This window comes from Bacillus sp. ISL-75, from assembly GCF_018613095.1.
In genome coordinates this window covers 1-57,671 of the sequence record NZ_JAGGQX010000015.1, presented here as the reverse complement: position 1 = coordinate 57,671, position 57,671 = coordinate 1, and the positions used below count along the sequence as shown (strand labels likewise).

Genomic DNA, 57,671 nt, shown 5'->3' with positions numbered 1-57,671 from the left:
ATCATTATGCTTTGTTAACATGATTCCAAATAGCATGATGATGGTAATCGCACCTGAATAGATTAAGATTTGCACGGCTGCCACAAATTCGGCTGACAGCAGCACGTAAATTCCAGCGATTGCGACAAAGGTGAAGATCAGTGAAACGACCATATGAACTACCTTGGTAAGGTTTAAAAGAAGCACACCGCCGATAATGGCGACAAGTGCGATTCCCATAAAAGCGAGGAATTCGCCGGAAAAGGTCATGGTTTATTCACCTGCCGTATGTTTTCATCGTTTTCATCTAACCATTCTAGGTTTTTAAATAACATGTCACGGCTGTATTCAGCGAGCTCGAAGTTATTGGTCATGATAATCGCTTCGGTCGGGCATACCTCCGTACATAAGTCACAAAGGATGCAAATTTCAAAGTTAATATCATAGGTATCAATGATTTTCCCTTTTTTCGTTGGGTCCGGATGCTTTTTACCCGTTAAATTAATACAATCCGTCGGACAGATGTTCATACACTGATTACAAACAATACACTTTTCCGGATAAAACTTTTGAATACCGCGGAACCGGTCTGGCAGTGGAAGCGGCTTGTTTGGATAATCATACGTAACCTTTTCTTTGGTCAAGTTTTTTAGGGTATATTTCAAGCCTTTTGCTAATCCAAGCACGTTTTTCACCCCTTTTACATTTTAAAGATGGTTTTTGGTGTCAGGCACCATGTGAAGGCTGTAACACATCTCAGCCACACACTAGGTTCCTTTACTTAGAAAAATAACGATTTTACTAATGCTGTTAAGAATATGTTTGCTAGTGCGATTGGCAATAGTACTTTCCAGCCAAATTCCATGAGTTTGTCGGCGCGGAAACGTGGTAGTGTGGCCCGCAGCCAAATGTAGACAAAGACGACGACGCTGAATTTGAGTGCGAACCAGACGGCGCCTGGGATGAAGTCCAGGAAGCTGATTGGTGCCAGCCATCCGCCAAGGAAGACGACGGTAATGAGTGCGGACATTGCGAATAAGTACACATATTCAGCGAGCATAAAGAAGGCCCAGCGGAATCCGGAATATTCTACGTGGTATCCAGCAACTAGTTCGTTTTCCGATTCCGGCAGGTCAAATGGTGTCCGGTTTAATTCGGCGATTGATGCAATGAAAAAGACGATGAAGCCGATTGGCTGTAAGAGTACGAACCAGCCATGTTTTTGTGCTTCGACGATATCATTTAGGTTTAAACTTCCTGATAAAAGGATGACGCCTAGGACGGACATGACTAACGGGATTTCGTAGGAAATCATTTGGGCTGATGCACGCATGCCTCCTAAGAGGGCGTACTTGTTATTTGATGCCCAGCCGCCAAGGAGCATGCCAAAGGTTGTCAATCCGCTAACGGCAATATAATAGAGTAATCCAACACCAATGTCAGCAAACTGAAAGGCGTCTGTGAACGGCATCGTCGCTAAGACCATAAAGGATGGCGCGAAGGCGATGACTGGTGCAATGATAAATAATGGCTTGTCGGCTGCCTTTGGAATGATGTCCTCTTTTAGTAACAGCTTGAGGACGTCTGCGACGGTTTGTAATAGTCCCCATTTACCGCCGACCTGGTTTGGACCATGGCGCAGCTGCATGTAGCCTAAGACTTTCCGCTCTGCTAAAATTCCGTAGGTAACAAATCCTAATACGATTAAAAGCAAGACAGCGCCGAGTAAAAAGAAAATTCCAAAGTTAGCCCAACCCGGACTTGACTGGAGCAATTCTTCTATCATTAGCCGTCAACCTCCCCAAGGACAATATCAACTGCCCCTAAAATAGCAATCATGTTTGCAATGTTTTCGCCCTTTAATAGTTTCGGGAGAATTTGCAGGTTATAGAAGGATGGTCTTCTAAACTTTAAGCGGTACGGCTCTTTTTTGCCGTCGCTATAAATATAGCAGCCAATCTCTCCACGCGGTGATTCAATCCGGACGAAGGCTTCGCCTTTAGGTGCCTTAATGATTTTCGGCACTTTCGCCATAATGGGACCTTCACCAGGGAATTGTTCCACGGCTTGTTCAAGGATTTTCAAGGATTCTTCAATCTCTGCAAGACGCAAATGGTAGCGAGCTAAGCAATCGCCGTCTTCTGAGGTCGGTACATCAAAGTTAAAACGATTGTAAACGGAGTAAGGCTCATCTTTACGGAGATCCCATTTCACGCCTGTACTGCGCAGGTTTGGTCCGCTCAGTGAATATTGGAGTGCCTCTTCTTTTGTATATTTGCCGACGCCTTTGACCCGGTCGAGGAAGATTTCATTTCCGGACACAAGATCGTGATAGCCTTTTAGCTGGCCGCGCAGGTATGGTACAAAGCTGCCTACTTTTTCAATCCAGCCTTCAGGTGCATCCCACTTCACACCGCCAACGCGCATATAGTTGAAGGTCAAGCGGGCCCCCGATAATTCGTTAAGCATATTGATAATCATTTCGCGGTCACGGAAGGCATAGATGAACGGACTTGTTGCACCTAAGTCAAGGATATACGTACCCCAGGCGACAAGGTGGCTGGCAATCCGGTTCAATTCCATCGCAATGACACGTAAGAAATCAGCTCGTTCAGGAATTTCAATCCCCATCATGGTCTCGACGGCATGACAGAGGATGTAGTTATTGGTCATCGAGGACAAATAGTCCATTCGGTCGGTGTAAGGAATAATCTGCGTATATTGGAGATCTTCAGCTAACTTTTCTGTCCCGCGGTGTAAGTACCCGATGACAGGTTTCGCTTCGGTAATGATTTCCCCATCAATTTTAACAACCAGCCGGAAAACTCCGTGCGTACTTGGATGCTGAGGACCGACGTTTAATATCATTTCTTCTGTTCTGATCATTGGTTACACCTCCACGTCGTACGGCTCGTAATCTTTTCGCAGTGGATGGCCAACCCATTCTTCGCCTAGCAAGATGCGCCGTAAGTCAGGATGTCCTGGAAACTTGATTCCTAATAAATCATAGGCTTCACATTCAGGCCATTCTGCGCCTGCCCAAAGTGGCTGCAAGGACTCGATTGTTGGTTCGCTGCGGTCAATCTTCACTTTTAGGGCGACGGACTGACGGTTTTTGTATGAGTACAAGTGAACATAAACTTCCATATGTGTTTCAAAGTCTGTCCCATGAAGCTCTGATAAATAATCGAACCCTAAGAGCTCATTATATTTTAAAAATTGAGCTACTTTGTAATATGTATCACGCTTCGCCACGAGGGTTGGAACGTCCTTAGATAGTTTATTAATATAAGAATCTTCTATAACATCTGGTCCCAGATGTTCGGTAATCACCTTCACATACTTATCGAGGTATGGCTGGTTTAGTGATGGTTTCGTTTCGGCTGCTGGAGCCGCTGTAGCATCCGCTTTTCCGCCTGCTGCGGCTGCTGCATTCGCCTTGGCCGCTGCTACTGCTTTGGCCTTTGCTTTCGCCGCTGCAATCGCTTTAGCCTTTTCGTCATCCCCGCCTGCTGCTGCGTCTGTGTCGGTTCCTACTCCTGCTCCGGCCGCTTTAGCTTTTGCCGCAGCTGCTGCCTTTGCTTTTGCTGCTGCCACTGCTTTCGCCTTGGCCGCTGCTGCCGCTTTTGCCTTGGCATCGTCTCCGGCTGGGGCGTTGTCGCCTGCCTCGGATTCAGCTGCTGGGGCTGCTCCGCCAGCTAGTTCCATCGCTTTTTTCTTCGCTGCGGCCGCCGCTTTCGCTTTCGCTACCGCTGCTGCCTTTTTCTTAGCTAGATCATCGCTATCGCCTGAAGTCGAATTTTCAGCCGCTGGTGCCGGCGTTTCAGCTGGCGCAGATTCCTCGGCTGGGGCTGTACCGCCAGCAAGCTCCATCGCTTTACGTTTAGCCGCTGCTGCCGCCTTCGCTTTCGCTACCGCCGCCGCCTTTTTCTTCGCTAGATCGTCGCCGTCATTTGCCGGTGCTGGCTCTGATGCTTCGGCCTTAACTGGTTCCGCCGGTTTTTCCTCCTGCTTCGGAGTTGGTGAGGCTTCCCCTGCAGCCTTCGCCGCCCGTTTCGCCGCCGCTGCCGCTTTCGCCTTTTCAACGGCTTCCTTTTTTAACTGATCAAGATCTTTATCCCCACTCATCGGTTAGATCACCTTCTTCCCAGTCTTCGCTTCATAGCGAATCTTTTCCTTTAATTTATTGATTCCATAAATTAAAGCGGCTGGGTTTGGAGGGCATCCAGGTATGTACACATCGACAGGAACGATTTGATCGACTCCCTTAACGACGGAATAAGACTTTACATACGGCCCACCTGCTGTCGCACAAGAACCCATCGCAATGACCCATTTCGGTTCAGGCATTTGGTCATATAATCTTCGTAAAATTGGTGCCATCTTCTTCGTCACCGTGCCAGACACAATCATACAATCCGACTGGCGTGGTGACGTACGGAAAAAGGAACCCGAACGATCCAAATCATAATTCGCTCCGCCTACACCCATCATCTCAATCGCACAACAAGCCAGACCAAATGTCACCGGGTAGATCGAACTGCTTCGAGCCCAAGCTTTAATTTGCTCTAGCGTAGTCATAAATACATTTCGCTGTAACTCGGCCATTTCTTGTTGTGAAATGCCATCTAGTTTTAATTCCATCGTAGCACCTTCTTTTTCCAGGCATACACAAGGCCAATTAATAACATAATAACGAAAATCAACATCTCGATTAGTGCAAAAATCCCCAGTTTATCATAGGCCACCGCCCATGGATATAAAAACACGGTTTCTACATCAAAAATAACAAACATCAGGGCAAAAATATAATAGCGGACATTGAACTGTACACGGGAATCGTGAAAAGGCTCAATACCGCTCTCATATGTGGTATACTTCGCTTCGCTCGGTTTATGCGGACGCAGAAGCTTACCTAAATATAAAGCCACCGCAGGCAGCAGCACCCCAAGACATAGAAACGCAAAGACGATCAGATAATTATTCTGATATACATTTAGAAGTTCCATGCCTATCCCCTCCAATGTTGTAAATTTTCATACTAATGAATATTGTAACCGAATTCATTATAGCATTGTTACAAACCCATGTCGACAAACCAAATTCATAAAAATTGGAATACTATCCGCCGCGAAATTCCTGATTAAAAGGCTCTTGAGAGCTCGCTCTCAAAAGAGACTTTCAATCAGGAATTTTGCAAGCTTCAGCGATAGCTGAAGCGCAGGATGCGCTAGCATCCGGCGGATAGAATTACAATTTACACCTGAACTAAGTCGTCGACATGAAGTCCCCTCCCCTGAGCGTTTGCGTGATCTCGCAGAAACACATCCTGAATTACTTCAGAGATGACGCAAGAGCGAACCCGCCACACTAGAATAGAAGGAACATGTTTTAGTGCACGTGATCTGGAGCGTTAGCGGAAGATGACGTGCATAAAGGGTTCGCAAGAACCCAATAACCTACCTAATAATTCGACAACAACCCCTATTTAACTACAAATTGTGTACAATGTCAGTGAGTTTTGTCATTAAAAATACATCGAATATCTCTTTTTTTTAAACAAACTTATATTTTTCTAAAAAAGTAATAAACAATCCAAACAAAACTCAACCTCACATTAATGTAAACATGTCCCCTCTACAATCATATTCACACCCAAACTTTTAATGCTATTTTCCGAATCAAGTCTTAACTCCCGCTAAAAAGCCAGTCGCAAGACTGGCTCACCTAACTAATTTCCCATAATTATAGAAATAACTCTCTCTCATAACCCTTTCCAAATACCACTTTCAATAAAACCTCGTATTTACTGTCCACTTCCCCAATACACCCTCAAACCGACCAAAAAGCCAATCGCAAGATTGGCTCAACTTACTAATTTACCCCAATTATAGAAATAACCCTCCTTCAAAGGCCTTTCCAAATACCACTTTCAATAAAACCTCATATTTACTATCCACTTCTATCCATTTACTGTCCACTTCCCTAATAATACTGTCCACTCCCCAATAAACCCTCAAACCGCCCAAAAAGCCAGTCGCAAGACTGGCAGGGTAACTTTCTTCCCATCATGAATACGCTAAAATCCCCCTCCCTCCACACCACAACTATAACCACACACCCCCAAAAAACCACAAAAAACCCCTCCAGCGGCAAACTAATTGCCTCCAAAGGGGTTCGTCGATTTTTTCCAAAAACACTACATTCTTCGTTCCGATACGCCGAGGCGATTGATGGCACGCTGCAAGGCAAGCTCAGCACGTCTGAAATCGGTATGCTCGACTTGATGGTCTCTCAGACGCTGTTCTGCGCGTTCCTTCGCTTTTAGGGCACGTTCAACATCAATTTCAGACGCAGTTTCCGCTGATTGGGCTAAGATAGTCACCTGATCAGGACGGACCTCTAAAATTCCACCGCTTACCGCGACATAATCCGTTTTGCCGTCTTTTTTAAGACGTACGGAAGTAATTTCGAGCGGAGCCACCAACGGCATGTGGCCTGGGGAAATCCCCAAATCACCACTTGTTGCCTTGGTACTTACCATTTCCACATCTGAATCAAACACCGGGCCATCGGGAGTAACAATACTGACTCGAATCGTCTTCATTTTTTACCCTCCAGGCTCTGTTTAGACCTCTACACCCATGCGTTTCGCGCTCTCAATAACATCCTCAATACGGCCAACGAGACGGAAAGCATCTTCTGGAAGGTGGTCATACTTACCTTCAAGAATCTCTTTGAAACCACGAACTGTTTCCTTAACAGGTACATAAGAACCTGGCTGGCCAGTAAACTGTTCAGCAACGTGGAAGTTTTGAGATAAGAATACTTGAATACGACGCGCACGTTGTACCGTTAACTTATCATCATCACTTAGTTCATCCATACCAAGGATCGCGATAATATCTTGTAACTCTTTATAACGTTGTAAAGTTGATTGTACTTGGCGGGCTACATTATAGTGCTCTTCGCCAACAATATCAGGTGACAATGCACGAGAAGTTGAAGCCAAAGGATCCACCGCTGGGTAAATACCCATCTCAGAAAGCTTACGCTCAAGGTTTGTTGTTGCATCTAAGTGAGCGAAAGTAGTAGCCGGAGCCGGATCCGTATAGTCATCGGCTGGTACATAAATCGCTTGGATCGATGTAACTGATCCTAAGTTTGTAGAAGTAATACGCTCTTGTAATTTACCCATCTCAGTAGCAAGAGTTGGCTGGTAACCTACCGCTGATGGCATACGGCCAAGTAGCGCGGAAACCTCAGAACCTGCTTGCGTGAAACGGAAGATGTTATCCATGAAGAACAACACGTCTTGTCCTTGCTCATCACGGAAATACTCAGACATAGTCAAACCAGTTAAAGCAACACGCATACGTGCGCCAGGCGGCTCGTTCATTTGTCCAAATACCATCGCAGTTTTCTTGATAACGCCTGAATCAGTCATCTCGTGGTAAAGGTCATTACCTTCACGAGTACGCTCACCAACACCGGCGAATACCGAAATACCACCGTGCTCTTGAGCGATGTTATTGATCAATTCCTGGATTAATACGGTTTTACCTACACCCGCACCACCGAAAAGACCGATTTTTCCACCTTTAATATATGGTGCAAGAAGGTCTACTACCTTAATACCAGTTTCAAGAATTTCAACTTCAGTAGAAAGGTTTTCAAATGTTGGTGCTTCGCGGTGAATCGAATCACGGCGCTCACTTGCTGGAATCTCAGCCGCAAGGTCAATCGTTTCACCCAATACGTTAAATACACGACCAAGTGTTACATCACCAACTGGTACAGAAATCGGTTTACCAGTATCTTCAACTTCTATTCCACGAGTTAAACCATCTGTGGTAGACATCGCGATCGTACGAACTGTATCATCACCTAAATGAAGAGCTACTTCAAGGGTAATGTTGATATCAACTTCGGATGCATTACTCGCTTTACTTGAAATTTTCAACGCATTATAAATCGCAGGCAGATGACCGCTTTCGAACTTAACGTCAACTACCGGACCCATAATCTGAAGAACGCGTCCTTTGCTCATCGTTTTCCCTCCTTACTTACTCTCTCGCAGAAACCACCACAAGCATTTTTATGAAAATGAACTCATTGTGGTCACGCGTCTTGTTCTATAATGAACAAAATGAGTGGGAACGGACATAACGTTCCCTGCTCAAAATCTAGTCAAACCCGCTACATCGGGTTCATTTTTAAAATAAAGGTTTTATTCAAGCGCTGCCGCACCGCCAACGATTTCCGTGATTTCTTGGGTGATCGCTGCTTGACGGGCACGGTTGAAAACTAGTGTATAGTGATTAATTAGTTCTTTAGCATTATCAGTTGCATTTCTCATTGCCGTCATCCGAGCAGCATGCTCACTCGCTTTGCTGTCTAAGAGTGCTCCGTAGATCAAACTTTCAGCATATTGAGGCAGGAGAACTTCTAATATTTCTTCAGCAGACGGCTCAAATTCATAGGAAATGAGTTTGTTTGAAGTGGCTAAGTCCGATAACGGAAGGAGCTTCTTCTCCTGTACTTCCTGTGAAATGGCACTTACATAATGACTGTAATAGACATATAATTCATCGAAAGTTCCATCGGTAAACATTCCAACCGTTGCTCGGGTAGTGTCTTGAATGTCAGCAAAGTTAGGCTGAGCTGGGATCCCAATCGATTCAAGGACCACATTCATGCCGCGTTTGACAAAAAAGTCACGTGCCATTCTTCCGATTGCAATGATCGCGAATTCATCATTCGATTTATGACGGCTTTGGATTGTTTGAAAAACATGACGGAGAACGTTGCTGTTAAAACCGCCAGCAAGTCCGCTGTCAGAAGTCATAACAATATAACCGGTTTTCTTAACAGGTCGACTGGTCAGCATGGGATGATTTACTCCGCCTGAGCCAATTGCAATCGATGCCGTTACTTCTTGGATTTTTTCCATATAAGGTACAAATGCTTTCGCATTTACGACGGCACGATTCCACTTTGCAGCAGAGGTCATTTCCATTGCTTTTGTTATTTGACTCGTCTTTTTAGTTGAATTGATACGAGTTTTTATCTCACGTAATGAAGCCATAGGTTCTCACCACCCTTTTTCAAAGAATGTCTGGTTGGGCGTGCGGCCCGCCTTACGGGTGCCGCGCGCTCACCGTTCTAAATGTCAGACCCTATTATTCGGAAACTGCAAACGTCTTTTTGAAGGCGTTGATTGCAGAAGCCATATCGTCATCAGAAGGAAGGTCCTTCGTTTTTGTAATATGGTCTAACAACTCTTTGCGGTTGTGGTCTAACCAATTAAGGTATTCTGATTCAAAACGACGGACATCCTCTAATGGAATATCATCAAGGAAACCGCGTGTTAATGCGTAAAGGATTGCAACTTGCTTCTCAACTGATAGTGGCTTGTGAAGATCTTGTTTCAGAACTTCAACCGTACGTGCACCACGATTAAGTTTTGCTTGAGTCGCTTTATCTAAGTCTGATCCAAACTGAGCAAATGCTTCTAATTCACGGTAAGAGGCAAGGTCAAGACGTAGGGTACCAGATACCTTTTTCATCGCCTTGATTTGTGCAGATCCACCTACACGTGATACGGAAAGACCCGCGTTGATCGCCGGACGAACACCGGAGAAGAATAAGTCAGATTGTAAGAAAATTTGTCCATCAGTAATTGAAATAACGTTTGTTGGGATATACGCTGAAACGTCCCCTGCTTGCGTTTCAATGAACGGAAGCGCAGTGATCGAACCAGCACCAAGTGTATCGTTAATTTTTGCGGCACGCTCTAGTAAGCGGCTGTGCAAGTAGAAAACATCCCCTGGATAGGCTTCCCGACCTGGAGGACGACGAAGCAGCAAGGAAAGCTCACGGTAGGCAGCTGCTTGTTTAGAAAGATCATCATATACGATCAATACGTGTTTGCCAGCATACATAAACTCTTCAGCCATTGAAACACCAGTATATGGAGCTAAATATAGCAACGGAGCAGGTTGTGATGCAGAAGCAGTAACAACGATTGAGTATTCTAACGCGCCGTATTTACGTAGTGTTTCAACTGCGTTACGAACGGTTGATTCCTTTTGACCGATCGCAACATAGATACAAACCATGTTTTGACCTTTTTGATTGATAATCGTATCGATCGCAACAGATGTTTTACCTGTTTGACGGTCACCGATGACTAACTCACGTTGACCACGTCCTATTGGCACAAGGGCGTCAATCGCTTTAATACCTGTTTGTAATGGCTCATGAACGGATTTACGAGCCATAACGCCTGGAGCAACTGCCTCAACTGGGCGTGTTTTTGTTGTATTGATTGGACCCATACCATCAACTGGTTGTCCAAGCGAGTTTACCACGCGTCCGATCAATTCCTCACCAACTGGAACCTCCATGATGCGTCCTGTACGGCGAACCTCGTCACCTTCCTTGATTTCAGTGTAAGGTCCGAGAATGATAATACCAACGTTATTTGCTTCAAGGTTTTGTGCCATACCCATAACGCCGTTTGAAAATTCAACAAGTTCTCCAGCCATGACATTGTCGAGGCCATGAACACGTGCGATACCGTCACCGATTGAGATAACTGTACCAACATCAGTTACTTGAATTTCCGCCTGATAGTTTTCAATTTGCTTTTTTATCAGGGCACTAATTTCTTCAGCTTTGATGCTCATGAGTTTCACCCCTAATCTTTCGAATCTAGCTTAACAATTTACGTTCTAAACGATCGAGTTTTCCTCTTAATGACCCGTCATATATACGATTTCCAATGCGAAGGCGGATACCGCCAAGCAGGTTGGAATCTACGATATTTTCAATTTTTAGGGACTTTTTGCCCACTTTTGCTGCAAATACAGATGAGATTGCTTCGCGTTCCGCATCCGTTAATTCACGGGTGCTGTAAACTTGCGCCTCGGCAATGCCCATCTCATCATTTGCCAGCTCTAAAAATTCATTTGCCACGTCAACGATTTGGTCTTCACGGTGGCGGTCGATTAAGATCAACATTGTATTTAATACATTTACATTTACTGTTGCGAAAGATGACTTAATGATTTCTTTTTTCTCTTCAATTGAAAGCTTAGAAGAATTTAAGATATTTTTTAATTCAGGATTGTATTGTACAACTTCCTTCACTACACGAAGTTCTTCTTCAATAACTCCGAGCGCTTGAGTTTCTTTCGCAATTTGGAAAAGAGCCAACGCGTAGCGTTTTGCTACCATTGAGTTACTCATCGCTCTTCTCCTGCCTCTTTAATATATTCGTTAATGAGCTGCTCCTGATCTGCTGCAGTTAATTCTTTTTCAATTACTTTAGAAGCAATTAATACAGATAGTGAGGCAACCTGTTCGCGAATAGCGGCAACAGCTTTTTCTTTTTGCTGCTCAATTTCAAGCTTTGCTGCTTCTTTGACGCGTTCAGCTTCTGTACGAGATGCCGCAACGATTTCTTCACGTTGAAGTTCACCTTGCTTTTTGGCATTTTCGATTAAGTTTTGCGCATCATTACGTGCTTCTTTTAAAAGATTTCTTTGTTCTTGTAAAATCTTTTCTGCTTCTAAACGGCTGTTTTCTGCCGCACTAATTTCACTACCAATATGCTCTTCACGCGTCTTCATAATGCCCATTAATGGACCCCATGCAAACTTTTTGAGCAAGGCTAACAATACAAGAAAAACGATAAGCTGGAAGAAAATATCCCCAGTATTAATGTGGCCGCCGCCTTCAGCAGCAGTGGCTAATACTAAACTGTTTGTTAACACCCTCGGTTCACTCCTTTCAAGAGTTGCTTAACGATAGCAAAAACACATAAATGAATGGCGAGGATTTGTTGATCATCGCCATCTTGAATTTTCCTACTATTATCGGTTTAATACCATGAACGCGATAACTACACCGATAATCGGTAATGCTTCTACTAACGCAACCCCGATAAACATAGTTGTTTGAAGCAAACCACGATGTTCAGGTTGACGAGCGATACCTTCTACTGTACGACCTACGATAAGACCGTTACCAATACCTGCACCTACTGCTGCTAAACCGATTGCGATTGCTGCTGCTAAAACACCAATTGATCCTGTCATTACTTTTTTCCTCCTTAAATGTATAAAACATCAATTAATTTTTTATTTTGTTCATAAAATGAACGGTGTATTATTAATGGTCGTGACTCACTTTATGAGCCAAGTAAACCATTGTTAACATTGTGAAAATATAAGCTTGAATCGTACCAACGAATACAGAGAACCCTTGCCATACCAATGTTAGCGGGATAGCCGCAATCGTACCAGCAATTCCTTGATGTGCCAGGCCTGTTGCTAATAGTGATAGAAGCAACTCACCAGCGTAAATGTTACCATATAGACGCAGACCAAGAGTCAGCGTATTGGCAAATTCCTCAATGATCTTCAATGGGAATAAGAATTTCATTGGGCTGAAGAAACCTTCTGCATAGCCTTTGACACCTTTTAGCTTGACACCATAATAATGGGATAGTGCCAAAACCATAACTGCTAGTGTTAAAGTGATGATTGGATCGGCCGTTGGTGATTTCCACCAAAGCTTTTCATCAACCACAATCGCAAATGGAAGACCTAACATATTGGATACAAAAATATACATAATTAATGTAATTCCAAGGATGTGGAACCTTCCGCCTTCTTTCCAATCCATCGTGCTGTTGATGACCCCTTTAACAAAGTCCATCACCCATTCAAAAAAGTTTTGCATCCCTGTAGGTTTCATTGCCAGCTTTCGTGTAGAAAGAATGGCTATTAGGAAAACAATTAGACTTGCTACTGTGATCATCAGCATATTTGCGCCGTTAAACCAAAGGCCCATAAATTTAAACTCTGGAACCTCATGATGCATGTAAACTCACCTCGCTTCCGCTTCATTTATGTACATGCAATGCATGGTAAAAATAATCTATCATAATGACAATATAGGATGTCATTAATCCTATCACTAAACTAATCATATCGAATTGCTCTGGGTATCTTAATGCGATTAACGCAGCAATTCCCGCCACAGCCATCCTCGAGAGCGAACCTAACGACTTGGGTTTTTTGCCCTCTGTAACCTTTTTATCAAAGCTCTCCGTCTTTCTAACTAGTATCCAAAGATTCAAATAACTAAAGCATGTCCCAAGAATCAGCCCTAGAAATATGGTTTGGTACGAGGTGAAACCCCAGCCTAGAACATAAATGGACAACAAGTAAAAAATCCATTTGCGCTGCCTGTTGAACATTACTCTGAAATCTGGCATAGTTATTTATCTCCTGAATAGAAATGGCGGATTGAAAGGAGCATGGAATAGGTACCCGCTCCAAGACCTATAAGCAGTCCGATTATTAAGAAAATTGGTTCGGTACCCCAATGCTGATCCAGCCATCTGCCTGAGAAAATACCTATTAGAATGGAACCTACTAATTGGGAGACAATTGCGGACATTAAAGCCATAGCTTGTAATGGGTTGCGGTTGTTTTTACGCATATAACACATCCTCACTCTGAGAGAATGTCAATCGGGCAAAAAGTAATATCCATAACCTAAATACTATCTTTAGATAGATTTATTTACATGAAAACCCTATCATTTACACCCTTAGTTAGCATACAATAGCACCCTGTCAATGTCAATTAAATTACGTGAATTATGCCACAAAGTATTTCCTGAAGTATTTTCCAATTTGGAATTTACTCAACAATCTTATTGTAGAGTAAATTGTGAAGGAATTTTGTTCATTTTGTGTCTATTTTGTGAACAATTATAATTATACTAATGGTACAATATTATGAACTTTTATTATGATTTTGTTAAAAAGACCATGTCTTGGTGTGGACAAGGTCTTTTCTTAAAATTGCTTTTTAGTCTTCTTTCCTCTCAATCGTGATCATCCGTTGGATATGGTCCTCTTTGCTGGCCTTTTTGGCAAAAACCTTTACTAAATAGGTCCCGTTTGCTGGAAGCTGGTCGTCTGGGATGTCCTTGCGAACAAGTCCCTTTTTCACATTGGGAATCGTATCTAAATAGCCGACAAAACGATAATCCTCCGGGTTAAACAAGGCAATCCCAAATTCCTCCGCCCCGCCCGGCAAATACACCTCATAGCGGTACTGTCCTGGTTTGTCTCCTTCGGCAAAATCAAAGCCCATGACCCGTGGATAGTCCGGCTCCTCTAAAACATAAAGATAGGGAATGCGAACTGATGCCCCGCCCGCCTGCAAGCGGAGATATCCGTCGTGAATTTTCCCTTTAAACACCTGCGGGTCGACCGTCAACTCGACCGTTATGTCCTTTGTTTGCTGAGGCTCGAGCGTAAACGAAAGCGGCAGCCGCCATTCCAGTCCATCGATATATGGCGGGATATCAAACGAATAACGCTGGTCTTGCTGGCTTGTATTTTCGACATGAAGATAGGCTTTATGGACATCACTCTGTTCCGTAAATTTCCCAAACCGGATACTGCTCGGTGTGACGAGTGTGGTGGCTTGGATCGCTTCGTCAACCTGGATTCTGCCTGCCCCCTGTTCAAAGGTGCGGTAGTAGGCGGGTTCTCCCTGTGTACCAAGGGTTCGCCCGTTGATGGTAGTGGTCTTACGTCCGGCTGCGTTCGGGATGGCCGCCGTACGGTCAACGCTATTAGACTTTGCGAGCGGTTTTGCCGTGTTCATCAGGGACGCTTTGATTTGTTCGGGTGTCCAGTCCGGATGGGCCTGCTTAATTAATGCACAGGCCCCAGCGACGTGCGGCGCCGCCATACTCGTCCCTTGAAGCGACAAATAGCCGCCCGGAATCGTCGAATTAATCGCTACTCCGGGGGCAACAATATCTGGTTTGATTTCCCACGTTCCCGTCACCGGTCCCCGCGAGCTAAAGTCAGCGAGCCGGTCCGAATCCTCGCTGACCGTGACCCGTGCCGAGGTGGTTTGTCTTTTTAAGGCTTTTTGTAAAATAACCCCGTCTTCCTTCGAGATGGCGCCGACTGGGATCGACATTTGCGTATCGAGGTTTCCCATGAAACGGCCGCCGCTCATATTGTTGTAGATGAGCACCGCTTTTGCCCCTGCCCGCTTCGCATTTTCCGCTTTTTTGGAAAAAGTTAAGACCCCTCTTTTGATGAGGGCAATTTTCCCTTCAATATTTTTCAATTCATCAGGTCTGCCGATGCCGCCATCGACAATGTCAGCGGAGCGGTCGAGCGCCCACTTAGCTGAGCCTTCGAGCGGTTCAATCTGGAATTTATCCCGACTTCCTTCTATTAATAGATAGGGTGTCTCCAAAGTTGGGGTCGACGCACCAACCGATATCGCTTTGGAGGCGGTTCCAGGTGAGCCAACACTCCAAACATTTGGCCCGGAATTACCAGAAGCCGCCACGGCGACGATTCCGCGATCGACGGCGCGGTTGAGGGCGAGGCTGATTGGCAGGTCGGGCCCGTTGATATCATTCCCGAGCGAGAGATTGACGACATCCACTTTATCCTTAATCGCCTGGTCAATCGCCGCGAGCACCTGCTCGGTGGTCCCGCCCCCGCCCGGCCCAAGCGCGCGGTACGCAACAATTTTTGCCTCCGGGGCAACGCCTTTTATTTTTCCATTGGCTGCAATAATACCGGCCACATGGGTTCCATGGATCGTCGCCTTCCCGAGGGCGAGCGTTTCCATCGGATCGCGGTCGTTGTCAACCAGGTCCCGGCCGCCGGCATAGTTGCGCTTAAGGTCGGGATGGGTGTAATCGACGCCCGTATCAATAACCCCGACCGTTACCCCTTTTCCCGTCAGCCGTTCATTTTTTTTATCAAAAAAACTGCGGACTTCCTCCCCACCAATAATTTTGACGCTTTCCTCGGTTTCGGCTTGGTAGGTAATAACCGGCGAGACGTTTTTGATTTGTTTATGGCTGCGGCCGATTTCGGCAAGTGTTTCTGCGCTGCCTTCGACCGAGAATCCATCAAGCGCATGGTGGAAAACACGGCGAAGCTTAACGTCTTTGTAGGGTTTCATGAGCTGCAGGATTTCCTGGTCGGTGTGTGGTTTGTCCAGGATTATTATGGAAGTTGTCTCCTGCGTGCTTTTGGTGATCGAAGGATGGATGAGTATTTTCGGAGTTTGAAAAGCTAGCAGTAACGCGAGTAGAAGTTTCATCGATAGATTTCCCCTTTTTCCATATCGTTTTCATTGAGTGGGGAAAGTATGCACGACTATTTTGGGAAACGGGCATCGGGTATTTCCTATTTACCTGGTGGGAATCGTGTATGCGTTGATTTCCTTTTCATCAAGCGGGCACAGGAGCTGATTTTTCGGCAGTGTGTATTTTGTTCCACGTTTAGACCCATTAGACGTGAGGTTAAGCGCCCTTAGTTGTTTCCCTGCTACAACGGTGGATTTAATATGTGTAAACTCAGCAAACTGCTTCCTCGTAATCATCGGTCCAATCAAGAGAAAATAATCATCTACAGTTGGAAAATGAGCCGTTTTTGAGATTAACAGGCAATTAGGACAGTGCCAACTTGCTGAATAATAGTCCATCGAGACGGTTTGACACTTAGGACATAACACTCCAGTTATAATGTCGTCTTTTGATAATTTGTAGGTGTGGAGAATATCAGGAATAGGAGTTTGATGGTGGGCTAAAAGGAGGTCCACTAATTGGCTGGTTTTTCTTTTGCTAAACACGGGTTTTTGATACTTCATTTCAAGCTCTTCCAGTTTGTCCAGAAGTGACTCGGCATAAATCAACTCATTGAAAATTTGCTGATTGTCAGGAGTTGTTTCCACTTTAGTCGTCGGTTTACTGATGATTACCACTTTTTCAATTGGCAAACCCTGCATTTGCATCTTTCTGAGCCAATTTACGAATTGCAGTTTTTGCCTTTTCACCTGAAGAATTGGATTCGAAATGCCCTCTTCTTCATTATTAAATTCCTTGGTTACATGATTGGTTTCCTTGTTAAAAATCAATTTCTTCGATAGATTTTTGACTTCTGCCATGAAGATAAACCTCTGTGAAAGTATCACTAAATCAATTTGGAATGCCTTCTTGTCAGTTAGCCGCAGGCCATGAAAAATGTAATATTGATCTTCGGGCAAAAGCGAAAGATAGTAGCTGCATTCCTTCTCGCCGTAGTATCCCTTCAGCCACGATCTTAAATCTCGTTCGACTGTCGGTCTGATTGGATGATTTTTCGATACCCTGCGGAGTACCGCCATACATTGGTAAGCTTGAATTGGTAACTTCAGTTCTAAAACGACCATATACATCACCTCTTTTTATATATTCAGTGGTAATTTCTATTATAAGATTAGATATCCTCCTTAAAAATTAAGCAAATTATATCATTTTAGTGAAATTTAGTCTTTTTGCCGTTCATTTTTTAGGTCTATTTCGGTTCTTGTTATCGTTTTATGTTCTTTATTCAAGTTCAAAATTGTTCTCGTTGGAGTTTTGTGCCATCTCCCGGTGGTTTTGTGCCGATTTCTAGAGTTTTGTTCCATTTCTAAGAGGTTTTGTGCCATTTTCAAGGTGTTTTGTGCTATTAGACATATTTTCCCAAAAGTGAGCCCTTTTTTTTAAAAAATAAATTGGTTCCAGTATGGATTTTCTCTTATTTCGAGAAATATATCGGGTTCCAAAAAGGATTTTGTATTTTTCGAAAAACAATTTGGGTTCCAGTACGGATTTTCCTTTTTTAAGAAAAATAATTGGAATTCCAAAACCGATTTTTTATTTCCCCAAAAAAATAATTCAGGCTCCCAATCTCATTATTTTTCCAAAAAAAAAATGACCTATTTTTAATAAAACCAACAAAAAAAGCCGAAGAGTACTCTCGACTTTTTTTCAAACGGTATCCTATTTCGTTCCAAACAACCGATCTCCTGCATCACCAAGGCCTGGGACGATGTAGCCGTGGTCATTTAATTTCTCATCTAATGCAGCGATATAGATATCCACGTCCGGGTGGGCTGACTTTACTGCTTCCACGCCTTCTGGTGCTGCAATTAAACACATAAATTTGATATGTTTCGCACCGCGCTTCTTCAAGGAGCGAATTGCTTCAATCGCCGAACCGCCTGTTGCAAGCATCGGATCAACCACAATGAAATCACGCTCTTCCACATCACTTGGGAGCTTAATATAATACTCAACCGGCATCAAGGTTTCAGGGTCGCGGTATAAACCGATATGGCCCACTTTCGCAGCTGGGATTAATTTTAAGATACCATCAACCATTCCGATTCCTGCACGCAAAATGGGCACAATCCCGATTTTCTTACCGGCTAGAACCTTGGATTTCGCTGGGCAGACAGGTGTTTCGATATCGATATCCTCAAGCTGCATATCTCTGGTAATTTCAAACGCCATCAGCGTCGCGACTTCATCGACAAGCTCGCGGAACTCCTTTGTTCCTGTGTTTTTATCACGTATGTAAGTTAGTTTATGTTGAATGAGTGGATGGTCGAAAACGAATACCTTGGCCATAATCATCGCTCCTTATTTTAAATTATAAACACTTCGTCTCATTTTACAGAAAAAAAAGGCAATGAGCAAATAGAATTCAGCACTTTCAACTAGTTAGATTTTTCAAAAAAAATCGGCCTACGATAGGCCGATTCTCTGCTGCTAAAATAAGAAAGTATTAGTTTTTGAACATAGACAACTGTCTAGCTCCAGCGCCCTAGCGGCTAGTGTCCTTCGCTCTCCACCCTACGATAAGTCAACATCGAATCACCTTCGGCTCTTCGTGTTTCCTTTATCTCAGTTGGAGCGCTCCAGGCCATACGCCGCTGAACAGGGCGCTTGCGCTTTTCTTATTAATATTCTGGATAAAGAGTAAATTTGCTTGTTAAGGCCTCGACACGACCTTGCGCTTCCTCAAGTTTCGCCTCATCTTCATGGTTCTTCAAGGTAAACGCGATAATTGAAGCGATCTCGTCCATATCTGCTTCAACAAAGCCACGGCTTGTCACTGCTGCCGTACCGATACGGACACCGCTTGTTACAAACGGACTTTGCGGGTCAAATGGAATTGTGTTTTTGTTAACCGTGATGCCAACTTCATCCAGTACCTTTTCAGCAACCTTGCCAGTTAATCCAAGCGTAGTTACATCCACTAACAAGAGGTGGTTGTCCGTTCCGCCGGATACTAACTTCAAGCCTTCCTTTTGAAGACTTTCAGCTAAGCGCTGGGCATTTGTGATAATCTGACCAGCATATTCTTTGAAGCTTTCCTGTAATGCTTCGCCAAACGCAACAGCTTTCGCAGCAATGACGTGCATTAGCGGACCGCCCTGAATTCCAGGGAAGATCGATTTATCAATTTTCTTGCCGAATTCCTCTTTGCAAAGGATCATTCCGCCGCGTGGGCCGCGTAATGTTTTATGTGTAGTTGTGGTGACAAAATCAGCGTACGGTACTGGGTTTTGATGCAATCCTGCCGCAACAAGTCCAGCGATGTGCGCCATATCCACCATGAGGTATGCACCGACTTCATCGGCAATCTCACGGAACTTTGCAAAGTCAATCGCACGCGGGTACGCACTAGCACCAGCAACAATCATTTTCGGCTTGTGCTCGAGTGCTTTTGCACGCACATCATCATAATTGATGCGGTGCGTTTCTTGGTCCACACCATATTCCACAAAGTTATATTGAACACCACTGAAGTTAACTGGGCTGCCGTGTGTTAAGTGGCCGCCGTGGGATAAATTCATGCCAAGCACGGTGTCACCTTGCTCTAGAACTGTGAAGTAAACCGCCATATTAGCTTGTGCACCTGAGTGAGGCTGCACGTTCACGTATTCCGCTCCGAAGATTTCCTTTGCGCGGTTGCGGGCTAAGTCTTCGACGATATCAACATATTCACAGCCGCCATAATAGCGTCGGCCAGGATAGCCTTCTGCATATTTGTTTGTTAAAACGGACCCCTGCGCTTCCATGACTGCTTCACTTACAAAGTTTTCTGAGGCAATTAATTCGATTTTTGAACGTTGACGACCTAATTCTTTTTGAATCGCTTGAAAAACCTGTTCATCAGCTTGTGGCAAATGCTTCATGACAAAAATCCCCCTTATATGTATTGTAACTTAGATACTTTTCGAAAATTCTTTTTTATTTTAGCAGAAACACCCTTAAATTAAAAGAGAAACATTTTTCGGCTTTTAATTATATTTTATACCTAAAGTGAACATTTTTATACGTCAGTACATTATTTTCCGAACGAAATTAATTTTTATCACATAAACATTCGTGTTTTAGCATAATGCATCAAAATTTACCAGCTTATAAAAAACTTTAATGATGGTGCCTGACACCCAAGTTTATTAAGAGCAGCTCGAGTTTTCCTGATTCCGCTCGTATACGGCTCTTGCGCCGCCGATCAGTTTCGGGCGTACTTTGGCGAGTGTTACATGGGCCTGTCCGATGCTTTTTTGCTTCACGCGGACTGGAACGGCGACATGTTTTAAGTGCATCCCGATGAGTGTGTTGCCGATGTCAATCCCGGCATCCGCCTTCACGAACTCCACTACAACCGCGTCATCCATTGCTCCAAAGGCGTAAGTGGCCATCGCCCCGCCTGCTTTACGGACAGGGACAACCGACACTTCATCGAACCGCCTTTCCTCCGCAACCTTGCGTTCGACGACCAAGGCCCGGTTTAAATGCTCGCAGCATTGGAAGGCAAGCGCGATCCCCGTCTCCGCTTGAAGGTTTTTTAAACAGCGGTAAATCATTTCCGCCACTTCAACCGTGCCAGAGGTGCCAATTCGCTCCCCAATCACCTCACTCGTACTGCAGCCGACCACTAACAGCTGCCCTTGTTTTAACGCGCCCTGCTCTTTGAATTCCGTTAAAATTGCTTCCAGTTCTTGTTCACACGATTGAATCATATGCCTTGCCCTCCCCTAAAAGATGTCCAGTCCAGCTCGAGCTTAATTAGAGGTGCTTGTCCTCGTATTCGCCAATTTTTCCTATTCGGTTCGCATGACGGCCGCCTTCAAATTCACCCGTCAGCCATATTTCAGCAATATCTCGGGCCAGGCCAGGGCCAATGACGCGTTCACCCATCGTTATGATGTTTGAATCATTATGAGCCCGCGTTGCTTTGGCGCTAAACGTATCATGGACCAAGGCACAGCGAATCCCTTTCACCTTGTTAGCAGCAATGCTCATGCCAATTCCCGTTCCGCAAATCAGAATCCCGCGGTCAAACTCGCCGCTCGCTACCTTCTCAGCAACTGGCAGTGCGTAATCTGGATAATCCACCGATGTTTCACAGTCACAGCCAAAATCCTCAAATTCAATCCCCAGTTCGTTAAGTAATCGCGCAATTTCCTTGCGAAGATTCACTCCGCCATGGTCTGATGCTAGTGCCACTTTCATGTTAAAAACCTCCTCTATTCTATTTATTTTTTACAGACTAGCCCCAGCTCCTCGCCACTAGTGTCCGTCACGAAAAGGGGCTTTGCTCTCCTGATTAATTTTGACATACTGCCACAAAAATATAAAGTTTCAATCAAAAAATAAAAGCCCTCTTCGAAAAGAGAGCATCTGTCACTTTAGTTTTCCAATTGCTTTATCAATTAATCCATTTAGTTCACGAAAGGTTTCTTCGTACATGGCGAGCGGTCCGCCGTACGGGTCGACGACATCATGATTGAAACCTTCCCCGCTGTATTCCTTTAAGGTATATACCTTCTGACCCTCATGAGGGTATTGCTGCAGAATGGCCAATTTATGTGAGGATGTCATCGTTAGGATGAGGTCGGCCCATTCGACCTCATCACTCGTTAACAAACTGGAACGGTGATTGTGCACGATCCCATTGTCCTCCAACACCCTTTTTGCATGTGGCGATGCCTCACTGCCGTTCGCAGCATAAATGCCTGCCGACCTCACTTCGATCGCGTCGACTGCTTTATTTTTCAAAATTGCTTCTGCCATTGGACTCCTGCACGTATTTCCTGTACATACAAACAAAATGCGCTGCAATGTGTTTGCCTCCTTACAAGATTCTTATGTAATTTATTTTATCATATTTAAGTTAGGGATTCGAAAAGGTTGGCCGATCCGCCCGTTAAAAGAAGGGAGCGAGCAGCTTTAAGCCAAAGGCCAGTAAAATAGCTCCGCCAAGTGCCTCACTATATGACCCGACCCAGCCCTGCATCTTGCGGCCAAGCAGCAGCCCCGCCCATGTTTGGATGGTTGCCATGATTCCAAAACACAAAATAACCATAATCGTCTTCGCACCGTAAATGCCTAAGGTAAGCCCTACGGAAAAACTATCAAGACTCACACTCAAGGCAAAGAGCAGCAAGCCGAAACCAATTGGGGAAATAACCTTCTCATCGCTCTTTTTGAGGGTGGACCACACCATTTGCACACCCAGTAAAATCAGCAGAAAACCGCCGATAAAGGTCGCAAAGGTACCAAACTTATCTGATAAAAATTTCCCAGCAATTAAGCCAAGCAGCGGCATCCATACATGGAACAAACCGATCGTGATGCCAATATTAAAAATTTTCTTGAGCCGAAGTTTGTACATCCCCATGCCAAGTCCGACTGAAAATGCATCCATCCCTAGCGCAAACGCCATTAACATAAGAGTTACTATTTCGCCAATCATTTCAGACATTCGGACCCCGCCTCCTTGGACTAACTACCCTAGCATATGCACGTCCAAACTAATTTAGAAGTCTTGTTGGGGAACTGGAATATTGGCCGCTTACGTCTATTATACCGCTTCTTCCACATTTCTAATTCCAGAATTTGTTACATAATGGTGTTCGCGGACACATTTAATTGGTGCCTGTCACCCAAAAAATTGGTGCCTGACACCAAAAATCCGCCAAAAAAATTCAAACCACTACACTACACCCAAAATCGGTGCCTGACACCGAAAAAAAAAACACCAGGTCCCCTCACCGGAGAACCTAGTGTTTATTCGGCGATTAGTTTATTTCCAGCGGCTTTCTGCAGGCGGTTCATGATTGCATTTCCGACACCTTCGTTCGGAAAGATCTCACTGTAAATGACATCGACCTTTTCTAGATTAAATTTTCGCAGCGTATCATAAAGCGCCGCGGCAACCGTCGTAAGTTCCGCCCGCTTCCCGCAAGCTATCACCACATCCGCTTCATATACATCCGCCTGCTCTTCCGTTGTCAGCACCCCGACCCGCAACCCCTCCATCCGTTTTCCTTCTATTAGACGCTGGATAAATTTCGTGGTGCCTGACACCATAAATAGCGGTGCATTCGGGGCGTAGTGTTGGTATTTCATGCCTGGGGCTTTCGGCCGCGCCGCCTCGTCTGTTAACGCGGCATCGACACGTACTTCACCGAGCACAGCCTCAAGCTGCTCCTTCGTTACCCCGCCCGGTCTTAAGATAACCGGAATCGCTTCGGTGCAATCGATGACCGTTGATTCCACGCCAATTCCTGTTGCGCCGCCGTCGATCACACCAGCAATTTTCCCGTTTAAATCGTCCATGACATGTTGGGCCTTCGTTGGACTCGGTTTGCCAGAGCTATTAGCACTCGGGGCAGCAATCGGCAGTCCACAACTTTTCAACAATGCCAGTGCAACAGGGTGGTCCGGCATCCTTACTGCAACCGTCGACAATCCCGCCGTGGCCGTTTCCGCTAGGACGCCTTCTTTCTTTTTAAAAATTATCGTCAGTGGTCCCGGCCAAAACGCATCCATCAACACTTCAGCCTTGTCAGGAACCTCAGTTACAAACGTGCTCAGCTGCTTTTTTTCAGCGATGTGGATAATTAGTGGATTATCACTCGGCCTTCCTTTGGCTGCAAAAATCTTCCCAACCGCCAGATCACTTTCCGCGTTCCCGCCAAGACCATAAACCGTCTCCGTAGGCAGGGCGACCACTTCGTTATCCCGTAAAAAATTCGCTGCATCCACAACTTGTGGATTATTTTCAAGATTATCCACATACTTATCCACTTTCCAGACCTTTGTGTTCATAGTTATCCACCTTTATCTCGAATGAGTCTATTAGCGAAATTTGGCGAATTTAGTCACCTAGACTCATATTTTTAGCTCAATACGTTTGAAAGTATAAAAGAAGGTGGGCATAAATACAAGTGTTATCCACAAATTGTGTACAACTTCCTTGAAAAAGTGGATAACTTTGTGGATATATCCACAATTATAGTGAAAATTTCAAAAATATAGAGTTATCCACATTTAAAACGTGTCGAATATGTTCAGATTGATAAAATTCGCTGGGTATATCCTCCCGATCAACTCTCTGGAAGCCCATTAATTCGAAAAACGGTAAGGCCACGCTCTTATTTGTTGCCAAAAACAAACCTTTCATCCCTTTTTCTTTCGCTAATTGCACCATTTGATCGAAAAGAACAAAGATTTCCTTTTCAGCTTGTCCAGGTGTCACAACGAGGGAGCGCAAGAGCCCGAACTCCGTGAAGGCCTCCATGCCAAGCGAACCCTTTAAGGTGCCATCCTCATTTTCTAGCAGCAAAAAATAGTCAATCGTTTCATCTGTTAGTCCATCCGTCCCCAGATTGGCTCTGGATAAAAACGCTCGTAAACTGCCCAAGTCTTGTTTATTTGCTCTGCGAATCAATGCCTGCATCGCTTCCACCTCTTTTTTTAAGATTCTACTCTATGAATATGGATGAGCTAGAACAAATAGAACCGCTAGATTCACGAATCTAGTAAAATTTTATTAAAGAAACGACCACAGCCTCGCCGCATTTTTCCACACAAAAAACCAGCCCCATTGGTTGGAACTGGTCTAATTAAACATCTTCTCCCACATCTCTACGACGAAAAACTTCACTTCCACCGGCTTTTCATCTTCAGCGGTATAAACAGGCGCATCCTTTTTAGCCAACTTCACTGGCTCATCATCAACCTCAACCATTATCTCATTGAACACTGGTGCATCTTTTTCAATCAGCCTCTCCGGCTTCTTCATTTCTTCTTCGTCCACAGTTGCGGCTTTTTCCTCTTTTTCTACCTTGACCTTGACCTCAACCTCTTTTTCTACCTTGGCCGCAACCTCTTTCTTATCCTCAACTGAGCTTGCTTCTTCTTTTACCTTTTCAACCGTTGCCACCGTTTTTGCCTTTTCAACCTTTTCCTCCGATTTAGCAGGAGTCACTGTTTTTGCCTTCGCCTTTTTCTCTCCCTCAAAGCCATCACTGACAGCTACACCATTTGAAAAATCAAGGAAGCATAATGGCGGGTAAAGCACGCACCACCAGTTCGCGCCTTCCCCCGATCCTAACGTAATCAAAATCGCTTGATATTCACCAGCAGGATATAAAAATTGACCATATAATTTCGTCGGAAACTGAACCTTGCCAAACTCCACTTTCACCGATTGATCAGACCCTTGGTCGCGGACCACTTGTTCCGAAATCGCTTGAATCTCAGGAAGCTTCGACTTGATGACCGTTCTTGCTTTTTCCATCGACGTTAAATCCTGAACCCACAGGGTAATCTGTGCATTCACCGCATCGCGCACTTTCCGTTTAATGGCCTGATCCTCTTCAAAATCACTATTCGCAAGAATCCTAAGCCGAATCGCTTCACCAGGAATCACAATCGATTCTTTCGACGCGGCTTCCGTCTTCGGCATATATAAACTCAACATCGTCCCTAAAGACAAAACGATAAGATATCCCCAAACAATCACTTTACTTTTCAATTCTAGCACCGTCCCTTCGATACCTTCATTTTGGACAAAATGCCAGAATCTTAAACTATTAAATTTTGATATTTTTCAAAGAAACGCAGAAGCGCCAAACACAATTTTTTAAGTTGACGGCTATATTAAAAAAAGCCCCGGAACCTAAGCCCCGAAGCCGATCTCCGCAAACACCATCCGGTCCTTGCCATTTAAATCATTCACAATCTCTACCTTTGCATTGGCAAACGCTTTTTGAAAAAGCTCCGCTACCGCTTCGCCCTGACCGGCCCCAATTTCAAATCCAACCAGCGCGCGCTCCTCTAGTACCTTCGGTAACTCGACCATAAAGCGTCGATAAAAATCCAAGCCATCCGTCCCCGCAAACAAAGCCCGGTGCGGCTCATGCTCCGTCACAACCTCCGACATCGCCGTCATATCACCAAGCGGAATATACGGTGGATTCGAGAGGATCACATCAAACCGAGCCCCGCTCTCGATAAACGGGCCAAGCAAATCCCCCTGAACAAACTCCACCTCCGCCCCAAGCCGGGCAGCATTCTCCCGCGCCACAGCCAGCGACGCCTCCGCAATGTCAGTGCCTGACACCAATAACACTGGCTCGACAGGAGAATTGGTGCCTGACACCATTTCCCCTAGCTTGATAGGATTTTTGGTGCCTGACACCCGAAGTTCCGCTTCTTCCAGCTTCATGGTAATCGCAATCGCGCCGCTCCCGGTCCCAATATCCGCTAACCTGATAACCTGCTCTTCACTGAACAGCCGCTTGATCCGTTGAAGTGCACCGTAGACAAGTTCTTCCGTTTCCGGCCTCGGGATCAGCACCTCTTCATTGACGATAAACGGCCGCCCGTAAAACTCCTCCGTGCCGATGATATATTGGACCGGCACACCCTTCACGTGTTCACCAACCGCTTTTTCAAAGACTTCCCACACGCCCGGCGCTAGGTCATCGCGGACATTCGCAAACAACTGCGCCCGCGACATCCCCGTAAAATGGCGAAGTAACAGCTCCCCGGCATTCTCATCACGACGCGCTGAAACTAAAAAAGAAGAAGCCCATTGGAGAGCTTCATAGACTTTTTTACTCATTAGAGGCACTTTCCAGCCTGCGCGCTTGATCATCCATAATCAACGCATCGATGACATCATCGAGCTTGCCTTCTAAAATTTGATCGAGCTTTTGAATCGTCAAGCCGATGCGGTGGTCCGTCACCCGGTTTTGCGGGAAGTTATACGTACGAATCCGCTCCGAACGGTCCCCCGTACCAACCGCAGATTTACGGACAGAATCAAACTCCGCCTGTGCTTCCTGTTGATATTTATCATAAATCCGTGCGCGTAAAACCTTCATCGCTTTATCTTTGTTCTTGTGCTGCGATTTCTCATCCTGAATCGAAACCACGATCCCAGTTGGAATATGCGTTAACCGAACCGCTGACATCGTCGTGTTAACGGACTGTCCGCCGGCGCCACTTGACGCAAACGCATCAAAACGGATATCTTTATCGTTGATTTCCACTTCTAATTCTTCCGCTTCCGGCAAACAGACAACCGTCGCCGTCGACGTATGAATCCGGCCGCTTGACTCCGTCTCCGGAACACGCTGCACACGGTGTGCACCGTTCTCATACTTCAACTTCGAATAAGCACCTTGGCCGTTAATCATAAAACTAATTTCCTTATAACCGCCAAGACCAGTCGGGTTCGCATCAATCAATTCCGTCTTCCAGCCCTGTGCTTCCGCATAACGGCTGTACATGCGATATAAATTTCCAGCAAACAAGGCCGCTTCGTCCCCGCCCGCTGCCCCGCGGATTTCAAAGATAACGTTCTTGTCATCATTTGGATCCTTTGGAATCAGCAATAGTTTCATCTTAGCTTCCAACTCAACGATTTGCGCTTCCAGCTCATTAACTTCTTCCTTCACCATTTCACGCATATCCGCATCCAGCTTCTCATCAAGCATCGCCTTGGCATCCTGAAGCTGTTCGCGTGCCTCTTTATATTCACGATACGTTAGTACAGTTTCTTGTATATCAGATTGTTCTTTTGAATATTCACGAAGTTTCTTTGAATCATTAATAATTTGTGGGTCGCTCAAAAGTTCATTCAACTTATCATAACGATCTTCCACCGATTGAAGACGATCAAACACGGTCTATTCACCTCAATTTTTTGTCCATAACATTCTAATTATAGTATAGGTGGAAACAACCGTCAAAACCAAATTAAGGGGAAATTTTTTTACGGAGTGATTTTTCAGGTCAAAATCCTTTTTTTAAAAGGAACCCAAGCTACGGCCGTAGAAAAAACATGCCCTGATAATCAGAGCATGCTACCTTCGATCTTCTTTGACACGTACTTCAATATTATACCGCGGCAAGGCCTGGATTAGTTTCTTATGGAGTCGTGCTTCGGCATTAATCTTTCCCCGCTCAGACTGCATTCCTTTTTTATAAACAGAAACCCACATCCGGTCGCCGTTAATCCAGATGGAATCGGCCGTAAACTCATCGGAATCCGCGATAACCTGCTTGGCCTTTTGGATATCGTTGCCTTGATTATTCGCACCAGCTTCGCTACCGCTTCCTGTCCCCTTCAGGTCAAGGAAGTTCGGATTTTGATTGGTGATATCATCTTCGACCATATGCTGCTTATTCTTGCCCCGATCCGACATATTCGTCGGCGTATTGCGGTCATTGCCACGATTGAACATATAATTGGGTTTGGATTGGTCACTCCGTAGGTCATAAGCTTCTTCATTCCCATGATTCCCACCCTGATTTCCGTTACAGCCGCTTACTAAAAACAACATACTTAATGAGAGAAACAACATAAATTTTTGCATCTTACACCTCCCATTACTATCATGCCCGGTCACGGCAACAACAGGTCGAGAGAATTCTTTCCAAGTCCGGGGGGCGGAATTTGGCGGTCCCACAATGAATCCGCCAAAACTGGGTGGGATTCCGCCAACTTCCAAAGTGATTCCGCCAAACTCACCGGAATTCCGCCGAACTGGAGGTTTATTCCGCCGAACTACCCAAACATTCCGCCAAACCGCAAATTTCCCCCTAATCAAACAAAAAAACTGCCTGAGAATCCCCTTCTCAGACAGTTTTTCCAATGGTGTCAGGCACTAATTATGTAAACTCAACCAACCCTGACATTCATTTGTACTTTCTTGCTCTATGCATGAACGGTATAGGACGCCGTTTTTGGGACTTCGTGATGATGACGGCAGCGGGGCTCGTACGCTTCGGAGGCACCCACCAAAATCACTGGGTCATGGTAAGAGGCTGGACGTCCATCAATCAGACGCTGCGTCCGGCTTGAAGGCGAACCACAAACAGAACAGACCGCCTGCAGCTTCGTCACCGATTCAGCAATCGCCATCAACGCAGGCATCTGCCCAAACGGCTCACCGCGGAAATCCATATCAAGACCCGCACAAACCACCCGATGGCCGCTGTCAGCCAGCTGCTGAACAACCCTGAGAATCCCCTCATCAAAAAACTGAACCTCATCAATTGCGATAATATCTATATCCGCTTCCACATGGTGAAGAATCTCAATCGAATGAGTAATTGGCTTCGCATCAAAAGAAGATCCATTATGAGAAACGACAGATTGATCGTGATAGCGATTATCAATTTTCGGCTTAAAAACAGCTATCTTTTGTTTGGCGAACTGAGCACGTCTAACGCGACGAATCAATTCCTCCGATTTCCCAGAAAACATACTGCCACAGATAACCTCAACCCATCCGCTTTGCTTCATTAAATACATAAAACGGCGTCTCCTTCCAAGCAAATCCTTAAATATCTATCAATTATTTGAATTTTATTTAAATAAAAAACAGGCAAGTAAATTGCTGCTTGCCTGTACTTTTTACAATTATTGTTGCTGTTGGCTCTTGATGCCGTATTTCTTGTTGAAACGGTCAACACGTCCGCCAGCTTCAGCGAATTTTTGACGACCAGTATAGAATGGATGACATTCTGAACAAGTTTCAACGCGAATTTCTTTCTTCACTGAACCAGTTTCAAAAGTGTTTCCGCATGCACAAGTCACCTGTACCATTTTATAATTTGGATGAATTCCTGCTTTCATTCTTTTCATCTCCTTCCGCCCTGAATCATTCGAAACAGAGTTATATAATGTGCTTGTCTAACACCAAGCACCAATTTACTTAACACACACTGCACCCATTATAACAAGCAAAGCCATGTTTGGCAAGTTGGGATTTATTGGTTTCTTTTTTAAAAAGGAACCCATTATGCCCCCCTTTACCAGGGTTGTCCGATACCTAATTGACTAGAACCGGCTTAATTTGACCGCTTCACCGCATCGACTACGAACGTCTAGATTTCAGCTCTTCCCCTAGTTGCGCGAAGAACTCTTCATTCGACTTAGTTTGTCTTAATTTTTTCAAGAAGCGTTCCGCAAAATCTGGTGAATCTGACATCGATTTTCTGATCGCCCATAATTTATCCAAATGATCCTTCGGAATCAGCAGTTCTTCCTTACGCGTTCCCGAACGACGGATATCAAGCGCAGGGAAAATACGACGTTCAGCCAGCTGACGGTCAAGGTGCAGTTCCATATTACCTGTCCCTTTAAATTCCTCATAAATCACGTCATCCATCCGTGAGCCTGTATCGACCAAAGCCGTCGCAAGAATCGTCAAACTGCCGCCCTCTTCAATATTACGGGCTGCCCCGAAGAAACGCTTTGGACGGTGGAAGGCTGCTGGGTCAATACCACCAGAAAGCGTTCTTCCGCTTGGCGGAATTACAAGGTTGTATGCACGAGCCAGACGCGTAATACTATCCATCAGGATCACGACATCGCGTTTGTGCTCGACTAAACGCATCGCGCGGTCAAGCACCAACTCCGCTACTTTAATATGATTTTCAGGCACTTCGTCAAACGTCGAACTAACCACGTCACCGGCAACCGAACGCTCGATGTCGGTCACTTCTTCCGGACGTTCATCGATTAACAGCATGATTAATTCCACTTCCGGATGGTTCGTGGTAATGCTGTTCGCAATTTCTTTTAACAGCATTGTTTTACCGGCCTTTGGCGGAGCGACGATTAAGCCACGCTGCCCAAAACCAACCGGTGCCACAACATCCATAATCCTTGTCGATAGATGTTTTTGAGTGGTTTCTAATTTCATCTGTCTGTTTGGATATAATGGTGTGAGGCCTGGGAAGTACACCCGTTCTTTCGCTGATTCCGGATCTTCCCCGTTGACAGCCTCCACGTGCAATAGTCCATAATAACGCTCATTTTCCTTTGGAGGTCGTACCTTACCGGAAACTTTATCCCCATTACGAAGGTCGAAGCGGCGGATTTGCGAAGCAGAAATATAGATATCCTCTGAGCTTGGCGAGTAGTTAATTGGTCGTAAGAATCCAAATCCTTCTGATTGGATGATTTCCAAGACGCCTTCCATGAAAAAGTACCCCTGCTGCTCTGCACGAGATTTTAGGATGGCAAAAATTAATTCTTTTTTTGTTAATTTGCTGTAATAGGTCACTTTATATTCGCGAGCAAGCTCATAAAGCTCCTTCAGCTTCATATTTTCTAAACTTGAAATTGTTAAGTCCATTTGTGCACCACACTTTTATTTTTTTCAATCAGATAATAATTAAGAGAGTTGAGGAATTGAAATAGAAGTAGTAAGAAATGAATAGAATTGCAGAAAAATGCATAAAAACAATTACTATTTTACCCTCTATGCAAAAAATTAATCAACTAAATTTTCTATTCTCATTCATTGGGAATTTTTTCTGTGAAGGAGTTCGTTCAAAATTCCTAATCGAGTGTAATAGGAGTTTTTTAATTTAGGAGAGACTTTATGCCATGAAGGGTGCCTGACACGCACTGGTGTCAGGCACCCTTCACGGGGCATCGCCTATTTAATCACTAAATTAGGTTTTTTCTTTAAACTATGACGACCTTCGACAAAGCGGACGGTGCCTGATTTGGCACGCATAACGATTGAGTGGGTCGAACCGTAGGATCCTTTGAATTGAACACCGCGCAGCAATTCTCCGTCGGTAATCCCTGTCGCAGCAAAAATGGCGTCATCGCCTTTGACGAGGTCTTCCATCCGCAGGACGCGATTGACATCAAGGCCCATCTTGATGCAGCGCTCAAGCTCCGCATCATTTTGCGGCAATAGTTTACCGATGATTTCGCCGCCAAGACATTTTAAGGCAACAGCAGACAGAACGCCTTCAGGAGCACCGCCAGAACCAAAGAGAATATCCACGCCGGTATTGTCAAACGCCGTATTAATGGCACCTGCCACGTCACCATCATTAATTAACTTGATTCTTGCCCCTGCTTCACGAAGCTGGGCAATGATATGCTCATGGCGCTCACGATTTAAAACAGTCGCCACGACATCCTCGATATCTTTATTTTTCGCTTTGGCAACGGCCTTTAAGTTATCTAGAACAGACGCATTGATATCAATATGTCCGACTGCTTCGGGCCCAACCGCGATTTTTTCCATGTACATATCAGGAGCATGAAGAAGGTTGCCATGGTCAGCAATCGCAAGAACCGCTAAAGCATTCCAGCCGCCTGATGCTAAAATATTGGTCCCTTCGAGCGGGTCAACGGCAACATCGACGCGTGGTCCGTAGCCTGTCCCAAGTTTTTCACCAATATAAAGCATTGGTGCTTCATCCATTTCCCCTTCACCAATGACAACTGTTCCCTTCATTGGCACGGTGTCAAACACATCGCGCATGGCAGAAGTAGCTGCACCATCGGCCTCATCTTTTTTCCCACGGCCCATCCAACGGGCTGAAGCTAGTGCTGCTGCTTCTGTGACACGGACAAGCTCCATCGTTAAACTTCTTTCCATCGGTCTCCATCTCCCCTATGTCTTTTGTTTATCTCCCGAACTTTGCTTTCTGTCTACGTGTTCTTCATCTGTTCTACTTCCTCTTTTGTCAATGCTTCCCGCCAAATGGTTGCACCGAGTCCGTTTAATTTTCCGACAATGTCACTGTAGCCGCGGTCGATATGTTCAAGACCCGTTACTTCAGTAATTCCTTCGGCAATCAAACCGGCAATGACAAGAGCGGCTCCTGCCCTGAGGTCGCTTGCCTTCACTTTGGCACCTTGAAGCTGAATCGGGCCATTTATGATGGCTGAGCGTCCTTCCACCTTAATATTGGCGTTCATTCTTCTAAGTTCATCGATATGTTTAAAGCGGGCACCGTAAATCGTGTCTGTCACAACACTTGAGCCGGCAGCTTTTGTCAGGAGTGTTGTAAACGGTTGCTGTAAATCGGTCGGAAACCCAGGATAAACAAGCGTTTTAATATCGACAGCCTTTAATTTTGTTGACCCGTCAACAAACACTTGATCATCGCCGGATTCGACACGAACACCCATTTCGCGCAGTTTGGCAATTAATGATTCTAAATGCTGCGGGATGACGTTATCAATTAACACGCCTTCGCCCACTGCTGCGCCTAAAATCATATACGTGCCAGCTTCAATTCGGTCCGGAATAATGGTGTGGCGGCATCCATGGAGTGATTCCACACCATCGATGCGGATCACGTCGGTTCCTGCGCCTTTAATTTTCGCACCCATACTTGTTAGCAGCGTCGCCACATCAATGATTTCTGGCTCTTTCGCCGCATTTTCAATCACCGTCCGGCCTTTGGCCCGAACAGCCGCCAACATGATATTAATCGTTGCTCCCACACTGACGACGTCGAGATAAATCCGTGCGCCGCGAAGCTCGTCCGCCCGTAAATAAATCGCCCCTTGTTCATTGGTGATTTGGGCCCCAAGTGCTTCGAAACCTTTAATATGCTGATCAATCGGTCTTGGTCCTAAATGGCAGCCGCCAGGTAAGCCAATTACCGCCTTTTTAAACCGGCCGAGCATCGCACCCATTAAGTAATAAGAAGCACGGAGCTTTTTTACTTTCCCGTTTGGCAGGGGCATGGAAATCATGGTAGATGGGTCGACCGTCATATCGTTGTCAGAGAGCTGAACATTTCCGCCGATTTCTTCAAGAAGGTCCTTCAAGATTTCAACATCTGAAATGTCCGGTAATCCCTCAATTGTCACTGGTGATTCCGCTAAAATTGTTGCAGGAATTAATGCGACGGCACTGTTTTTTGCCCCGCTGATCCGTACAGTTCCCTTTAACGGATATCCACCCGCAATTTTAAGTTTTTCCATTTTCGACTCCCTTCTAAGCCCTTGTAAGTCAATCGGTACACATCCGCTTATTACTGAATGAGGCTCTAGGTATATTTTTCCATCATGAAAAGTCAAAATCCGACAGTTTGTCTATCCTTTAGTTTACACCAAAATTCTATTTTCATGTATGGGAATGCAAATTTTTTTCGTAAAACTGGAAAATTATGTTTATCCACCGAAACTCTAGTCTTTTAGGAAGGCTTCGACTAAATTTTCAGTTTTCTTTTTACAGACTGAAACCGCCCTTACATCAAGGACGGTTTCATTTTATCATAATTGGGACAAATATGAAATGTCGTTTGGCATTCGACATTGTTCCCATTTTGCAGACTTATCTTACGCTTTGCCTGAAGAACCGAATTCACGAATTTTGCCAATAACGGTTGCTTTGATGGCATCACGAGCTGGTCCTAAATATTTACGTGGATCGTATTCTTCAGGTTTAGCAGCTAATGATTCACGAACAGCTTTTGCAGATGCGATTTGATTTTCTGTGTTCACGTTGATTTTGGCTGTTCCAAGTGAAACAGATTTTTGGATATCCTTTAATGGGATACCAGTTCCGCCGTGAAGGACTAATGGAAGACCAGTAATCTTGCCGATTTCTTCCATCTCAGCAAAACCAAGGTTTGGTTCGCCTTTGTATGGACCGTGAACAGAACCTAATGCAGGTGCAAGGCAGTCGATACCTGTACGTTTTACAAGTTCTTCACATTCTTTTGGATCTGCGTAAATGACGCCTTCAGCGATAACATCGTCTTCTTGGCCGCCAACAGTTCCTAGTTCCGCTTCAACAGAAACACCTTTTGAATGAGCATAGTCAACTACTTTAGAAGTAATTTCGATATTTTCTTCAAATGGGTGGTGAGAAGCATCGATCATAACAGATGTGAAGCCTGCATCAATCGCTTCTTTACATTTTTCAAAGCTTGAACCGTGGTCAAGGTGAATGGCCACTGGTACTGTCACTTTCAAGTCTTCCATTAAGCCTTCAACCATTTTTACAACGGTTTTGAAGCCGGACATATAACGGGCAGCACCTTCAGATACCCCAAGGATAACTGGTGAATTTTCAGCTTGTGCAGCTTGAAGAATGGCTTGTGTAAATTCTAGGTTATTTAAGTTAAATTGCCCAACCGCATATCCTTCTGCTTTTGCTTTGATGAGCATTTCTTTCATTGAAACTAATGGCATTTCTCTTCCTCCTTAGTTTAGGTCGCTATCTTTTTCAAAAATGAGCCTTCCATATTAAGGTTTTCCCTCAATTTTACGGATTATGTATTACTTGAAAAAGATAACCAAACAGTAAAAAGTTCATATGTATCATATCAAACCAAGGTTCGAAATGCCATTAAAAAGACAGAGTTTTATAAACTTTCATAATGAAAGCGCGTCCATTTAACTATTCCCACAGTTCTTATGTTTTTTATAAAAAAATGACGTTAATTCATCTTTTGAGGGATGTGTTTTCGAACGGCTGCACGAATATCATCAATGTCAAAAGGCTTGGCAAAATGAGTAATTGCTCCAAGGTCCTTCGCTTCTTGAATCATATCCAACTCGCCATAAGCTGTCATGATAATGACGCGAATGTCAGGATCGATTACTTTCATTCTTTTTAAAATCTCGATTCCGTCCATTCCAGGAATTTTCATATCCAATAGGACAAGGTCGGGGTCATGCTTTGTTACAATTTCAAGGGCCTGAATGCCATTGGCAGCCTGAAAGGTCTGATACCCTTCTTTTTGAAACACTTCATTTAGCAGGATTCGAATGCCAAACTGATCATCAACAATTAAAATTTTCTCTTTCATAACTCCACCTCTTCCTTATTTTTAAATTGCTTTTTTATTATCCCCTATATCTCTCACTTGTTATATTTCTCGCTGATAGAGAAATTCTCCTGCAGAAATTTTGATATTTTTCTTTTATTTTTGCAGTGGCATAAAAATGCTTATAATAAGAGGGTGAATAGGAGGGTTTTTATGTTAAAAATGTTTACTACTCAATTAACCGGTCTATTGAAGCGGATTGAGGAAAAAGAGGAATATTCCTTTGAAGATGGTGCCCGCTTGCTTGCGCAAGGGCCGATATATATTTTTGCCACGAAGGAAATGAAGGCGGTTGAGTTTGAAGCTTTAGAGGGTGCCGAACCATTAAAGGGCGCAAAGGTGTTTGAGCACGTGGGAGAGCTAACTGACTCTGATCGGGTGCTGATTTTCTCGCGGTATTCAAGTGATGAAGACGCTATGGAGGTGGCCGCTCAACTTCAGGAAAAGATGATACCTTTTGTGGCTGTTTCCACGGCTGTACCGGAGGGTGGAAAATTGCAAGAGTTGGCCGATCTCCATATCGATTTGCGGCTGACGAAAGGCCTCCTCCCCGATGATTTTGGAAACCGTTATGGATATCCATCATCAATGGCAGCATTATTCGTTTATTTCGGCTTGAAATTTACGATTGAGGAGATTTTAGCGGAATATGAGGAGTAAAACGGGGTGAATAACCCTGTTTTTTTTATTGCCTTTGATTATTTCCCGGGGGGTTAAGTGGTCAAAATTATAGACTTTGGGCTTTTGTGCCATTTTGGGGTGGTTTTGTGCCAATACCAGGTGGTTTTGTGCTTTTTTGGCATGCTTTTGTGCCATTTCCAAAAGGTTTTGTGCCATTTTGAAGTAGTTTTGTGCAATTAGACAATATATGGAAACTACCCACATGATGTTAATACCACTTTTACAAAAATCCCCTATATATATTTCACTGCAAGTTACCTTTTTATAAAAGTCACCTTTGTATAACCTGACCCAAATACCCTTTTTAGAAAAACCCAAAGATAAAAAAACAGGACCAGCAAACTAAGCTGATCCTGACCACATAACTTATTTTTGAATTGTTGCTTTAATAAAGTCACGGAACAAGGGCTGCGGACGTGTTGGTCTAGAGACGAATTCCGGATGGAACTGCGAAGCTACAAACCACGGATGGTCCTTCAATTCGACAATCTCCACTAAACGGCCGTCCGGGCTAGTCCCAGAGAACACAAAGCCGCGAGCTTCCATGTCTTGACGATAATGATTGTTAAACTCATAACGATGGCGGTGGCGCTCATAAATAACCTCTTCGGCATACGCTTCAAACGCCTTCGAGCCCTCAACAATACGCGCAGGATAAAGACCTAAACGCAACGTGCCGCCTAAATCCTCAACATCCTTCTGCTCTGGAAGCAAATCGATAATCGGATGAGCTGTATCCGCATCAAATTCTGCAGAATGTGCACCTTGAAGTCCAAGCACATTGCGGGCAAATTCAATCGTTGCCAGCTGCATTCCTAAACAAATACCAAGGAATGGCTTCTTCTGTTCACGAGCATAGCGCGTCGCTTCAATTTTCCCTTCAATCCCGCGGTCACCAAAGCCGCCCGGAACAAGGACACCATCGACATCATTCAATAACTCAGCCACATTTTCACGTGTAACCTCTTCGGCATTAATCCATTTAATTTCAACATCGGTATCAAACGCATAACCCGCATGTTTCATCGCTTCAACGACAGAAATATAAGCATCCTGAAGCTCCACATATTTTCCGACAAGACCAATGCGCGTCTTATTCGAAAGGTTGATGACGCGGTCAACGAGTGCTTTCCACTCCGTCATATCCGCTTCGTTCGTAACTAATTTCAAATGATCGCAGACGATTTGGTCCATATTTTGATCTTGAAGCGCTAGTGGAATCGAATAAAGTGTATCGGCATCGCGACATTCGATTACAGCTTTTGCATCAATATCACAGAACAAGGCAATTTTATCCTTCATATCCTGTGAAACGGGCATTTCCGTCCGCACGACAATAATGTTTGGCTGAATTCCAAGGCTACGCAGCTCTTTCACACTGTGCTGGGTCGGCTTGGTTTTCATTTCACCCGCTGCTTTAATATACGGAATCAGCGTACAGTGAATGTACATCACATTTTCCGAGCCGATATCGCTCTTGATTTGGCGAATTGCCTCAAGGAATGGGAGTGATTCAATATCGCCTACCGTTCCGCCGATCTCCGTAATCACGACATCGGCATTCGTTTCTTTACCGGCGCGGAAGCAGCGCTCCTTAATTTCATTGGTGATATGCGGAATAACCTGTACGGTTGCACCCAAATAATCACCGCGGCGCTCTTTCCGTAAAACCGTCGAATAAATTTTTCCGGTTGTTACGTTGCTGTACTTGTTTAGGTTGATGTCGATAAAACGCTCATAGTGACCTAAGTCCAAATCGGTTTCAGCGCCATCACCGGTAACGAATACTTCACCGTGCTGGTACGGACTCATTGTTCCAGGGTCAACGTTAATGTAAGGGTCGAATTTTTGAATGGTCACATTCACGCCCCGATTTTTCAATAAGCGTCCTAAAGATGCTGCTGTAATTCCTTTTCCCAGTGATGAAACCACACCACCAGTTACAAAAATATATTTTGTCATAAATATTTCCCCCTCTTATACAGTTTGTACATTATTCAGTTTGTTTAAGGGTTTTTGTAAAAAAATATTTTCCTTACGCCCGAAAAAATTTGGAACAATAAAAAACGCTCTCCTACTCTTAGTAGGGAGCGTATTATAAGTAAATAACGTATCGTCCTTTTTTAAGGAGCCCAAAAGTGATTCTACAAGGGCATGCAAAAAAAGTCAAGTTGATTAATCTTTTTCTACTTCTTCCTCATCATCGAATACTTCTTCTTCCTCAAGATCATCATCGAGGTCTTCATCTTCTTCATCGAGGTCAATCTCGAGCTCATCCTCAATCACATCATCATCATCGTCTTCATCAAACTCGTCTACTTCGTCGATATCAAGATCATCCTCATCGTCAAGGAGATCATCTTCATCATCAAAGTCATCAAAATCATCTTCAATTTCATCGACTTCATCGATTTCATCGAAATCTTCTTCGTCGACAACCTTCTTCGCCTTTTTCTTCTTAGGTTTCACAACGGTGACAACCTCTTCCTCAGCAGTATCGACTGGATACCAAACGCGAAGTCCCCAGCGGTTACTTCCTAATGAAAGGAAACGGCCATCTACATTTATGTCGGTGTAAAATTGTGCAATTCTTGATTGAATTTCTTGCTCAGTAATCCCCGATGCCTTCTTAATTTCTTTTAATAGATCACTAAAGGCGATCGGCTCCTTACTATTTTTCAAAAATTCAAAAGCCATTTCCATAAGGGAAAACTCTTTTAATTCCTCTTTTGAGTATTGTGCTAAACTCAATATGGGCACTTCCTTTCTCTATTTAACACTCTTAAATGAGTGATTAACGGACATAACAATAAGGTTGATTAATATAAACTTGAGAATTTTCCAGCTCCAGCGACTAGCATACTTCGCTAAACGGGTGCTTCCGTTTTTCTCTTAAAAATACATATTCTTCATTATAAACAAATTCTTCCGGTTTATGCTAGTGCTAGTCGTTGTTTCACTTGAATTTTTGCGGATGAGCCTTTTCACTATCCGTTTTCTTGGCTTGCTTCTGCTTTCTCATCTCCTTAATAGATATCACTAGAAAGAAGATTGCTAGCAGCAGGAACGAAATTGCGCCCAACTGACGTTGATAGAGATAATTTAATGGCCAGGCACAAACAATTAAAACCACTAATATATGACTTACCTTCATTTGCTCACCTGCCCAAAACCCTCGAAATATGTACGCTAAAACGATTATATAAGATTAACGCAAATATTAATATCTCATAAAAAAAGTTTTATTACAAAAATTGGTGTCAGGCACCATGTGAAACATTCACATGGTGCCTGACACCGTACTTTACATATTTCGTCGATATTGTCCGCCCACTTCGTACAGGGCTCTCGTGATTTGCCCGAGGCTGGCTACTTTAACGGTTTCCATTAATTCGGCAAAAATATTGCCATTGTTGACGGCGGCCTCTTTTAAGCGCTTCAATGCTGCTCCTGAAGCATCAGCATGACTTTCCTGGAAGGTGCGTAAATTGACGATCTGCAGTTCCTTCTCTTCGTAAGAAGCGCGCGCTATTTCCATATTGTTGACATCTTCCGCTGACGGAGGATTCGGGTTCAAATACGTATTCACGCCAATAATCGGTAATTCGCCGGTATGCTTTTTCATTTCATAGTACATCGATTCATCTTGAATTTTACCGCGCTGATACTGTGTTTCCATCGAACCAAGCACACCGCCGCGGTCATTCAAACGCTCAAACTCTTGTAATACCGCTTCCTCGACAAGATCGGTCAGCTCCTCGACAATAAACGAACCTTGCAACGGATTTTCATTTTTCGCTAAACCATGTTCTTTGGTAATAATCATTTGAATCGCCATCGCCCGGCGTACTGATTCTTCCGTCGGCGTCGTAATGGCCTCATCATATGCATTTGTATGGAGCGAATTACAGTTATCCTGCAGGGCCATTAATGCCTGCAGTGTCGTCCGGATATCATTAAAGTCAATTTCCTGGGCATGGAGCGAACGGCCAGACGTCTGGACATGATACTTTAATTTTTGGCTGCGCTCGTTGGCGCCGTATTTATCGCGCATCACCGTTGCCCAAATTCGTCGTGCGACACGTCCAATCACCGTATATTCTGGATCCAAGCCATTCGAGAAAAAGAACGATAAGTTCGGGGCAAAATCATCAATGTTCATGCCGCGGCTTAAATAGTATTCCACATACGTAAACCCATTTGACAATGTAAACGCCAGCTGCGAAATCGGATTCGCACCGGCTTCCGCAATATGATAGCCCGAAATTGACACTGAATAATAATTGCGTACAAGATGTTCGATGAAATATTGCTGAATATCACCCATCATCCTTAGAGCAAACTCGGTTGAAAAAATACATGTATTTTGTCCTTGGTCTTCTTTTAAAATATCGGCCTGCACCGTACCGCGCACCGTCCGTAACGTATAGGCCCGTACCTCCGCAAACTCTTCAACTGTTAACACACGGCCAAGGTCCGCTTCCTTCCGCTGCACCTGCTGATCAATCGCGGTATTCATAAACATCGCTAAAATGATCGGTGCTGGTCCATTAATGGTCATCGAAACCGATGTCGACGGATGGCACAGGTCAAAGCCGTCATACAGCTTTTTCATATCATCTAACGTACAAACACTGACGCCGCTCTCCCCGATTTTCCCGAAAATATCCGGGCGGTAATCCGGGTCTTCACCGTACAATGTCACAGAGTCAAACGCGGTACTTAACCGTTTCGCCTCATCATCCTTCGATAAATAATGGAAGCGGCGATTCGTCCGCTCCGGTGTCCCTTCGCCCGCAAACTGCCGTTTCGGATCTTCCCCCTCACGCTTGAACGGGAATACCCCCGCCGTATACGGGAACGAACCCGGCACATTTTCCTGGTATACCCAGCGCAGAATTTCACCATAATCCTTATACCTCGGCAGCACCACTTTCGGAATGTCGAGCCCTGAAAGACTTTTCGTTTTTAACACCGTGATAATCTCTTTATCACGAATCCTCGTCACAAACTTATCGCCAGAATAGGCCGCCTTTGTCTGTGCCCACGAATCAAGAATTTTCCGTGATTCTGGTGTCAGACGCGCCTCGGTTTCTTGCTTCACCACTTCTAAAGCAGCAATCACCGCCGCATCGCTTACCGCTTCGATCGCCCCTTCTAACTGGAATAACTTCCGGGCAATATTCGCCTGTTCTTCGGCTTTCTTATGATAACCGCGCACCGTTTCAGATATTTCACGTAAATAATAACGACGGTCGGTTGGGATAATCACATTTTGCTTCTCTACAAGGGCATTTTTACTAAAAGAAGTCACCCAGCCCGTGCCCATTTTGTCATTAATTTTTTCAATCAGAGCCGCGAACAATGCATTCGTGCCCAGATCATTGAACTGGCTCGCAATCGTTCCATAAACCGGCATATCATCGATTTCTTTTTCAAACAGCATATGGCTCCGCTGATACTGCTTTTGCACCTGACGCCTTGCATCCTCCGAGCCCTTGCGCTCAAACTTATTAATGACAATCAGGTCAGCAAAATCAATCATATCAATCTTTTCAAGCTGGGACGGCGCTCCAAATTCACTCGTCATCACGTACAAGGACACATCGCAAATCTCCGTGATTTCCGCATCCCCCTGGCCAATCCCGCTCGTTTCGACAATCACGAGGTCAAAGCCAGCGGCCTTGGTGACGGCAACCGCATCGCTGATCGCCAGTGATAATTCACTTTTCGAATGTCTTGTCGCCAGACTGCGCATATACACATTCGGCGAAAAAATCGCATTCATGCGGATCCGGTCCCCTAACAGCGCACCGCCCGTCTTTTGCTTGGTTGGATCCACCGACAGAATCGCCACCTTTTTATCCGGCAATTCATTAATAAAGCGGCGGATCAATTCATCGGTCAACGAACTTTTTCCGGCTCCGCCCGTACCCGTGATCCCGACGACTGGAATCCGCTTCTCCAGTGACTTTACTTGGTCAAGCACCTGCTCAACCGTTGCCGCTGCCTCGTTCCGTTTATCGACATGAAGTTCTGCCAAGGTAATCAACTTCGCCACCGCATTCACATCACTCGTCGGAAGCTTCTCCATTTGTTCAGCCACATCCAGCGGAACCGTCGCAAAATCGCACTCCTCCAGCATCCGGTCAATCATCCCTTGAAGCCCTAACTTCCGGCCATCTTCCGGTGAAAAAATCCACGCAATCCCGTACTCATGCAGCTCATTTATTTCCCGCGGGATAATCACACCGCCGCCGCCGCCATAAATGCGGATGTTCGGCGCCCCTTTTTCCTTCAGTAAATCGTACATATATTTAAAGTATTCAACATGCCCGCCTTGATACGAAGAAATCGCAATCCCCTGCACATCCTCCTGAATCGCCGCGTTCACAACCTCCTCAACCGAGCGATTATGGCCAAGATGAATGACCTCGGCCCCGCTTGCCTGAAGAATACGCCTCATAATATTGATGGAAGCATCATGCCCGTCAAACAAACTCGAAGCCGTGACAAAGCGAATATGATGCTTCGGCTGATAATTTCCCATAGTAGTCCTCCTTTTAAACCATTTTTATAAAAATAAACGCATCTACTTTTAGCCCATTCAAACATTTTATAAAAATGAACTCCATTCACTGTTCGCAATACGTGCAGCATTACGAGCTTGCTTGTGTGGACGAATGAATGCCGTTAAACAATTGATCGGTTTGCAGTTCAATGTATTCATCAAGTGTATATAATTTTTGCAGCGCCCAGCGGCGGAACGCCCACATTTGGCCCTCGACAATAATGTTATGGGAAATCAATTCGATCTGCTTTTCTGATAACTGCAGCTCGCCATTGTCGACGCACCTTGTGATCAAGCTCTCAAACATCGCCGCCATTTCCATTTCTTTTTTCAGCACATAGGGAAGGGCATCCTTCGTCAGCGATTTGGCTTCTTGATACATGACAAGAACCTCATCCTGCATCTCATCAATCACTCGGAAATAGTGACCGACACCCATCTTCAGGCTCAAAAGCGTGCCCTTTTTCTGCTCGAGATCCTGCTCGAGGCGCTCGCGAACATGATCATAGATACTGTCGCACACGAGATAAAGGACGTCTTCCTTGGAGCGGATGTACTCATAAAGTGTCCCGATGCTAAAACCGGCCGCTTTCGCGATTTCCCTTGTCGTCGTCCGATGAAATCCCTTTTCCTTAAAAAGGCTGACGGCCCCTTTGATCATTTGATCACGCCTTTTCTGAACCAGGCGTTCATCCTTTACAGAAGCCAGTACTTCCCGCTTTTTCATCATGCTCTAACCGCCTTATTTCGTGATCATCCGTGAGATAACGAGGCGTTGAATTTCTTGTGTTCCCTCGTAAATTTGCGTGATTTTTGCATCGCGCATAAATCGCTCAACAGGATAATCCTTTGTATAGCCATACCCGCCAAAAACTTGTACGGCTTCGGTTGTTACCTTCATCGCTGTATCGCCAGCAAATAACTTGGACATCGCTGACTCCTTGCCGTACGGCAGACCTTGTGACTCCAGCCATGCCGCTTGATAAGTTAATAATCTCGATGCCTCAATCCCGGTTGCCATATCCGCCAGCTTAAAGCCGATTCCTTGATTGGAGACGATTGGTTTTCCAAATTGATGGCGTTCCTTTGCATAATCCACGGCAGCATCGAGCGCCCCTTGAGCAATTCCCACGGCTTGCGCAGCGATGCCGTTGCGGCCTCCATCAAGCGTCTGCATGGCAATTTTAAAGCCTTCGCCTTCTACGCCGAGTCGATTGGCAACAGGAACCTTGCAATCTTCAAAAATAATTTCTGTTGTTGGTGAGGAACGAATGCCGAGTTTCTTTTCTTTTTTTCCAACCGAGAAGCCTGGGAAGTCACTCTCGATAATAAACGCGGTCGTTCCTCTTTGTTTACTTGTTGGATCGGTTAGTGCAAACACGACATAAATGTCGGCCACGCCGCCGTTTGTAATGAAGATTTTCGAACCATTGAGGACATAGTGATCTCCTTCTAGACGTGCGGTTGTTCTCATCCCGCCTGCATCCGAACCGCTGCCAGGCTCTGTTAAGCCGTACGCGCCAATTTTGGTACCTTCTGCCATTGGGCGCAGATAGGTTTGCTTTTGCTCCTCACTGCCAAATTTGTAAATCGGCCAGCCGGCTAGAGACGTATGGGCGGAGAGCATCACGCCTGTCGATGCGTCAACACGAGACAGCTCCTCAACGGCAATACAGTAAGCAAGATAATCGCTGCCAATCCCGCCGTATTCTTCCGGCCACGGAATCCCGGCTAAACCAAGCTCCGCCATTTTGTCAAAAATCTGGCGGTCAAAGCGCTCTTCCTCGTCCCGCTCTGCGGCTGTCGGTGCTACTTCATTGCGCGCAAAATCCCGTACCATTTTCCGGATCATTTCATGTTCTTCAGAAAGTTTAAAGTTCATTTCAAGGCCCCCTATTTGGATGAATATATATTAAAAGATTAAGATTTGAACTTAGATTACTGTCTAGCTCCAGCGCCCAACGGCTAGTGTACTTCGCCCTTTTCCCTACGATAAGTCAAGCACGAATGCGCTTACGCTCTCCGTGTTTCCTTTATCTCAGTCAAAGGGCTCCAGTCCATACGCCGCTAAACGGGCGCTTCCGCTTTTCTTTAAAGATGCTTACTAATCACAATCCGTTGAATTTCACTCGTGCCTTCATAAATTTCCGTTATTTTCGCGTCACGGAAATAGCGTTCAACTGGATAATCTTCGGTATAGCCGTAGCCGCCAAACACTTGGATCGCTTCGGTTGTTACCTCGACCGCTGTTTTGGTCGCGAACAGTTTCGCCATCGACGCCTCCAAGGTACATTTCAACCCATGAGTTCGTAAATAAGCAGCCCGATAGACTAATAGTTTTGCCGCTTCGACACTTGTCGCCATGTCGGCTAGTTTGAAACCAATCCCTTGTTGGCGGGCGATCGGCTTGCCAAATTGCTGGCGGTCTTGGGCATAGGTGGTTGCGGCTGACAGTGCGGCCTCCGCAATCCCTAGTGCTTGGGTTGCGATCCCGATACGGCCGACATCAAGGTTCGCCATCGCGATTTTAAAGCCTTCGCCTTCTGTGCCGAGAAGGTTCTCTGCTGGAACTTGCATGTCCTCGAACGTGAGCTGGACAGTTCTCGAACCATGCAAGCCCATTTTCTTCTCATCCTTACCGACGATAAAGCCAGGGGTATTTTTTTCAACAATAAACGCTGAAATTCCCTTGCTGCCCTGTTCTGGATTCGTTTTGGCAAAAACAATATAGACATCGGCCTCTCCGCCGTTCGTAATGAACACCTTTGAACCGTTGATGACGTAATGATCCCCCTTCTTGACCGCACGGGACTTTAAGCTGGCGGCATCGGAACCTGAACTTGGCTCGGTTAAGCAAAAGGCACCAAGGTACTCTCCAGAAGCAAGCTTCGGCACATACTTCATTTTTTGTTCTTCGGAGCCAAAATAGTAAATTGGATTAGTGCATACCGAGGTATGGACAGACAGAATCACTCCCACCGTCGCACTGACTTTGGACAGCTCGTGAATCGCTAGGATATAGGAGGTGAAGTCCATCGCGGCTCCACCGTATTTTTCAGGTACAGGAATCCCCATCAGGCCAAGTTCGCCCATTTTGCGGAGGATTTCGCGCGGGAATTCGCCTCTTTCCATCTTTTCAATAAACGGTGCAATTTCGCTGTTAGCAAAATCGCGAACCATTTTACGCATCATTTCTTGTTCTTCGGTGAATGAAAGATTCATGGTGGTCTCCCCTTTGGAGGACTGTAATATCGTGGTACTCATCATCATCACGACCCCTTTTTCGAAGAAATGCTGTGTTTATTCGTACGTATAAAAACCGCGTCCTGTTTTCTTACCGAGCCAGCCTGCTTTCACATATTTACGGAGGAGCGGGCAAGGACGGTATTTGTCGTCGCCAAAGCCTTGGTGAAGCGTTTCCATAATATACAGGCATGTATCTAAGCCGATAAAATCGGCCAAGGTTAACGGCCCCATTGGGTGGTTCATGCCGAGTTTCATGACTTCATCGATCGCTTCCTTCGTAGCCACGCCCTCATAAAGCGTGTAAATCGCTTCGTTGATCATTGGCATGAGAATGCGGTTTGAGACAAAACCAGGGAAATCATTGACTTCAACCGGTACCTTGCTTAAGGTTTTTGTCATATCTTCAATGACTTGGTACACTTCGTCTGCAGTCGCGAGGCCGCGGATGATTTCGACGAGCTTCATGACCGGAACCGGGTTCATGAAGTGCATGCCGATGACTTTTTCGGGACGCTTCGTTGCCGCCGCAATTTCGGTGATTGGCAGTGATGAGGTATTGCTCGCTAGTATTGTATGTGCTGGGGTAATGTCATCGAGTTGGGCAAAGATTTTTGTTTTGATGTCCATATTTTCAACGGCAGCTTCGATGACGAGGTCGACGTCACTGGCATCCTTTAGGTCGGTGGAAGTGGTGATGTTGCTGAGAACATCCTGCTTTTGCTCTTCGGTTAAGCGCCCTTTGTCAACGTTCCGTGTTAGTATTTTATTGATCCCTGCTAAACCACGTTCCACAAATTCCGGTTTTAGATCATTTAAGATGACCGTGTATCCCGCCTGGGCACAAACTTGAGCAATCCCTGAGCCCATTTGTCCTGCACCGATCACCATAAGCTTTGAAATCTTCATTTTTTCCCCTCCGAAGTAAGGCCGGAACAAGTCCGACCTAGATTTTTTATGTTTTTGGTAATTATTTCATTGGTTTGGTGTTATTTTAATCGTGCTTTTGTGTCATCTCAGCTGTTTTGTGCTATTTTAATACAAGCTTTTGTACCATCTCAGGTGTTTTGTGTTTTTTCAAACAAGCTTTTCGAGTTATCTCAGGTGTTTTGTGCCATTCGGGCAAGGTTTTGTGCCATTTCCCGATGGTTTTGTGCCATTTTTGAATGGTTTTGTGCCAAAATTCGACTGTTTTGTTCAATTAGACATTATTTGGAAAAAATCCATCCCCAAATTAGCGCTAATCAGCCCTTCGGAACCTCGATCATCACGGCATCCCCCTGGCCGCCGCCGCTGCAAATTGCAGCAATCCCAATTCCGCCGCCGCGGCGCTTTAATTCGTGCATTAACGTAAGGATAATGCGCGCCCCGCTGGCACCAATTGGATGACCTAAGGCAACCGCACCGCCATTGACATTGACCTTTTCTGGATCAAGACCGGCAATTTTCCCGCTCACTAAGGCAACCGCAGCGAAGGCTTCATTGATTTCAAATAAATCTATTTCCGCCAACGTTTTCCCTGTTTTTCGTAACAGCTCATTAATTACAAGTCCAGGTGTTTTCGGGAAATCCTTTGCTTCCACAGCAACCGCCGTATGGCCGATAATCACCGCTTCGGCCTGCCTGCCTTCACGAATTGCACGCTCTTCACTCATTAACACGAGGGCCGCGGCACCGTCATTGACACCAGGGGCATTTCCAGCTGTAATCGTACCGGTTGAATTAAATACCGGTGCTAATTTAGCTAATCGTTCAATCGACGTGTCTTTACGCGGTGATTCATCATTCTCGACAACAAGTGGTGCACCCTTTCGTTGTGGAACCTCAACCGATACGATTTCTTCCGCAAATTTTCCACTCTCGATCGCTGCAATCGCGCGCTTGTGGCTTCGCAATGCCCACTCGTCCTGTGCTTCCCGGCTAATTTCCATATCGGCAGCCGCTACGTTGCCGTATGTGCCCATGTGAGCGCCGGTAAAGCTGCAGGTTAACCCGTCATGAATCATTAAATCTTTGACCTGCGCGTCACCCATTCGGAAACCCCAGCGTGCTTTTGGTAAAACATATGGTGCATTGCTCATTGATTCCATTCCGCCTGCAACAATCACTTCTTCATCGCCAGCGCGGATGATTTGGTCTGCCAAGGTGACACTGCGCATCCCAGACGCACAAACCTTATTGATCGTTTCGGTTTTCACTCCCCACGGCAATCCGGCGTGATGCACTGCTTGGCGCGATGGAATCTGCCCCTGTCCCCCTTGTAAAACAGTTCCAAGAATGACTTCCTGTACGTCTTCAGGCTTCACTTCGGCACGAACTAATGCCTCTTTTACGGCAATTCCCCCTAGTTGGGAGGCAGTAAAGCTGCTTAATGTTCCCCCTAATTTTCCAAAAGGCGTTCTAACCCCGCTTAAAATGACCGTTCTTCCCATTCAAAACACTCTCCCTTTTCCTAATATTCAGTCAAACTTTTGTAAAAAAATCGCGGCGACTGAACGCTCGCTCGGGTAGGAACCAAAAAAGAAGCGCAGGCTCCTGCTTTTTTCAAAAAATGTTAATGTAAGCGTTTTTATCTACCTACTATATTCTACATAAAAATGAGCAGAAGTTGAAATGTTTTCCACAAAATTTTTAAAATTTTATGAATATGTAAACAAATCGAACTTCTGCTCTCCCTTAAAAACTAAGCCACTTCCCCGCAAACCGCTTTTTCAAGCAGCTCGGCCACATCGTAAGTCGAAACCTTTTCTTCCACTTCTTTTGCCTTGGTACCATCTGACAGCATCGTTAAGCAATACGGACAGCCTGAACTGATCACCGACGGATTAACTGCCAGAGCCTGCTCGGTTCTAGCCACGTTAATGCGGTGTCCGGTTTCTTCCTCCATCCACATCAAACCGCCGCCAGCACCACAGCACATCGCCTTCTCTCTGTTCCGCTCCATTTCAATCAACTTCACGCCCGGAATAGATTTAAGAATCTCACGTGGTGCATCATAGACATCATTGTAACGGCCTAAGTAACAAGAATCATGGAAAGTGATCGTTTCATCAACCGAATGTTTCGGCACAAGCTTGCCATCGCGAACTAGCTCATATAAAACCTCGGTATGATGGAACACTTCGACATCCGTTAAGCCAAAATCAGGGTATTCATTTTTGAAAATATTATAAGCATGCGGGTCAATCGTGACGATTTTCTTGACCTCTGCTTTTTCAAATTCCTCAATATTTTTCGCAGCCAGGTCTTGGAACAAGAATTCATTGCCGAGACGGCGCGGTGTGTCACCAGAATTTTTCTCTTTGTTGCCAAGAATCGCAAATTTCACGCCGGCTTCGTTCAGCAGCTTCGCAAACGATAAAGCAATCTTTTGGCTGCGGTTATCGTAAGAGCCCATGGCGCCTACCCAGAAAAGGTATTCAAATTCTTCGCCAGCTTTATTCATCTCTTTCACAGTTGGCACATGAACATCTTCGCGCGCCTCGCGCCAAGTTTCACGTTCTTTTCTGTTCAAGCCCCATGGATTGCCTTGGCGTTCAATATTCGTCATCGCACGCTGGGCATCCGCATCCAATTTCCCTTCGGTTAAAACTAAATAACGGCGCAGGTCAATGATTTTATCGACATGCTCATTCATAACAGGACATTGATCTTCACAATTTCGGCACGTTGTACATGCCCAAATTTCTTCTTCGGTAATAACGTCGCCAATCAAGCTTGGGCTATAGGCTAATGCCGCGGCAGATTCCTGTACGCCTTGACCTGCAGATGCAAGCGCCAGTTGATTTCCCTTCGTATTCGCAAATGCAATCGTTGGCACCCACGGCTGTTTCGAGGTAACCACCGCACCGTGATTCGTTAAGTGGTCACGAAGTTTGACGATTAAGTCCATCGGTGACAGCATTTTACCTGTTCCCGTTGCCGGACACATATTCGTACAGCGGCCGCATTCAACACAAGCATAAAAATCGATCATTTGGTGCTGCGTAAAGTCTTCTATTTTTCCAACCCCAAACGTTTCTTGGGATTCATCTTCAAAATCAACTTTTTTCAACTTTCCTGGTTTATCCAACCGGTTAAAATAAACATTCGCTGGTCCAGCAATTAAGTGAGCATGTTTGGACTGCGGTACATACACTAAGAACGTTAACAAGAATAATAAGTGCGCCCACCAGGCAATGTAAAAAATTACAATGGAGGCGGTTTCATTAATCCCTGAAAAGATCAGCGAAATCATCGAGGCTACCGGTTCTGTCCATGAAGCCTCTTCCCCGTGCCAGATCAGACTCATTCCGTTTCCAAGTAAAACAGAAAGCATTAAACCACCAATAAATATAAGGACAAGACCGGATTTAAAGTTCCGCTTCAGTCGGACTAATTTTTCCACATAGCGGCGATAAAAAGCCCAAATGACTGCAACGAGGATCATCAGTGTGACAAGCTCCTGGAAAAACGTGAACCCTGAATAGAGCGGTCCAAGCGGCAGATGTGCCCCCGGTTTAATCCCTTTGATAATAAAATCAATCGCGCCAAATTGGACCAGAATAAAGCCGTAGAAGAACATGACGTGCATGATCCCGCTTTTCTTATCCTTCAGCAGTTTCTTTTGGCCAAACACATTGACCCAAATTTTTTGAAGCCGCTCTTTCACATTGTTATCAAACTCAACCTTTTTCCCGAGTTTAATAAATTCAATTCGGGTTTTGACTACATACACGAACAGACTGACTGCGTAAGCGGTTACAGCAAGAAATGCAATCAGGTTGACCCAGAGTAAACCATTCATACAAATGCCCCTTTCCGATAACTTCTAGAAAATAATTAATTTTCAGAATCTACACTTAACTCTATTATATTATGAATGAGCATTCAGTCAAATAGTTTTTGAAAAGTTTCTCTAACTTATAGAAATGAACGCTTTCGGAAAAACTAACTAAACTGATTGGAGGAAAGAATTCTGATGACGTTTGCACTCTTTTCGAGCGTACTTATTTTTCTCATCATACTATGGCTTGTATTAGATTTTATTTTAGGTAAAAGGAAGCATCTTTCCATTGTCAGTCGAAGAGAAACTGCCATCATTCATGGGAATTTTGATATTTTCACCCACGGAAAGAAATTATTCGCCGACTATTTCCACGAACTGCGGAACGCGAAAAAGCATATTCATGTGCTATTTTATATTGTTAAAGACGATGCGATTAGTCAGGAGTTTTTCTCTATTTTAAAAGAAAAGGCCCGGGCCGGGGTGGAAGTTCGGCTGCTTATTGACCGGCTTGGCAGCTGGAAGGTGAAAAAGGCGGCCGTTAAGTCTTTGCAGGAGGCGGGTGTTCGATTTGCTTTTAGCAATACAATCAGGCTCCCCTTCCTTTTTTATTCTTCTCAGATTCGAAATCACCGCAAGATTACGATTATTGACGGGGAAATTGGGTATCTTGGCGGTTATAACGTTGGGAAGGAATATATTGACGAAGAGCCTTCCTTGGGAATCTGGCGCGATTACCATTTAAAAATTACCGGCCGGAGCGTTAATTTTTTGCAAAGTGAGTTTCTGATTGATTGGCACGAGTATGCGGGGGAAGATATCATGGGAAATCCGGCCTATTTCCCCACCCTGGCTGATGGTCCAATTCGCCATCAGTTTGTTCCAACGGAAGCCAATCAATTAGAGCAAAATTATCTTCTACTGATTCAAAAAGCAACCCATTCGATGATCATTGGTACTCCCTACTTTGTTCCATGTCATAAGATTCTGGCCGAGTTACTCGCTGCCATCAAGCGCGGGGTTCAGCTTTCCGTCATCGTCCCCTATACTGCTGACCATCTGCTTGTCCAAGAGGCCTCGTTCCGTTATTTACGGAAGCTGATGCGGGCGGGGGCGGAAGTGTATCAATATAAAAAGGGTTTTTACCATGCCAAAACACTCGTCATTGATGACAAGCTCTGCGATATCGGCACCGCCAATTTTGATAAACGAAGCATGTATTTAAATAAGGAAATCAATTGCTATATTTATGACCCAGCCTTTATCGAGCGCTTGATGGATATTCTCAAAAAGGACATCAATGACTCAGAACCTCTGACCTTAGCTGAACTTAACAAACCGAACCCTGTCCGGACCATCAAAGAAGGCATTGCCGCGGCTGTTTCCTATTTTTTATAAGAAAGGAGTTTGTCTATGAAGATTCGGTTTGGGTATGTTTCACATGCGATTAGCTTATGGGATGCTTCGCCCGCGAAGACGCTGACATTTACTCGTTATCAGCAGTTAAGCCCCGAGGAACGGCAGGAAAAATTGCTTGATGTGACAATGCAAAATCTGGACCACACCCTCAGGATGCTCTACTACAATATTGCTCATCAACTTGAATTGTATCGAATGTCTAGTTCGATTGTCCCGCTAGCGACCCATCCCGAAGTGAACTGGGACTTTGTGACCCCCTTTCATTCGTTGTGGCAGGAAATAGGTGAACTGGTTAAAAGGAAAGGGCTGCGGGTGAGTTTTCATCCGAATCAATTTACCTTGTTTACCTCACCGCAAACGAAAATTACCGATAATGCCGTGATCGACATGAGTTACCATTATCGAATGTTTGAAGCGATGGGACTGGAGCAGGAGGGCCTGATTAATATCCATATCGGTGGTGCTTATGGTGATAAACAGCAAACCTTACCTCGATTCCATCAAAACCTAACAAAGCTCCCAGCGACGATTAAACGAGTAATGACGCTGGAAAATGATGATAAAACGTATAATGCCGAAGAGACCCTAGCCGTCTGTGAAAAGGAAACGATTCCGTTTGTATTCGATTATCATCACCATATGGCCAATCTGTGTGAAACCGCGCTTGAGGATTTGCTCCCGCGAATTTTTCAGACGTGGGAGCATGCACGCCACATCCCGAAGGTGCATATTTCCTCCCCCAAAAACGAAAAGGAATTCCGATCCCACGCTGATTTTGTTGACCCGGAATTTATCATGCCTTTTTTGAAAATGCTGCGTGAAATCGGTGCCGATATTGATTTCATGATCGAGGCCAAAGCAAAGGATCAAGCCGCCCTGAAATTAATCGAAGATCTCAGCCGGATCCGCGGCTTTAAACGGGTCAGCGGCGGTGCTGTTGAGGTGAAATAGACTAGCCGCTGGGCTCTGAGGCTAGACACTATAGAAAAAAGTCTTCGAATGACTTCGAAGACTCTTTTCTATTCCTCAATTAAGTTTAAAACAGGAACTTCCCGTTCATTGTCCGGGTCCGTTCTTGAGTATATTCGCGCCACTTGTGTAGCTTCATCGACATGCTGAATGATCACAGGCTTCCCCTCGTAAGTGACATTAAACATGTCGGCAGATTCGACGATCTCCTTTGCTCTTCCCACATTCATCCGCTTCATCCACTCCTCACTCAAAGTTCCCTACTAGTATTTGCCTTTAATTAGGTAATATTCATAAACATGGACAAGTTTACCTTGATAAATTTTGCCTGTTTTTCCGGTTACTGTGGGTTTTGATCCTTTACTGTCCACTTTACTTAGTTTACTGTCCAGGTCTACGATTTACTGTCCACTTTTTCCAGTTTACTGTCCACTATTAAAAATTTACTGTCCACTCCACTTAATTCTGAATATTCACATAACAAAAACCACAATAAAAAGCCCCCTTAACCAAATAAGGGAGCCATCATCATTTACATTTTTTCAGGAGCTGAAACCCCTATCAACGCCAGCGCGTTGCGGAGTGTAATCTGTACCGCTCGCACCAACGCGAGGCGCGCCTTAGTGCGCTCTAAATTATCAAGGTCGAGCACTTTTTCCGCATTATAAAAACTGTGGAACGTCGACGCTAAATCAAAGATATAGTTGGTAATCCGGTGTGGGACACGCTTCTGTGCAGCCTCGCCAACAGCCAACGGAAACTCACCAAGCTTCTTCAATAAATCCATTTCCTTTTCCGATGCCACTAACGAAAAATCCGCATCCGCATCAACGCGAACACCCTGCTCCTCACCCGAACGCAGAATACTAGAAATCCGTGCATGGGCATAATGCGCATAATAAACCGGATTTTCATTCGACTCCGACACCGCTAAATCCAAATCAAAATCCATATGCGTATCCGAGCTGCGCATCGCAAAGAAATAACGCGTCGCATCGAGGCCGACCTCATCAACCAAATCACGCATCGTGACCGCTTTCCCGGTCCGCTTACTCATCTTCATCTTCTCGCCATTTTTATAAAGGTGAACCAGCTGAATGATTTCCACCTCAAGCGCCTCGCGGCTAAACCCGAGCGCCTGAATCGCCGCCCTCATCCTTGGAATATAACCATGGTGATCCGCGCCCCAAATATTAATCAACTTCTCAAAGCCGCGGCCCAGCTTGTCCTTATGGTAAGCAATATCCGGCGTCAAATACGTATACGATCCATCCTGCTTAATTAACACACGGTCCTTGTCATCGCCAAAGTCCGTCGAACGGAGCCAAGTCGCACCGTCTTCCTCATACACATAACCACTCGCACGCAATGCTGCCAACGCCTCATCAATTTTTCCATTTTTATAAAGAGACGTCTCCGAGTACCAGACATCAAAGCCAACGCGGAAATCCTCAAGGTCCTGCTTCAACTTCGCCATTTCATATTTCAGACCGTACTCACGGAAAAATTCCTGGCGCTCTTCAACGGAAACATGCACATACTTGTCGCCAAATTCTTCAGCCAAAGTTTTCCCAATGCCAATAATATCGGTACCATGGTAACCGCCCTCAGGCATTTCTTTTTCCAAACCAAGTGCCTGGAAATACCGTGCTTCCACCGACAGTGCTAGATTATTAATCTGGTTCCCAGCGTCATTAATATAGTACTCACGCGAAACATCATAGCCCGCTTTGTCCAAAATGTTACATAAGGAATCGCCGACCGCTGCACCGCGGGCATGACCCAGGTGCAGATCACCCGTTGGATTGGCCGACACAAACTCCACCATAATTTTCTCGTTTCCGCCAACCGTGGTCTCACCGTACCGATCGCCAGCATTTAGCACCGTCGGAATCAGCTCCGTTAAATAACTATTATTCATATAAAAATTGATAAACCCCGGCCCCGCCAGTTCAATTTTTTCAATCGAAGCCTTTGAGCGATCTATATTCTCAATCAATGCTTCCGCAATCACTCTAGGCGCCTTCTTCGCAACACGAGTCAGCTGCATCGCCATATTCGTCGAATAATCACCGTGCACCTTCTCCTTCGGTGTTTCAAGAACCACAGCAGGAATCTGCTCCTCCGTTGCCAGACCCGCCTTCAGCACCGCCGCGCGAATCTCTTCTTTTAACTTGCTCTGTACTTGTTCAACTATGTTCATGTTTATCCTCCTGAAAGGTAATTTCCAAATGGTATGTACCGGCATGCGAGCCCTGCATCGTAAAATCATAAAGAATATCAATCAAGCCATCCGAATGCTCAATCCGCTTTGCCAGCGTCAGCGTCTCAAAGGTACCAAACGGCATTTCATAACTGCCGCGAAGCTTCTTGTGCAAGCGAAACGGCAAACGCATCTTCACCGCACCACCGCGCAAAATCAGCGCCTCATCCCCAGCCACCTTCACAATCGTCCGAACATTGCCCTCTTCCTGCACCTCTTCATACTTAAGAAACGAGGCCCCATCTTTTTGCAGATAACGGCCAAACACCGCCAGCTCATAAACTTCCTTGCCCCCATGCTGATGAATCGTCGTTTTCACATTAATTTTCATAGGAATTTCCGTACTAGACAAACGAAATCGCACTTCCTTTTTTCTTTTTTAAAAAGGAACTCAGTAACACTCTTTGGAATGGTTCTAGTCCTAGTAATTGACTTAACTGCATTATTGCATACTTTTTCTATTATAAACATTGCTGGGGCACAAATCAAAAAATGCCCGCCCTCAAAAAGGGTCAGGCACCAAAGGTTTGAGAATTGGCCAGCTCCAGCGCCTAGGGGCTCGGGGTCATAAGCCAATCCGTCAAGAAGGTTAAAGAGCAACCTTCTCGCCGGCTCGTCTTATGCCTGTCGCCCCTGTTCAAGGCGCTTCCGCTTTTCAGTTTTATTTCACCCAGCCAAGCAGCATTTCACGAATTAACTTGCTCGCTGTATTGGCTGTTTGCTCGGAAGGGTCGTAGATTGGCGCAACCTCAACCAAGTCCCCGCCAACAACGTTCACTTCAGAACGGGAAATCGCATGTATAGAGGCAAGCAGCTCTTTCGAAGTGATCCCGCCGCAATCAACCGTACCTGTGCCAGGTGCATGCGCTGGATCAAGGACATCGATATCAATCGTGACATAAACCGGACGTCCGGCAAGTGTCGGCAGGATTTCTTTTAATGGCTCAAGCACTTCAAACTTCGAAATATGCATGCCGTTTTGCTTCGCCCACTCAAACTCTTCCTTCATCCCTGAACGGATTCCGAACGAATAAACGTTGTTCGGCCCGATATGTTCTGCAATCTTGCGGATCGGGGTCGAGTGCGACAGCGGTTCGCCTTCATACTGCTCACGCAAATCGGTATGGGCATCAAAATGGATAATTGCTAAATCTGGATACTTTTTATACATTGCTTTCATGACCGGCCAAGAGACCAGATGTTCGCCGCCCATGCCAAGCGGAAACTTGCCGGCAGCAAGGACTTGGTCAACAAAATCTTCAATGATATCAATGCTCTTTTGCGGATTCCCGAATGGAAGCGGAATATCGCCAGCATCGTAATATTTTACATCCTCAAGTTCACGGTCAAGATAGGCGCTGTACTCTTCTAAACCAATCGACACCTCGCGGATGCGGGCCGGACCAAAACGTGACCCCGGACGATAACTAACCGTCCAATCCATCGGCATCCCATACAGAACAACCTGACTCTCCTCAAAATTCGGATGACTCTTAATAAACACATTCCCTGAATACGCCTCATCAAAACGCATCTATGTATCCCTCGCTTTCTATGTAACAACTCTTTAGGTATAGATAAACCTTCTACGTGACCTGAAGGCTTCTTTTTCTTCGATTTCGGTCACGTAGAACCTCTCTACGTGACCTGAAGGCTTCTTTTTCTTCGGTTTCGGTCGCGTAGAACCCCTCTACGTGACCTGAAGGCTTCTTTTTCTTCGAGTTCGGTCACGTAGAACCTCTCTACGTGACCTGAAGGCTTCTTTTTCTTCGGTTTCGGTCACGTAGAACCTCTCTACGTGACCTGAAGGCTTCTTTTTCTTCGGGTTCGGTCGTTAAGAGGCCTTTTTGACGAGACTCCTCTACCTCACTTTTCTCGAGTTCCGTCGATTAGAGGCTTTAATGCCGACTCTTTGATGCTTTTTTAGCCCCTTTTTGTCTCCAGTCATGTCTATAACGGGGACTGCCCCCCTCGTTATT

55 protein-coding genes (1 of these 55 running past the window's edge) are annotated in these 57,671 nt (G+C 45.1%); 3 read left to right on the top strand and 52 right to left on the bottom strand.

Annotated features, from left to right (window positions below; all coding sequences use genetic code 11):
* The 38 genes from J7E63_RS06775 to J7E63_RS06590 all read right to left on the bottom strand — a co-directional run.
* A protein-coding gene (locus J7E63_RS06775) for an NADH-quinone oxidoreductase subunit J (protein ID WP_215010761.1) crosses the window boundary here: on the bottom strand, nucleotides 1–249 show its 5' end (the start). It extends 270 nt beyond the left edge of the window; 249 of the gene's 519 nt are visible here — the first part of the coding sequence; the start codon lies at nucleotides 247–249; the stop codon falls past the left edge of the window.
* Entirely contained in the window at nucleotides 246–665 is a 420-nt protein-coding gene (gene nuoI, locus J7E63_RS06770) for an NADH-quinone oxidoreductase subunit NuoI (protein WP_088090191.1), read from the bottom strand. Before nuoI ends, J7E63_RS06775 begins: the two co-directional genes overlap by 4 nt.
* Before the next feature lie 95 nt (nucleotides 666–760).
* Entirely contained in the window at nucleotides 761–1,765 is a 1,005-nt protein-coding gene (nuoH, locus tag J7E63_RS06765; protein ID WP_088090192.1) for an NADH-quinone oxidoreductase subunit NuoH, read from the bottom strand.
* Nucleotides 1,765–2,865, bottom strand: a complete 1,101-nt coding sequence (locus J7E63_RS06760) for an NADH-quinone oxidoreductase subunit D (RefSeq protein WP_168241275.1) — start codon at nucleotides 2,863–2,865, stop codon at nucleotides 1,765–1,767. The genes nuoH and J7E63_RS06760 overlap by 1 nt, the downstream gene beginning before the upstream one ends.
* 3 nt (nucleotides 2,866–2,868) lie before the next feature.
* A complete protein-coding gene (locus J7E63_RS06755; RefSeq protein ID WP_215010760.1) occupies nucleotides 2,869–4,107 on the bottom strand; it encodes an NADH-quinone oxidoreductase subunit C in 1,239 nt (412 codons plus the stop codon).
* Nucleotides 4,108–4,110: 3 nt separating this feature from the next.
* Nucleotides 4,111–4,623 (bottom strand): NuoB/complex I 20 kDa subunit family protein, encoded by a 513-nt coding sequence (locus J7E63_RS06750; RefSeq protein WP_088090195.1) that lies wholly within the window; start codon nucleotides 4,621–4,623, stop codon nucleotides 4,111–4,113.
* On the bottom strand, nucleotides 4,614–4,988 hold the full coding sequence (locus J7E63_RS06745; protein ID WP_215010759.1) for an NADH-quinone oxidoreductase subunit A: 375 nt from the start codon (nucleotides 4,986–4,988) through the stop codon (nucleotides 4,614–4,616). The genes J7E63_RS06750 and J7E63_RS06745 overlap by 10 nt, the downstream gene beginning before the upstream one ends.
* Before the next feature lie 1,190 nt (nucleotides 4,989–6,178).
* Nucleotides 6,179–6,586, bottom strand: a complete 408-nt coding sequence (locus J7E63_RS06740) for a F0F1 ATP synthase subunit epsilon (RefSeq protein ID WP_215010758.1) — start codon at nucleotides 6,584–6,586, stop codon at nucleotides 6,179–6,181.
* Nucleotides 6,587–6,607: 21 nt separating this feature from the next.
* Nucleotides 6,608–8,029, bottom strand: coding sequence for a F0F1 ATP synthase subunit beta (gene atpD, locus J7E63_RS06735; protein ID WP_214732857.1), 1,422 nt, complete (start codon nucleotides 8,027–8,029; stop codon nucleotides 6,608–6,610).
* A gap of 180 nt (nucleotides 8,030–8,209) precedes the next feature.
* Nucleotides 8,210–9,067 (bottom strand): ATP synthase F1 subunit gamma, encoded by an 858-nt coding sequence (gene atpG / locus J7E63_RS06730; RefSeq protein WP_214712017.1) that lies wholly within the window; start codon nucleotides 9,065–9,067, stop codon nucleotides 8,210–8,212.
* A gap of 94 nt (nucleotides 9,068–9,161) precedes the next feature.
* Nucleotides 9,162–10,670: a F0F1 ATP synthase subunit alpha gene (atpA, locus tag J7E63_RS06725; RefSeq protein WP_214712015.1), complete on the bottom strand. Its 1,509-nt coding sequence runs from the start codon at nucleotides 10,668–10,670 to the stop codon at nucleotides 9,162–9,164.
* 25 nt (nucleotides 10,671–10,695) lie between these two features.
* Nucleotides 10,696–11,232, bottom strand: coding sequence for a F0F1 ATP synthase subunit delta (locus tag J7E63_RS06720; protein ID WP_214712013.1), 537 nt, complete (start codon nucleotides 11,230–11,232; stop codon nucleotides 10,696–10,698).
* Entirely contained in the window at nucleotides 11,229–11,759 is a 531-nt protein-coding gene (gene atpF / locus J7E63_RS06715; RefSeq protein WP_098932386.1) for a F0F1 ATP synthase subunit B, read from the bottom strand. Before atpF ends, J7E63_RS06720 begins: the two co-directional genes overlap by 4 nt.
* Before the next feature lie 99 nt (nucleotides 11,760–11,858).
* A complete protein-coding gene (atpE, locus tag J7E63_RS06710) occupies nucleotides 11,859–12,071 on the bottom strand; it encodes a F0F1 ATP synthase subunit C (protein ID WP_348982654.1) in 213 nt (70 codons plus the stop codon).
* Between the two features lie 85 nt (nucleotides 12,072–12,156).
* A complete protein-coding gene (gene atpB / locus J7E63_RS06705) occupies nucleotides 12,157–12,870 on the bottom strand; it encodes a F0F1 ATP synthase subunit A (RefSeq protein ID WP_214712012.1) in 714 nt (237 codons plus the stop codon).
* A 22-nt stretch (nucleotides 12,871–12,892) separates the two neighbouring features.
* Entirely contained in the window at nucleotides 12,893–13,267 is a 375-nt protein-coding gene (locus J7E63_RS06700; protein WP_088090205.1) for an ATP synthase subunit I, read from the bottom strand.
* Nucleotides 13,268–13,269: 2 nt separating this feature from the next.
* On the bottom strand, nucleotides 13,270–13,494 hold the full coding sequence (locus tag J7E63_RS06695) for an AtpZ/AtpI family protein (RefSeq protein WP_088090206.1): 225 nt from the start codon (nucleotides 13,492–13,494) through the stop codon (nucleotides 13,270–13,272).
* 374 nt (nucleotides 13,495–13,868) lie between these two features.
* Nucleotides 13,869–16,148, bottom strand: coding sequence for a S8 family serine peptidase (locus tag J7E63_RS06690; protein ID WP_215010757.1), 2,280 nt, complete (start codon nucleotides 16,146–16,148; stop codon nucleotides 13,869–13,871).
* Nucleotides 16,149–16,238: 90 nt separating this feature from the next.
* A complete protein-coding gene (locus J7E63_RS06685; RefSeq protein WP_215010756.1) occupies nucleotides 16,239–17,258 on the bottom strand; it encodes a nuclease-related domain-containing protein in 1,020 nt (339 codons plus the stop codon).
* A 595-nt stretch (nucleotides 17,259–17,853) separates the two neighbouring features.
* Nucleotides 17,854–18,483, bottom strand: a complete 630-nt coding sequence (upp, locus tag J7E63_RS06680) for a uracil phosphoribosyltransferase (protein WP_215010755.1) — start codon at nucleotides 18,481–18,483, stop codon at nucleotides 17,854–17,856.
* 332 nt (nucleotides 18,484–18,815) lie between these two features.
* On the bottom strand, nucleotides 18,816–20,057 hold the full coding sequence (glyA, locus tag J7E63_RS06675) for a serine hydroxymethyltransferase (RefSeq protein WP_214712009.1): 1,242 nt from the start codon (nucleotides 20,055–20,057) through the stop codon (nucleotides 18,816–18,818).
* Between the two features lie 267 nt (nucleotides 20,058–20,324).
* Nucleotides 20,325–20,891, bottom strand: a complete 567-nt coding sequence (locus J7E63_RS06670; protein ID WP_215010754.1) for a TIGR01440 family protein — start codon at nucleotides 20,889–20,891, stop codon at nucleotides 20,325–20,327.
* Between the two features lie 46 nt (nucleotides 20,892–20,937).
* A complete protein-coding gene (gene rpiB, locus J7E63_RS06665) occupies nucleotides 20,938–21,384 on the bottom strand; it encodes a ribose 5-phosphate isomerase B (protein WP_215010753.1) in 447 nt (148 codons plus the stop codon).
* A 171-nt stretch (nucleotides 21,385–21,555) separates the two neighbouring features.
* Nucleotides 21,556–21,993 carry a low molecular weight protein arginine phosphatase gene (locus J7E63_RS06660; RefSeq protein WP_214712007.1) on the bottom strand — a complete coding sequence of 146 codons (438 nt, stop codon included), beginning with the start codon at nucleotides 21,991–21,993 and terminating at the stop codon, nucleotides 21,556–21,558.
* Nucleotides 21,994–22,078: 85 nt separating this feature from the next.
* Nucleotides 22,079–22,636, bottom strand: coding sequence for a manganese efflux pump MntP (locus tag J7E63_RS06655; protein WP_168241290.1), 558 nt, complete (start codon nucleotides 22,634–22,636; stop codon nucleotides 22,079–22,081).
* Nucleotides 22,637–22,941: 305 nt separating this feature from the next.
* Nucleotides 22,942–23,985, bottom strand: coding sequence for an L-threonylcarbamoyladenylate synthase (locus J7E63_RS06650; protein WP_215010752.1), 1,044 nt, complete (start codon nucleotides 23,983–23,985; stop codon nucleotides 22,942–22,944).
* Between the two features lie 184 nt (nucleotides 23,986–24,169).
* Complete coding sequence (locus tag J7E63_RS06645) at nucleotides 24,170–24,616, bottom strand: GNAT family N-acetyltransferase (RefSeq protein WP_215010751.1); 447 nt, start codon at nucleotides 24,614–24,616, stop codon at nucleotides 24,170–24,172.
* Between the two features lie 162 nt (nucleotides 24,617–24,778).
* The gene (gene spoIIR, locus J7E63_RS06640; protein ID WP_215010750.1) at nucleotides 24,779–25,696 is read right to left on the bottom strand and encodes a stage II sporulation protein R; all 918 of its coding nucleotides are present in this window, start codon (nucleotides 25,694–25,696) and stop codon (nucleotides 24,779–24,781) included.
* A gap of 144 nt (nucleotides 25,697–25,840) precedes the next feature.
* Complete coding sequence (gene prmC, locus J7E63_RS06635; protein WP_215010749.1) at nucleotides 25,841–26,788, bottom strand: peptide chain release factor N(5)-glutamine methyltransferase; 948 nt, start codon at nucleotides 26,786–26,788, stop codon at nucleotides 25,841–25,843.
* On the bottom strand, nucleotides 26,781–27,854 hold the full coding sequence (gene prfA, locus J7E63_RS06630) for a peptide chain release factor 1 (RefSeq protein WP_215010748.1): 1,074 nt from the start codon (nucleotides 27,852–27,854) through the stop codon (nucleotides 26,781–26,783). Before prfA ends, prmC begins: the two co-directional genes overlap by 8 nt.
* Before the next feature lie 180 nt (nucleotides 27,855–28,034).
* Nucleotides 28,035–28,547 (bottom strand): hypothetical protein, encoded by a 513-nt coding sequence (locus tag J7E63_RS06625; protein ID WP_215010747.1) that lies wholly within the window; start codon nucleotides 28,545–28,547, stop codon nucleotides 28,035–28,037.
* A gap of 341 nt (nucleotides 28,548–28,888) precedes the next feature.
* Nucleotides 28,889–29,488: a thymidine kinase gene (locus J7E63_RS06620; protein WP_215010767.1), complete on the bottom strand. Its 600-nt coding sequence runs from the start codon at nucleotides 29,486–29,488 to the stop codon at nucleotides 28,889–28,891.
* Between the two features lie 108 nt (nucleotides 29,489–29,596).
* Complete coding sequence (rpmE, locus tag J7E63_RS06615; RefSeq protein WP_088090223.1) at nucleotides 29,597–29,812, bottom strand: 50S ribosomal protein L31; 216 nt, start codon at nucleotides 29,810–29,812, stop codon at nucleotides 29,597–29,599.
* Nucleotides 29,813–30,053: 241 nt separating this feature from the next.
* The gene (gene rho / locus J7E63_RS06610) at nucleotides 30,054–31,319 is read right to left on the bottom strand and encodes a transcription termination factor Rho (RefSeq protein WP_088090224.1); all 1,266 of its coding nucleotides are present in this window, start codon (nucleotides 31,317–31,319) and stop codon (nucleotides 30,054–30,056) included.
* Between the two features lie 306 nt (nucleotides 31,320–31,625).
* On the bottom strand, nucleotides 31,626–32,588 hold the full coding sequence (gene glpX, locus J7E63_RS06605) for a class II fructose-bisphosphatase (protein ID WP_088090225.1): 963 nt from the start codon (nucleotides 32,586–32,588) through the stop codon (nucleotides 31,626–31,628).
* 53 nt (nucleotides 32,589–32,641) lie between these two features.
* Nucleotides 32,642–33,928, bottom strand: a complete 1,287-nt coding sequence (locus J7E63_RS06600) for a UDP-N-acetylglucosamine 1-carboxyvinyltransferase (protein ID WP_215010746.1) — start codon at nucleotides 33,926–33,928, stop codon at nucleotides 32,642–32,644.
* Nucleotides 33,929–34,285: 357 nt separating this feature from the next.
* Complete coding sequence (locus J7E63_RS06595) at nucleotides 34,286–35,143, bottom strand: class II fructose-bisphosphate aldolase (RefSeq protein WP_215010745.1); 858 nt, start codon at nucleotides 35,141–35,143, stop codon at nucleotides 34,286–34,288.
* A 248-nt stretch (nucleotides 35,144–35,391) separates the two neighbouring features.
* A complete protein-coding gene (locus J7E63_RS06590; protein ID WP_066248710.1) occupies nucleotides 35,392–35,763 on the bottom strand; it encodes a response regulator in 372 nt (123 codons plus the stop codon).
* Nucleotides 35,764–35,934: 171 nt separating this feature from the next.
* Between J7E63_RS06590 and J7E63_RS06585 the strand changes: the two genes are divergently transcribed.
* Nucleotides 35,935–36,441, top strand: a complete 507-nt coding sequence (locus J7E63_RS06585) for a DUF2529 domain-containing protein (RefSeq protein ID WP_215010744.1) — start codon at nucleotides 35,935–35,937, stop codon at nucleotides 36,439–36,441.
* A gap of 387 nt (nucleotides 36,442–36,828) precedes the next feature.
* Here the strand turns inward: J7E63_RS06585 and J7E63_RS06580 are convergent, their stop codons facing one another.
* The 10 genes from J7E63_RS06580 to J7E63_RS06535 all read right to left on the bottom strand — a co-directional run bounded on the left by J7E63_RS06580 (nucleotide 36,829) and on the right by J7E63_RS06535 (nucleotide 51,062).
* Nucleotides 36,829–38,424 (bottom strand): CTP synthase, encoded by a 1,596-nt coding sequence (locus J7E63_RS06580; RefSeq protein ID WP_215010743.1) that lies wholly within the window; start codon nucleotides 38,422–38,424, stop codon nucleotides 36,829–36,831.
* Nucleotides 38,425–38,637: 213 nt separating this feature from the next.
* A complete protein-coding gene (rpoE, locus tag J7E63_RS06575; RefSeq protein WP_215010742.1) occupies nucleotides 38,638–39,213 on the bottom strand; it encodes a DNA-directed RNA polymerase subunit delta in 576 nt (191 codons plus the stop codon).
* Nucleotides 39,214–39,418: 205 nt separating this feature from the next.
* On the bottom strand, nucleotides 39,419–39,616 hold the full coding sequence (locus J7E63_RS06570) for a hypothetical protein (RefSeq protein ID WP_168241305.1): 198 nt from the start codon (nucleotides 39,614–39,616) through the stop codon (nucleotides 39,419–39,421).
* Nucleotides 39,617–39,766: 150 nt separating this feature from the next.
* Nucleotides 39,767–43,012 carry a fused isobutyryl-CoA mutase/GTPase IcmF gene (gene icmF / locus J7E63_RS06565; RefSeq protein ID WP_215010741.1) on the bottom strand — a complete coding sequence of 1,082 codons (3,246 nt, stop codon included), beginning with the start codon at nucleotides 43,010–43,012 and terminating at the stop codon, nucleotides 39,767–39,769.
* A 109-nt stretch (nucleotides 43,013–43,121) separates the two neighbouring features.
* On the bottom strand, nucleotides 43,122–43,760 hold the full coding sequence (locus J7E63_RS06560) for a TetR/AcrR family transcriptional regulator (RefSeq protein WP_215010766.1): 639 nt from the start codon (nucleotides 43,758–43,760) through the stop codon (nucleotides 43,122–43,124).
* A gap of 15 nt (nucleotides 43,761–43,775) precedes the next feature.
* A complete protein-coding gene (locus J7E63_RS06555) occupies nucleotides 43,776–44,915 on the bottom strand; it encodes an acyl-CoA dehydrogenase (protein ID WP_215010740.1) in 1,140 nt (379 codons plus the stop codon).
* A gap of 209 nt (nucleotides 44,916–45,124) precedes the next feature.
* Nucleotides 45,125–46,255 (bottom strand): acyl-CoA dehydrogenase, encoded by a 1,131-nt coding sequence (locus tag J7E63_RS06550; RefSeq protein WP_215010739.1) that lies wholly within the window; start codon nucleotides 46,253–46,255, stop codon nucleotides 45,125–45,127.
* Between the two features lie 78 nt (nucleotides 46,256–46,333).
* Nucleotides 46,334–47,185, bottom strand: a complete 852-nt coding sequence (locus J7E63_RS06545; protein ID WP_215010738.1) for a 3-hydroxybutyryl-CoA dehydrogenase — start codon at nucleotides 47,183–47,185, stop codon at nucleotides 46,334–46,336.
* A 335-nt stretch (nucleotides 47,186–47,520) separates the two neighbouring features.
* The gene (locus J7E63_RS06540) at nucleotides 47,521–48,708 is read right to left on the bottom strand and encodes an acetyl-CoA C-acetyltransferase (protein WP_215010737.1); all 1,188 of its coding nucleotides are present in this window, start codon (nucleotides 48,706–48,708) and stop codon (nucleotides 47,521–47,523) included.
* A gap of 251 nt (nucleotides 48,709–48,959) precedes the next feature.
* Nucleotides 48,960–51,062, bottom strand: a complete 2,103-nt coding sequence (locus tag J7E63_RS06535; RefSeq protein WP_215010736.1) for a (Fe-S)-binding protein — start codon at nucleotides 51,060–51,062, stop codon at nucleotides 48,960–48,962.
* A 174-nt stretch (nucleotides 51,063–51,236) separates the two neighbouring features.
* Here J7E63_RS06535 and cls point away from each other — a divergent pair, with 174 nt between their 5' ends.
* A complete protein-coding gene (gene cls, locus J7E63_RS06530; protein WP_215010735.1) occupies nucleotides 51,237–52,439 on the top strand; it encodes a cardiolipin synthase in 1,203 nt (400 codons plus the stop codon).
* A 15-nt stretch (nucleotides 52,440–52,454) separates the two neighbouring features.
* On the top strand, nucleotides 52,455–53,411 hold the full coding sequence (uvsE, locus tag J7E63_RS06525; protein WP_215010734.1) for a UV DNA damage repair endonuclease UvsE: 957 nt from the start codon (nucleotides 52,455–52,457) through the stop codon (nucleotides 53,409–53,411).
* A gap of 68 nt (nucleotides 53,412–53,479) precedes the next feature.
* Here the strand turns inward: uvsE and J7E63_RS06520 are convergent, their stop codons facing one another.
* The 4 genes from J7E63_RS06520 to speB all read right to left on the bottom strand — a co-directional run bounded on the left by J7E63_RS06520 (nucleotide 53,480) and on the right by speB (nucleotide 57,226).
* Complete coding sequence (locus J7E63_RS06520) at nucleotides 53,480–53,668, bottom strand: H-type small acid-soluble spore protein (protein WP_374193704.1); 189 nt, start codon at nucleotides 53,666–53,668, stop codon at nucleotides 53,480–53,482.
* Between the two features lie 293 nt (nucleotides 53,669–53,961).
* Entirely contained in the window at nucleotides 53,962–55,632 is a 1,671-nt protein-coding gene (argS, locus tag J7E63_RS06515) for an arginine--tRNA ligase (RefSeq protein ID WP_215010733.1), read from the bottom strand.
* Complete coding sequence (locus tag J7E63_RS06510) at nucleotides 55,619–56,044, bottom strand: YwiB family protein (RefSeq protein ID WP_251033398.1); 426 nt, start codon at nucleotides 56,042–56,044, stop codon at nucleotides 55,619–55,621. The genes argS and J7E63_RS06510 overlap by 14 nt, the downstream gene beginning before the upstream one ends.
* 309 nt (nucleotides 56,045–56,353) lie before the next feature.
* Complete coding sequence (gene speB, locus J7E63_RS06505) at nucleotides 56,354–57,226, bottom strand: agmatinase (RefSeq protein ID WP_215010732.1); 873 nt, start codon at nucleotides 57,224–57,226, stop codon at nucleotides 56,354–56,356.
* Between the last annotated feature and the right edge of the window lie 445 nt (nucleotides 57,227–57,671).

What these genes read in the sequence shown, in the direction of transcription:
- cls (WP_215010735.1), top strand. Translation starts at nt 51,237, where the DNA reads ATGACGTTTGCACTCTTTTCGAGCGTACTTATTTTTCTCATCATACTA.
- J7E63_RS06620 (WP_215010767.1), bottom strand. Translation starts at nt 29,488, where the DNA reads ATGTATTTAATGAAGCAAAGCGGATGGGTTGAGGTTATCTGTGGCAGT.
- rpmE (WP_088090223.1), bottom strand. Translation starts at nt 29,812, where the DNA reads ATGAAAGCAGGAATTCATCCAAATTATAAAATGGTACAGGTGACTTGT.
- J7E63_RS06600 (WP_215010746.1), bottom strand. Translation starts at nt 33,928, where the DNA reads ATGGAAAAACTTAAAATTGCGGGTGGATATCCGTTAAAGGGAACTGTA.
- J7E63_RS06700 (WP_088090205.1), bottom strand. Translation starts at nt 13,267, where the DNA reads ATGCCAGATTTCAGAGTAATGTTCAACAGGCAGCGCAAATGGATTTTT.
- J7E63_RS06645 (WP_215010751.1), bottom strand. Translation starts at nt 24,616, where the DNA reads ATGCAGGCATTGATTCGCAGAGCAAATAAACAAGACTTGGGCAGTTTA.
- glpX (WP_088090225.1), bottom strand. Translation starts at nt 32,588, where the DNA reads ATGGAAAGAAGTTTAACGATGGAGCTTGTCCGTGTCACAGAAGCAGCA.
- J7E63_RS06535 (WP_215010736.1), bottom strand. Translation starts at nt 51,062, where the DNA reads ATGAATGGTTTACTCTGGGTCAACCTGATTGCATTTCTTGCTGTAACC.
- J7E63_RS06520 (WP_374193704.1), bottom strand. Translation starts at nt 53,668, where the DNA reads ATGAAGCGGATGAATGTGGGAAGAGCAAAGGAGATCGTCGAATCTGCC.
- J7E63_RS06595 (WP_215010745.1), bottom strand. Translation starts at nt 35,143, where the DNA reads ATGCCATTAGTTTCAATGAAAGAAATGCTCATCAAAGCAAAAGCAGAA.
- J7E63_RS06695 (WP_088090206.1), bottom strand. Translation starts at nt 13,494, where the DNA reads ATGCGTAAAAACAACCGCAACCCATTACAAGCTATGGCTTTAATGTCC.
- nuoH (WP_088090192.1), bottom strand. Translation starts at nt 1,765, where the DNA reads ATGATAGAAGAATTGCTCCAGTCAAGTCCGGGTTGGGCTAACTTTGGA.
- J7E63_RS06750 (WP_088090195.1), bottom strand. Translation starts at nt 4,623, where the DNA reads ATGGAATTAAAACTAGATGGCATTTCACAACAAGAAATGGCCGAGTTA.
- J7E63_RS06585 (WP_215010744.1), top strand. Translation starts at nt 35,935, where the DNA reads ATGTTAAAAATGTTTACTACTCAATTAACCGGTCTATTGAAGCGGATT.
- J7E63_RS06570 (WP_168241305.1), bottom strand. Translation starts at nt 39,616, where the DNA reads ATGAAGGTAAGTCATATATTAGTGGTTTTAATTGTTTGTGCCTGGCCA.
- atpA (WP_214712015.1), bottom strand. Translation starts at nt 10,670, where the DNA reads ATGAGCATCAAAGCTGAAGAAATTAGTGCCCTGATAAAAAAGCAAATT.
- J7E63_RS06545 (WP_215010738.1), bottom strand. Translation starts at nt 47,185, where the DNA reads ATGAAGATTTCAAAGCTTATGGTGATCGGTGCAGGACAAATGGGCTCA.
- icmF (WP_215010741.1), bottom strand. Translation starts at nt 43,012, where the DNA reads ATGGGAAATTATCAGCCGAAGCATCATATTCGCTTTGTCACGGCTTCG.
- J7E63_RS06555 (WP_215010740.1), bottom strand. Translation starts at nt 44,915, where the DNA reads ATGAACTTTAAACTTTCTGAAGAACATGAAATGATCCGGAAAATGGTA.
- J7E63_RS06690 (WP_215010757.1), bottom strand. Translation starts at nt 16,148, where the DNA reads ATGAAACTTCTACTCGCGTTACTGCTAGCTTTTCAAACTCCGAAAATA.
- J7E63_RS06760 (WP_168241275.1), bottom strand. Translation starts at nt 2,865, where the DNA reads ATGATCAGAACAGAAGAAATGATATTAAACGTCGGTCCTCAGCATCCA.
- J7E63_RS06655 (WP_168241290.1), bottom strand. Translation starts at nt 22,636, where the DNA reads ATGTCTGAAATGATTGGCGAAATAGTAACTCTTATGTTAATGGCGTTT.
- upp (WP_215010755.1), bottom strand. Translation starts at nt 18,483, where the DNA reads ATGGCCAAGGTATTCGTTTTCGACCATCCACTCATTCAACATAAACTA.
- speB (WP_215010732.1), bottom strand. Translation starts at nt 57,226, where the DNA reads ATGCGTTTTGATGAGGCGTATTCAGGGAATGTGTTTATTAAGAGTCAT.
- rho (WP_088090224.1), bottom strand. Translation starts at nt 31,319, where the DNA reads ATGGACTTAACAATTTCAAGTTTAGAAAATATGAAGCTGAAGGAGCTT.
- J7E63_RS06650 (WP_215010752.1), bottom strand. Translation starts at nt 23,985, where the DNA reads ATGAACACAAAGGTCTGGAAAGTGGATAAGTATGTGGATAATCTTGAA.
- J7E63_RS06580 (WP_215010743.1), bottom strand. Translation starts at nt 38,424, where the DNA reads ATGACAAAATATATTTTTGTAACTGGTGGTGTGGTTTCATCACTGGGA.
- atpB (WP_214712012.1), bottom strand. Translation starts at nt 12,870, where the DNA reads ATGCATCATGAGGTTCCAGAGTTTAAATTTATGGGCCTTTGGTTTAAC.
- J7E63_RS06740 (WP_215010758.1), bottom strand. Translation starts at nt 6,586, where the DNA reads ATGAAGACGATTCGAGTCAGTATTGTTACTCCCGATGGCCCGGTGTTT.
- rpiB (WP_215010753.1), bottom strand. Translation starts at nt 21,384, where the DNA reads ATGAAAGTGGCACTAGCATCAGACCATGGCGGAGTGAATCTTCGCAAG.
- prmC (WP_215010749.1), bottom strand. Translation starts at nt 26,788, where the DNA reads ATGAGTAAAAAAGTCTATGAAGCTCTCCAATGGGCTTCTTCTTTTTTA.
- J7E63_RS06670 (WP_215010754.1), bottom strand. Translation starts at nt 20,891, where the DNA reads ATGATTCAATCGTGTGAACAAGAACTGGAAGCAATTTTAACGGAATTC.
- atpD (WP_214732857.1), bottom strand. Translation starts at nt 8,029, where the DNA reads ATGAGCAAAGGACGCGTTCTTCAGATTATGGGTCCGGTAGTTGACGTT.
- atpG (WP_214712017.1), bottom strand. Translation starts at nt 9,067, where the DNA reads ATGGCTTCATTACGTGAGATAAAAACTCGTATCAATTCAACTAAAAAG.
- uvsE (WP_215010734.1), top strand. Translation starts at nt 52,455, where the DNA reads ATGAAGATTCGGTTTGGGTATGTTTCACATGCGATTAGCTTATGGGAT.
- J7E63_RS06625 (WP_215010747.1), bottom strand. Translation starts at nt 28,547, where the DNA reads ATGCAAAAATTTATGTTGTTTCTCTCATTAAGTATGTTGTTTTTAGTA.
- J7E63_RS06720 (WP_214712013.1), bottom strand. Translation starts at nt 11,232, where the DNA reads ATGAGTAACTCAATGGTAGCAAAACGCTACGCGTTGGCTCTTTTCCAA.
- J7E63_RS06755 (WP_215010760.1), bottom strand. Translation starts at nt 4,107, where the DNA reads ATGAGTGGGGATAAAGATCTTGATCAGTTAAAAAAGGAAGCCGTTGAA.
- J7E63_RS06560 (WP_215010766.1), bottom strand. Translation starts at nt 43,760, where the DNA reads ATGAAAAAGCGGGAAGTACTGGCTTCTGTAAAGGATGAACGCCTGGTT.
- argS (WP_215010733.1), bottom strand. Translation starts at nt 55,632, where the DNA reads ATGAACATAGTTGAACAAGTACAGAGCAAGTTAAAAGAAGAGATTCGC.
- J7E63_RS06590 (WP_066248710.1), bottom strand. Translation starts at nt 35,763, where the DNA reads ATGAAAGAGAAAATTTTAATTGTTGATGATCAGTTTGGCATTCGAATC.
- J7E63_RS06745 (WP_215010759.1), bottom strand. Translation starts at nt 4,988, where the DNA reads ATGGAACTTCTAAATGTATATCAGAATAATTATCTGATCGTCTTTGCG.
- J7E63_RS06550 (WP_215010739.1), bottom strand. Translation starts at nt 46,255, where the DNA reads ATGAATCTTTCATTCACCGAAGAACAAGAAATGATGCGTAAAATGGTT.
- J7E63_RS06540 (WP_215010737.1), bottom strand. Translation starts at nt 48,708, where the DNA reads ATGGGAAGAACGGTCATTTTAAGCGGGGTTAGAACGCCTTTTGGAAAA.
- glyA (WP_214712009.1), bottom strand. Translation starts at nt 20,057, where the DNA reads ATGAAGCATTTGCCACAAGCTGATGAACAGGTTTTTCAAGCGATTCAA.
- J7E63_RS06685 (WP_215010756.1), bottom strand. Translation starts at nt 17,258, where the DNA reads ATGGTCGTTTTAGAACTGAAGTTACCAATTCAAGCTTACCAATGTATG.